Genomic DNA, 47,657 nt, shown 5'->3' with positions numbered 1-47,657 from the left:
TGAGCCAAGATCAAACTCTCCAAAAAAGAGTTATATTTAAACGAAGTTCGTTTAATGTTTATCTTAGCAAAATTACTTTAAGAAAAACGAGGTTGTTTTTCTTGACATACTGGTTGTTCTGTTCAGTTTTCAAAGTACAATTGTTTCATCGCTCCAAAAAGACGACTCACCTAATGTATCACATTAAAAACACTTCGTCAATACTTTTTTTAAAAAAGTTTTTATGCGATTGATGTGACAGGCTCTTCTACGAGAGCGTAACTTATTATAGCATAGCTGTTTTATTATGTCAAATTTTATTTCATAGTATAAAAACAACCCATATATTACATATATAAATCCTTATAAACAAATAATAAACATATTAATTTAATGAAAGAAGGTCGGTTTTTATTATACGTATCTGGCAAGTGTCAATAATTATCGTGATTACATTATTTCTTATGCCAAACTGTGCATTAGCAACAGATAAGCAACAAAAACAACTCATAGAAACCTATTATGAAGATATGACTGGGGACGGTGTTAAAGAAAAAATTGAGTTATTTGGAGTTCGTTTCGCTAAGGACACAACTTATTACAAAGATATTTTTATCACCATAACTTCTCATACGAAAGAATGGAAAATAAATTACGGAGGTGGCTACTCTCCACAATTAGAATTTATCGATATCAATCATGATCATATTAATGATATTCTTTTCCAGAGTGATCCAGGCGGCAGTGGCGTTTTACGTAACACACGCATAAGTACACTTAAACACGGTGAAGTTCAGGATATCCCATTACCATCACAACATGTTACGGGAGTCTTTAAAGATCATTTTCAAATCGAATTACGAATCACTCCTCTCAAACCCAAAATAATTGACATATCTCATCATAAAGCAGATTATATTCGGTTAGACATATATAATAAGGAAGAAAAACTGTTAAAACGAAATATGATACCACTGATTGACCCAACTACTTATTTTAAACCAATACCCATTAGTAAAGAAAAAGGTTTTGGTTTAAAAAGTCTTCAGCAAATAAATGGTGCTTATCAAGCTGATTATCTTGGAACCGTCGAAACATTATGGTATTTCGAAAATGAATCATGGGTGATTTTAAAAACCGGATGGAAAGCAAAATAATATTATACATCATGTAAAAAGGATCTCCTAAATAGGAAATCCTTTTTTATGGCAATCATTAGTTTGCTACGATATTAACAAGTTTTCCCGGAACAACAATAACTTTACGGACCGTCTTTCCTTCAATCCAGTCCTTGATTGTTTCATTTTCTAGGGCGATTTTTTCTAGTTCTTCTTTTGATATATCCTTAGAAACATGAATTTTAGCTCTAACTTTTCCCATAACTTGAAGAACTACTTCTACTTCATTATCGACTAATTTCGCTTCATTATATGTTGGCCATTGCGCATATGCGATTGATTCTTTATAACCTAATTTATCCCAAATTTCTTCAGCTAAATGAGGAGTAATCGGGGAAATTAGCTTAATAAATCCTTCAACATACGCTTTTGATATTTCATCTTGTTTATACCCTTCATTAATAAATACCATCATTTGTGAAATGGCTGTATTGAAATGTAGGTTTTCATAGTCTTCGGTTACTTTCTTAACCGTTTGATGATAAACCTTTTCTATTGGTTCAGTATTATGTTCAACAATTTTTTCAGAAATTGTGCCATCTTCGTTAACAAATAGTCGCCATATCCGATCTAAAAAGCGACGTGCACCATCTAAGCCTTTTGTTGACCAGGATACATCTGCGTCAAGTGGTCCCATGAACATTTCGTATAAGCGCAGCGTATCAGCACCATGAGACTCAACGATTTCATCAGGATTAATGACATTTCCGAGTGATTTACTCATTTTCACATGATCTTCTCCGAGAATCATACCCTGATTATACAATTTCATAAATGGCTCTTTTGTTGGAACAACTCCGAGGTCATATAAAAACTTATGCCAGAAACGTGCATACAGTAAGTGAAGAACAGCATGCTCTGCTCCACCAATATAAAGATCAACTGGTAACCATTTCTTCAGCAATTCAGGATCGGCTAGTTGTTCATGATTATCAGGATCGATAAAACGTAAGAAATACCAACTACTACCAGCCCACTGAGGCATCGTATTTGTTTCACGGCGGCCTTTCATGCCTGTTTCAGGATCAACAACATGAATCCAGTCACTGTTTGCAAGTGGAGATTCTCCTGTACCAGACGGTTTAATTTCCTTCATCTCTGGAAGTTCTAAAGGTAGTTCTTCTTCAGGTACAGCTGTCATTGTGCCATCTTCCCAATGAATAATTGGAATTGGTTCCCCCCAATAACGCTGTCTTGAAAATAACCAATCACGTAAACGATAGGAAACTTTTTTCTTACCTTTTTCATTCGCTTCTAGCCATTCAATCATTTTCTCAATAGCAGCGTCTTTATCTAAACCATTTAAGAAGTCCGAATTAACAAGCTCACCATCACCAATGTAAGCTTCTTTTGTTACGTCGCCACCTTTCACTACCTCGATGATTGGTAAATCAAATTGTGTGGCAAATTCATAATCACGCTCATCATGAGCTGGTACCGCCATGATGGCACCACTTCCATATGACATTAGCACATAATCAGCAACCCAGATTGGTATTTTATTGTTATTAACTGGGTTAATAGCATAAGCACCAGTAAAAACACCTGTCTTCTCTTTTGCTAAATCAGTTCGTTCTAAATCAGATTTAGCTTGCACCTGTTCAACATATGTTTTTACCGCTTCTTTTTGTTCGGTTGTAACAATTTTTTTAACTATTGGGTGCTCAGGCGCTAATACGGCATATGTTGCTCCAAATAACGTGTCAGGACGTGTTGTAAATACATCGAACATCTCGTCATGTCCATCAATTGTGAAGATGACTTCCGCTCCCTCTGACCGACCAATCCAATTGCGCTGCATTTCTTTTAAGTTTTCTGGCCAATCAAGTTCATCTAAATCTTCTAAGAGACGGTCAGCATAAGCTGTAATTTTTAGCATCCATTGCTTCATCGGCTTACGAATAACTGGATGACCACCACGTTCACTTTTACCATCTATAACTTCTTCATTCGCAAGAACTGTCCCTAATGCAGGACACCAGTTTACATTCACTTCATCCATATAGGCTAAGCCTTTTTCATACATCTTTGCAAAAATCCACTGGGTCCATTTATAATATTCTGGGTCTGTTGTACTGATTTCACGATCCCAATCATAGGAAAAACCAAGATCTTGGAGTTGTCGTCTAAATGTAGCAATATTTTTCTTCGTAAATTCTTTCGGACTGTTCCCTGTATCAAGTGCATATTGTTCGGCTGGAAGTCCAAATGCATCCCACCCCATTGGATGAAGAACTTCATATCCCTGCATCCGTTTCATTCGTGACATAATATCTGTTGCCGTGTAACTGACTGGATGCCCAACATGTAATCCCGCTGCAGATGGGTATGGAAACATGTCTAAAGCATACATTTTCTTTTTATTAGTATTGGCATTCGTCTTAAATGTTTTATTGTCAAGCCAATATGTTTGCCATTTCTTTTCAATCTCTTTATGGTTATAACCCATAATCGTTTCCTCCTTGTGTTTTATAAATATAATAAAAAAAGCCCCTCATCCCTCATAAGGGACGAGAAGCTATTATTCCCGCGGTACCACCCGAATTAACATATGTTCACTCATAGCCTTAACGCGGCGAACGGCAAAAGCTACTATTAGTTCACCTTTGCAGCTTCAAGGGGAGTTCATAATCGATTAGGAACAGCTTGCACCACCCACTGTCTCTCTTAGCCTTAACCAAATTATTACTAGTCCTTGGCATCGCTTTTTCATAAAATATCTTATATTACATTGATTGATAATGATTCTAATGAAATTCAAACACTTTGTCAAGGGATTATATCAATTAAACGGATTGATACATATCTTCCATCCAAGTTACAACATCTTTTTGCTCATACTCCCGAATCTTTTCAATGGATTGATGTGCTATGACCTGACCTCTTTTCAAGAGCACCACATCATCTAAAATTAGATCTACTTCATTTACTTCATGTGTAGACATAATAAGGGTTTGTTTCGATAGGTCAATAAATTGTAACATTGACTTGATAATCGATTTACGAACCATGGGATCTAATCCGAGAAAAGGTTCATCTAATATAATATAAGGAACGTCACGTGCTAATGTGACAACCATTTTTAATCGGGTTAAATTTCCTTTAGATAAGTGATTGATTTTTTGTCCTTCTCGTAAATTCATAAACAGTAGCATCGTTTCTGCTTTCTCTTTATTAAAATCATCGTAAACAGCATCATAATAACGTATAAGTTCGCCAACTGTGAAATACCAGTAAAAATAATCTTGATCATGAAGAAAAGCGAGTCGCTGACAAATACGACGTGTGACATGTTTTCCATCAATCAACACAGTTCCTTTTGTCGGTTTAAGTAAACCTGCGATTATTTTTAATAATGTCGTTTTGCCGCTGCCGTTCTCACCTATTACTCCCGTTATTTTTCCTTGCTCAAACGTCACACGACAATCCGAAAGAGCTTTTCTTGTTAAAAATGATTTAGAGACCTGATTAACTTGAATCATCGTTTTTCGCCTCCTCTTCAATAGTCGTCATCATCTCATGATATGTAAATCCCATTTTCATCATATCGGTAATAAAACGTTGGACAATCTCTTTTTTCATTTCTTCTTTTAATACGTTGATTCGCTCTTCATTTTCAGTAATAAATGTCCCCTGACCGCGTTTAGACTCGACAATCCCATCTCTTTCAAGTTCTTGATAGACACGTTGAATCGTATTTGCATTCACTCCAACTTGTACGGCAAAGTCTCTAACAGACGGTAGTTTATCACCATGTTCATATGTTCCACGAACGATATCTTGGCAAATATGTTCCATTATCTGTTTATAAATAGGTTTATGTCTGTTAAATTCATGATTCATTTTACGATGCCTCTACTTTTCTTTCGAATAAATAGACTGAAATCATATAAAAAATGATAGCTATTCCACCATACAATAACCATTCCCCTATATAAAATATCTTGTTAAAAAAGTCTTCAGCAGATAATGGATTCGATAGAGGGATTTTAATTGCTCCCCATTTTATCATTGTGTTATATAATGACGTATTTTGAAACGCGGTAAATAAGTTTGAACTGCCTATGAGTATGAGGACAATAATGATCAAACTAAACTTACCAATATATGTTCGCCACACTTGATGTAAAGTCCATAATAATATAATGATTGTCGTTATAAATAACGAGATGCTTAAATAACAAAACGCATACATTGATAAATACATATAGTTTAGACTTATTAAATGCAATGACTCTTCAGTTAAAACACTTTTCAAAAGATCAATGAAAATAATGAAATACATAAATAGCATGACGATAAACGTCGCAAAAGTTATTTTAACTATATATAAAGTATGTGCTGATTGAGGATGATGTAAAAAAACAGCTAATTGGTTTGCTTCTAAATTCAAGCTAAATAAGACGATGAGCGGAGGCATTATAAGGCCAAAAGTTAATAATTCTCTACCATCAAACGATAATAACGAATCCATGCTAAATCCATATAAGAGGATAATCATCATGCTGCCAATTAGAATAAACCATTTTAACATATGCCATTCTCTATAAAGCAAAGCTAATTTCAAAAACATCAACTCCTTTACATTTAAGTGTACCAGCTTAATAGTACACTAATTATACCAAACAACGCAAATGTTTTTTGTTTTTATTTAGACATGCTACACTAACATATAGAAATGCATAATAAAGGGGTACAAAAAATGGTTATGGGAGTTATTGACTTTTCACATTTTTTAATGGAGCAAGTAATTGATGAAGGGGAAACTGTTATTGATGCAACTTGCGGAAATGGCCATGATACATTGTATCTAAGTCGATTAGTTGGTGAATCGGGTCGAGTTATTGCCTTTGATATACAAGAATTAGCGATTAATAATACGAGACAATTACTTGAAAAACATTCACGGCAAAATGTAACACTTATTAAAGATAGTCATGCCAATTTCGAGCAATACATAGATGAAGACAAACGTGAAAATTTAGGTGGAGCCATATTTAATCTTGGGTACCTCCCCCGAAGTAATAAACAAATCATAACAAAAAAAGAATCGACAATAGCAGCCATACAATCACTATTACAATTCATTCGACCTGGAGGTATTATCGTTTTAGTCGTTTATCACGGACATGATGGCGGAGAGTTAGAGAAAGAAGGGCTTCTAAACTATGTCACGAAACTCGACCAAAAAGATGTTCATGTTCTAAAATATGGATTTATTAATCAAAAAAATAAACCACCATTTATTATTGCGATTCAAAAGAAAGGAGATAGAAACAGATGATACATTCATATAAAAATCATAAGCCAAAAATTCATGACAGTTCTTTTGTTGCTAAAGACGCAGTGATTATCGGTGATGTTGAAATAGGTGAAGAATCTACCATTTGGTTTAAAACAGTCATTCGCGGTGATGTCGCATCGACGAAAATCGGTAAACGAGTCAGCGTCCAAGATTTAACGATGATTCATCAGAGTCCCAATCTTCCAGTTATTGTAGAAGATGATGTCACTATCGGGCATCAAGTTACCTTACATTCCGGTATTGTTCGAAAAAATGCACTTATCGGAATGGGATCTATTATTTTGGATGGAGCTGAAATCGGGGAGAATGCTTTTATAGGTGCAGGTAGTCTCGTTCCTCCTGGTAAAAAGATTCCTCCATATACGTTGGCATTTGGAAGTCCTGCTAAAGTGATTCGGAAATTAACTGACAAAGATTTGGAGGAGATGAAACGTATTCGAGAATCTTATGTAGAGAAAGGAAAGTACTATCGCGAGTCCACTAATTTAGCAAAAGAAAATAATATATGATTCTTACAAAAAAGGCGGATCACTTTTACACGACCCGCCCTTTTATATGTTTCATTATCATTCAGTGATATTTATACTACATAACAAAAGATTTCAGTTCTTCTATCCTATCTATCTTCTCCCAAGGGAATTGGACATCTGTTCTGCCAAAATGACCATATGCAGCTGTATCTTTAAAAATCGGGCGTTGTAAGTCAAGCATTTGGATGATGCCAGCGGGACGTAAATCAAATATTTCACGAACAGCTTCAACGAGTTTCTCTTCACTGACCTCTCCCGTACCAAATGTATTAACAGAAATAGATACAGGTTCTGCCACACCAATTGCATAAGCAATTTGAACCTCACATGATTTAGCAAGCCCAGCCGCAACAATATTTTTAGCAACATATCTCGCTGCATAAGAAGCTGAACGGTCTACTTTAGTTGCATCTTTTCCACTAAATGCTCCTCCACCGTGTCGCGCATAGCCACCGTAAGTGTCAACAATGATTTTTCTTCCGGTTAAGCCAGCATCTCCTTGTGGACCACCAATAACAAATCGACCAGTCGGGTTGATAAAATATTTCGTTTGTTCATCTAGTAAATGTTCAGGAACAATCGGTCGAATAACATGCTCATGTAAATCACGTTCTATTTGTTCTCTTGTGACTGCTTCATGATGTTGAGTAGATATAACGATTGTATCTACTCGAATAGGTTGGTCATTTTCATCATACTCAATCGTAACTTGGGTTTTTCCATCTGGACGTAAATAATCAACAATTTTTTCTTTACGTACATCAGATAAACGCTTTGCCAATTGATGAGCTAACGAAATAGGTAAAGGCATAAGTTCTTCCGTTTCATCACATGCATACCCAAACATTAAACCTTGGTCTCCCGCTCCGATTAAATCTAAATTTCGGTCTGAATCTTGTCCTTCACGAACTTCTAAAGATTCATCAACTCCACTTGCAATGTCAGGAGATTGTTCATCAATCGCTGTTAAAACAGCACATGTGTCAGCGTCAAATCCATATTTAGCACGTGTATAACCAATTTCACGAATGGTACGTCTGACAACTTGTGGAATATCGACATATGTCTCTGTCGTAATTTCCCCTGCAACGAGAACCATGCCAGTCGTAACAATCGTTTCACAGGCTACTCTTGCGTTGGGATCTTTTTTCAGAATTTCATCTAAAATTGCATCTGATATTTGATCACTAATTTTATCAGGATGGCCTTCTGTTACGGATTCTGACGTAAATAATCGACGGTTTTTCTTCATTGAGATTTATTCTCCCTTTATATAAATGGTACGGAACTCCAATTCTCGCAAAATATCACTATAAATAAGAAAATCCTTTCCTTATAGTGAGGAAAGGATAACGTGGCCTTTCGCTCTTATTGTTCAAGGTCAATGCCCTTGCATCAGGTTAGCACCTTTTCACTATGTGATGGTTGCTGGGTTTCATAGGGCCTGTCCCTCCACCGACTCTGAATAAGAGTATCCGTTCAAAAATATAGTAGCGAAACACCTTGTTTATGTCAACTTTTTTAACATTTAATATAAAGTTTAAATAATCCTTTTAATTAGTATGGACTATTGATTCAAATGTGCTATACTATTATTCAGGTTGAATAATAATTTAAATAAAAATGAACTTAAATTAATAAAAAGGCAGGTAATTAAACGTGAGCATTGTGCAAGAATCAATTCGAAGTCTTTCAGATCTCCCTAATTTACAGGATAATCTTTCTACTCCAAAATTAGTTGAAAAGATCGTATCGCGCAAAGAAGGTATTCTCACTTCAACTGGAGCAGTTCAAGCAACAACTGGTAAATATACAGGGCGTTCACCAAAAGATAAATTCATCGTGAAAGATGACGTTTCAGACAACCTTGTTGAATGGGGCAAAGTTAACAAACCAATTGAAGAAACAACATTTCTAAATCTATTGGAAAAAGTCGTTAACTATTTAGAAAAACAAGATGAAGTATTTGCACTCAATGGATTTGCAGGTGCTGATAAATCATATCAATTACCTATTAAAGTATATAATGAGTACGCATGGCAAAATCTTTTTGCTAAACAACTATTTATTCGTCCAACAACAGAGGAATTAAAAACACATGAACCTGAGTTCACCGTTATTTCTGCACCATCATTTAAAGCAGACCCTGAAGTAGACGGCACTCACTCAGAAGCATTTGTATTGGTTTCATTTAAACATCGTATTGTGTTAATCGGTGGAACTGAATATGCTGGTGAAATTAAAAAGTCCATTTTTTCAGTGATGAACTTCTTACTCCCACAGAAAGACGTTCTATCAATGCACTGTTCAGCAAATGTCGGTAAAGATGGTGATGTTGCTCTATTTTTCGGTTTATCTGGGACTGGAAAAACAACCCTTTCTGCTGACAAAGACCGTCAATTAATCGGTGATGATGAACACGGTTGGAGTCCAGACGGTGTTTTCAATATCGAAGGTGGTTGCTACGCAAAATGTATCAACCTATCCGAAGAAAAAGAGCCAGAGATCTATAATGCCATTCGTTATGGATCTGTGTTAGAAAACGTCGTAGTTGATAAAGAAACACGTGAACCTGATTATGATGATACTACATTTACCGAAAATACGCGAGTCGCATACCCGATTGAACATATAGAAAACATTGCTAAACCAAGTATGGCAGGTCACCCAAAAACAATTATTTTCTTAACAGCTGACGCTTCAGGTGTTCTACCGCCAATCAGTCGCTTAACAAAAGAACAAGCCATGTATCACTTCTTAAGTGGTTACACAAGTAAATTAGCTGGTACTGAAAGAGGAATTACTGAACCAGAAGCAACATTTTCAGCTTGCTTTGGAGAGCCATTCTTACCACTAGCTCCAGTAACATATGCAAAAATGCTTGGAGATAAAATTGATAAACATCAAGCAAAAGTATTCCTTGTTAATACAGGATGGACTGGTGGAAAATATGGTGTTGGAAAACGAATGAATCTTAGCTATACACGTGCAATGGTTCACGCTGCATTAAAAGGTGAACTGAACGATGTCGATACAGTTAAAGATGACATTTTCGGCTTAGACATTCCAACAACAATCATGAACGTTCCAGACGAAGTACTCATCCCGCGTAACACATGGGAAGATAAGGATGCTTATGATCAAACTGCAAAAGAACTAGCCGTTAAATTCCATGAGAACTTCCAAAAATTCGCCCATGTAAGTGATGATATTGTAGAAGCTGGTCCAATATATCGCCCTAATTAATTATGCTTCCTCATCCCAAGAGGATTTTACTATAATATGAAATATGAAAAGAGCTGCCCAAAAAGTCTTTTTGGCTTTTGGGGAGCTCTTTTTTATTTGTGTAATGACTTATCAACAATCCCTTTGTCAAAAAATATCTTTCTAGGCGTTCACACATCTTTTTTCCATGCATAAACTGTTTTGTGACATATCTTGTTAGAAAGGATAATAAAAATGAGACATTTTTTTATGATAGCTGTGCCACTTTTCTTTTTAACTGTACTTTCTTCGTGCCAATCAAATGATCAAGCGCTTACGAAGCTTAACCTCGCAGAAGTCACCCGTTCACTCTTTTATGCTCCACAATATGTGGCAATCGAAAAAGGATTTTTTTCAGATGAAGGACTAGATATTCAATTACAAACGACATGGGGTGGCGATAAAACAATGACAACGCTTCTTTCGGGTGGGGCCGATATTGCTCTTGTCGGTTCGGAAACATCTATTTATGTATACGCACAAAACCCAAAAGACCATGCTGTTAACTTCGCTCAGTTAACGCAAACAGATGGCACCTTTTTAGTCGCAAAAAGTCCGAAACCTCATTTTTCATGGGAAGATCTGAAAGGTGAATCATTTTTAGGTCAACGTAAAGGCGGCATGCCACAAATGGTCGGTGAATTTGTTTTAAAAAAGCATGAGATTGATCCTCATAATGATTTGACATTATTACAAAACATTGATTTTGGAAACATTCCAAGTGCATTTGTATCTGGAGATTCTGAGTATGTACAGCTCTTTGAACCAACGGCAAGCGTATTTGAAAAAGAAGGCAAAGGGCATGTCATTGCCTCGTTTGGTGAAGAATCTGGAAAAGTTCCTTATACCGTTTATATGGCGAAACAAAGCTATTTAAACGAACATCCTGAAATCATTAAACAATTCACGCGTGCGATATATCGTGCACAAAAATGGGTTGAATCACATGAAGCAGAAGAAATTGCTGATATCATTAAACCCTACTTTGAAGATGTTGATTTACAAATCTTAACGACTTCTATTGAACGGTATAAAAACCAAAATTCATTTGCAACAGACCCTATTTTAGCAGAAGATACATGGGAAAATTTAATAGCCATCATGGATGCTGCTAGTGAACTACCAGATGATGCACCCTATGACGCACTCGTCAATACAGACATTGCCGAAGAAGTGATGAAAGAGTAGGAGGGATGGCATGGCATTTTTAAAATTAGAACATGTCTCACACCTTTATTTTACAACCAAGACATACACAAAAGCATTGGATGATATTTCTCTTTCGATTAATCGTGGTGAGTTTGTTTCGATTTTAGGATCAAGTGGTTGTGGTAAATCAACACTTCTGTCAATTATTGCCGGCATCCTAAAGCAAACGAAAGGAAAAGTGCTTTTGAACAATAAACCACTTCAGCAATCAGAACATGCATTAGGCTATATGCTCCAACAAGATTATTTATTTCCTTGGAAAACAATTATTGACAACGTCTTGATTGGATTAAAAGTGCGTAAGATGCTGTCAGAAGACACAAAAAATAAGGCTTTAAAACTACTCGATGAAGTCGGCCTACCTCAGCTTGAAGACACTTATCCAAATGAGTTATCAGGTGGCATGCGCCAGCGTGTTGCTCTTGTTCGAACATTAATGACCAATCCGGAAATTTTACTTCTCGATGAACCTTTCTCAGCATTAGATTATCAAACAAAATTAAAGTTAGAAAATCTCGTCTATCGATTATTAAAACAGTATCGTAAAACAGCGATACTCGTTACTCATGATATTGGTGAAGCCATTTCATTAAGCGATCGAATTATTTTAATGGATACCAATCCAGGCCGAATTTCTACAATAGTCGATGTACCCGATGTTTTACGAGAAAAAATGCCATTTTTGGTAAGGAGACAACCGAGTTACCAACAACTTTTTGATCAAATATGGGAAGTTTTGAACAGAGGGAGTGATGAAAATGGAAGAGGAGGCACGTGATTTAAAACTATTTAAGACATATCAAAAGAATTTATCACGAGAACGAAAATGGACTATCATTTGGCAGCTTATTATATTTATTAGTTTTTTTGCATTGTGGGAAATATCAAGTCGTTTCTATTGGATCGATCCATTACTGTTCAGCTCCCCTTCTCATATAGTCACACTATTAATCGAGAAATTTAAAGATGGTTCGATGGTTGTCCACGCACAAGTGACTTTGTTTGAAACGATTCTCGGCTTTATTCTCGGAACCATTATCGGTATTCTCATTGCTGCATGTCTCTGGCTACTTCCGCGCCTTGCAAACATACTTGACCCTTATCTCGTTATCTTAAATGCCATGCCTAAAGTAGCGCTTGGACCCATAATTATCGTAGCTCTTGGACCTGGATATACATCTATCATTGCAATGGGGGCAATCGTCTCTGTTATTATCACAACGATTGTCATTTATACTGGTTTTAAAGAAGTGGACCCTAATTATTTAAAAGTGTTACAAAGCTTTAGAGCAACACGATGGATTTGTTTTAAGGAAGCCATCTTTCCCGCTACATTACCTGTTATGATTTCGACATTAAAAGTTAATGTTGGTTTAGCTTGGGTGGGGGTCATCGTTGGAGAGTTTCTTGTATCTAAGGAAGGGTTAGGGTATTTAATCGTGTATGGATTTCAAGTATTTGATTTTACACTTGTTATGGCAAGCCTCATATTAATTGCCATCTTTGCCGCTGTGATGTATAAAATCGTTGAAAAGCTAGAGAAAAAGTTAATTAAAAATGATTAATTTTACTTTATAAAGAATATCTTACTATAGGAACAGGCGGAGAAAAATAAAGCTCATCTCCGCCTGTTCCATTCAACTCCTTGAGGATAAAGAGTGACTCGAATCATGTTGTTGTTTCTATTATTTTTTTCATACAATATGTTAAGACATCGTCTTTCATAATAAAACTATATTTCTTCTCCTCTTTTATATTTTCGGGTAATTCCTCTAATAATATAGGTCCATATGTTTCGAAGTATGTAGGTTGTTCCTCAAGTTTTTTGATTTCTGCAAAATACACATTTTTTATTACGGTACTTGCTTTCCCATTGACATGATATTGTCCGATATAATCAATCGTTTCAACAATCCCACCAGTTTCTTCTTTCACCTCACGAATGGCAGCTTGTTCAGCTGTTTCACCTTGCTCAACTTTACCTCCCGGAAACTCTAAACCTCTTTCCTTGTGGTTCGTTAACAACCATTCGTTTTTATATTTACAAATAACCCATACATGTTTCGGTTGTTTAGAAAATGGGTGATTCTTAAACGAAAATCGCACTTGATTTTTATAATAATCCGTAAAAATATACATATGTCAGCTACCTTTTTAATCATTTTACACATATTATTGCATCATACTTTTCCTATTTTAACATGAATATTAATTGAAAGACAGAAAATAAAGAGGGTGTCCGATTTTAAACTATCGAAAACACCCTATGGTTGTAAATTAAAGAAATGTACGTTCATTAATGCCCATTGAGTGGATATGAGCTTTTGTTTCCTCATCCCCAAGTTCGTGGATTAATCGAATAGCGGTTAGGAAATGCTGATCATAATTATGATTAGATGAATCTTGATGGTATTGGACAAATGGGATATGAGCACGCCAAAAAGATACCCAGTTTTCATCATCCATTGCATTTAAAATCGCCCTTAGCTGATGCACTTGTTCATCTGTTGCCTGAATAACAAACTGATCATTTCCTTCATGTTTGTTACGTGAAATGTTATGTGTCGCCATATCGATATAGTATGTTTCTTTCGTCAAGACAAACACCTCCTACCCATAATGTGTCACAATGATGGGTAGGACATACAAAGGGTTTTATCTTTTTGTATGAAGCATCGCTTTTAATTGGTGACGCATTATTTTATTCGATGCATTTCGTGGTAACTGATTAATGAAAAGTATTTGTTTCGGCACTTTATAAGGTGCTAAATGTTTATGCGCATAGTCGATTATACATTTCTCTGTCAGTGCTTCTGATTCGCATACAACATATGCAACAGGCACCTCTCCCCACGTATCGTCTTTTCTCCCCACAACTGCTACTTCACGTATATCAGGGATTTGCTCTAACACATGCTCAATCTCAGTCGGATAAACATTTTCTCCACCGGAAATAATTAAATCATTGCGTCGGTCGACTACATATAAAAAACCCTCCGAATCTATGTGGCCAAGGTCACCCGTTTTCAACCAACCTTTATCAAACAGATTTGCATTAGCTGTGTCATTATTATAATAACCGGTTGTTACCATCGGTCCTTTAACATAAATTTCACCGACCCCATCCGTGGTCTTATTATGAATCTTTAGTTGGGCCGATAGAAGTGGTTTTCCAGATGAACCGATTTTTCTTAATGCATCCTTAGCGCTTAAAGTGACGATTTGTGACGATGTTTCAGTCATACCATAAGATTGAAAAACAGGGACTTGTTTTTCTTTCGCTTGTTCCAGCAACACTTCAGGTGCTGGTCCTCCTCCTAATAGCATGCCGCGAAAAGTATCTGGATAACGCTTAACACCTAAATCATCTAATAATCGTTGTAACATCACAGTCACAACGGAAATAATGGTGACTTGTTTTTCGCGGATAGCTTCATTGACCATTGCAGCATTAAACTTTTCCACCAAATAGACAGGCATGCCATAAATCACACTTTTTAAGAAAATAGATAAACCACCGACATGAAAAAAAGGTAATACGGCTAACCATTTATCTGCCTTTGATAAGCCTAGATTCAAGGCTGAGCTGATCGCACTCCACCAATGATTACCGTATGTATGGATAACTCCCTTAGGAAAACCGGTTGTTCCTGATGTATATATAATCGTAAACGGATCACTTAACCTAATTTCCTCCTTTAGAGCTACTCCCGTCTCTATATTTAATCGCTTAACCTCATCAAACGAAAGCGAGTTCTCTATTTGAAGTTGTTTGACTTTATCAATAAAGACATCATGATAGATTAATAATGAGACATTTGCATCATCAATTTGATATTGCAGCTCTGCTGGTGTTAATCGCGTGTTTAACAAAACAACTGTCGCTCCCAGATAACTTAACGCATGAATCGTTATGATCATTCTAGGGTCATTTTTTGAAAGAATAGCTACATGAGCCCCTTCCTGAATACCATATGCTGCTATTTGATAAGCTGTTTGTTGACTCCTTTGTTGTAACTCTGAAAATGTAATATTTATACCATTTTCCATTTCTATCGCAGGCACATGAGATGATATGAAAGCTTGTTGTGTTAACCAATGTGGAATGATGTCATTCATTATACTTACCCCTTTTTTGTGTTAAAAAACCTTTGCACTATAGCAAAGGTTTTTTAATTTGAATTATGGGAAGCGAGGGAACTGACCGAAATCTGGTTTACGTTTTTCTTTAAATGCGTCTCTTCCTTCTTTCGCTTCATCTGTCGTATAGTAAAGTAGTGTCGCGTCTCCACCCATTTGTTGTAAACCTGCAAGACCATCTGTTGCAGCATTGAATGATGCTTTTAAGAAACGCAGCGCTGTTGGTGATTTTTCAAGAATTTCTTCACACCAAGCGATTGTTTCTTTTTCTAATTCTTCATATGGAACGACCTTATTAACCATTCCCATTTCATAGGCTTCTTCTGCATTATATTGACGGCATAAGTACCAAATTTCACGGGCACGTTTTTGGCCAATCATTTCAGCTAATAAACCCGCACCATAACCAGCATCAAAGCTACCTACTTTCGGACCTGTTTGACCAAAAATAGCATTGTCTGCTGCAATCGTTAAATCACAAACAACGTGTAGGACATGTCCACCACCAATCGCGTAACCTGCGACCATTGCAATAACCGGTTTCGGGATCGTACGAATTAAACGTTGTAAATCAAGCACATTCAGGCGTGGAACCTGATCGGAACCGACATATCCACCATGACCGCGAACTGTTTGGTCACCACCTGAACAGAATGCTTTTTCTCCCATACCTGTTAAAATAATGACACCAATTGATGAATCATCTCTTGCATCCGCAAATGCATCAATCATTTCATTTACAGTCAGTGGTGTAAATGCATTACGCTTTTCGGGGCGATTAATCGTTACTTTCGCAATCCCATTATATTTTTCATAAATAATTTCTTCATAGTCTCTTACTTTTTCCCATTGTACTGTCATTAAGAATTCCTCCCTTAATTAAATGGTATATCATTTTCTAGAATGAATGAACTCCAATACTATCTTACCAAACTTTTCAGGTTGTTCCACATGAATCGCATGTCCAGCATTTTCTATCATCTTGAATTGGCTTTGTGGAAATAAATCATCCATCTGTTTATTGATATGAATAAATTTGTTATCTTTCTCGCCAACGAGTAGGAAGACAGGATTGCTGAATAGGTTAAGATGTTCCCACCAACTTGGCTGAGCACCTGTCCCCATATATTTAAGCGAATGAGCCAATTCATTTTCTGTTTGTGATAAACGTTCTTCGCGAATCTTTCTCTGAGTTGATTTAGGTAACGATTTTTGTGTATTAAATAGTGGCATGTTTTCCCAATAGTTAACAAAAGATTCTATTCCATCATTCATAATACGGTTCATCAGTGCTTGATCGTTAGCAACACGGGTTGCACGTTCTTGTTCTGTACGTAATCCCGGTGATGCACTTTCCAATATGAGCGATTTAACTCGTTCAGGGTAAAGCATCGCAAATGATAATGCTGTTCTACCACCCATTGAATAGCCTAGTAGATGGCATGAAATAATCGACAATTTTGCTAGAATCTGCTCAAAATCAGCACAAAAAGTATGCATGGTCCGAGGTGGTGTCTTTGTTTTCCCATGCCCTGGTAAATCGATCACAAGAACTTGAAAGTCTTTTTGAAAATCAGCTATGAAGGGATGCCATGTTGTCGTTCGACTCGTAAATCCATGGAACAAAACGAGTGTCTCCGCATGGTCTTTACCATAAAGCTCGTACCAATATGTTGCATCATTGACTTGAAGATACATGGATTATTTCCACCTCATTTGCAAAATATCATCATGAATCGCTTGCCATTTTTCACGGTGCCATGCACTATTTTCCGTTCGATCTGTTCGAACTTCAATAACAGTCAAACCCGCTCTTTCGTAACTTTCGTTTAATTCTTTTCGAAGTGTTTCAATTGTTTTAGGAACACGGTAAGTACCACCATACATCTGAACAGCATGCTTAAAATCGATATGTAATGGTGTACCGAATAATAATTCAAAATGCTTATTGTCCTGAGATTGTGGTAAAAAGGAGAAAATTCCTCCTCCATTATTATTCATTAAGACAATGGTCATATCAAGTTCATAATGTTTAGCAGCTAACAAACCGTTTAAGTCGTGATAGAAAGATAAATCACCAATTAACAATGTCACACGTCTTCTTGTGGCAGCAGCTCCTATACTACTTGATACAACACCATCTATTCCATTTGCACCACGATTAGCAAGCAATGATATCTGTTTTGAATTGGTCATTAAAAATGTATCGACATCGCGAATAGCCATGCTATTTCCGACAAAAAGAATTGTGCGGTTAGGTAGTTCCTCAATCACCGTTCGTGTAGCATTTCCTTCTGTTAATTGATCGTTTGTATCTGTTTCGAGATACTCTTTGGTAATAGCATTGATCTTCTGCCATTTACTTAACCATGCCATCTCTTCTATCGGTGGTGATACATTCATTATTTGTTGACAAAAAGAGATAGGATCCGAATAAACCATATGTGTTGGATTTCCTACAGGTTCACGATAGCCAGTATATGGTTCAACAATAAATTGTGGAATATCTTTGTTCTCTTTTAAATAAAATAAATAAGCTTTTGAAATGGGCATTGCTCCAAAGCGAATAATAAAATCAGGTTTTAACTCATTGCGAATGGATTGATGACGCAAAAAAGCATCGTACCCTTCAATAATATGCTCCTTACGATGGTTTCCCGTTCGTAATTGCGACAATGGGTCAGCTAAGATTGGCACATGCCAATACGCCGCCAATTGAATAATTACTTCTGCTAAACGTTCATCGGCTTGTGGACCAACAACCAAGATGCCACGCTTCTCCTTAATTTCATGTAAGAGTGAAGTTAATTGGGAATGATTTAACTGTTTCTGCCCATCATAGTACGGTGAAAACGGGAGGTCTATTTCATTTCTTTCTCCCCATAGGTCGTCTAATGTAAAATCAGGTACGAGTGGTTCTCGGAATGGGAAATTCAAATGCACAGGTCCACCGATATCTTGCTTGGCTGTTTGTACAGCACGTGATGCCGCCCGTCTCACATAAATTAACATAGAGTCCGTTGCCTCTGGAAGCGCCATTTCATGAAACCATTTGACATACTCACCGAACATTTTAATTTGCTCGATTGCTTGGGGTGCTCCTACATCACGTAGTTCATGTGGACGGTCAGCTGTTAAAACAATTAAAGGAACACGACTATAATAGGCTTCAACAATCGCTGGAAAGTAATTCGCTGCTGCTGTTCCTGAGGTACAAACAAGTGCAACTGGCCGCTTTGTTTCCTTGGCTAATCCTAAAGCAAAGAAAGCAGCAGAGCGCTCATCAACTAATATCCATTCTTTAATCTCTGAATGCTGTACAAATGTCATCGCAAGTGGAGTTGATCTTGAACCAGGCGAAATGATAACATCTCTTAGGCCACTTGCTACTAGTTCATCAACGAAGTTTCCTACATATCGTGTCAAGATTTCTGTATGTTTCATCGTTGGCCTCCTAAAACATGTAACATCGGTAAGAACTTAATTTTCGTTTCTTCATATTCTGCTTCAACATCAGAATCTTTAACAATCCCACATCCTGCAAATAATGATGCTTCATCATTCTGAATGAGACCAGAACGAATCGCTACGGCGAATTCTCCGTTATTTTGATGATCAATCCAACCAATTGGTGCTCCATACCATCCACGATCTAATGATTCATCATCTCGAATAAATGCTAAAGCTACCTCTTTTGGTGTTCCTCCCAATGCAGGTGTAGGATGGAGCTGTCTGATGATATCAAAAATATGATACTCATGTTTTAATATAGCTGTTACTGGTGTATGAAGATGTTGTAAGTTTTTTAACGGGTAAACAGTTGGGTTATCAGGTATATAGATGTCCTCACAATACGGCTCAATCGCCCGTCGAATCATTTGAACGACAAAATCATGTTCTTCGCGGTTTTTTTTATCGTTTAAGAGCTCATGACGGACTCTTTTGTCCTCTACGTCATTTTCACCGCGTGGTGCTGTCCCTGCTAAACACATCGATTGCAATTTATGTTGTTCAAGTCGCACTAATCGTTCAGGAGTGGCACCTAAAAAACATTCATTACCTTGTTCAAAGGCAAAGACATAACTATTTGGTTGCGTTTCAATCAGTTTTTTTACAACTGGACTCATTTCGCCTGGTGCAGACAATTTCAGACGAAGTTCACGTGCTAACACAATTTTTTCTGCTAAATGATTTTGAATCGAATGTTTCGCCTTTTCGATTGTTTGTTTCCAATATGCTGTATCAATTTCTTTTCGCCTTAATATAGTACCTAATTGTGGAAATTCCCCTAAATCTTGTAATAACCGTTGTTCTTCTTGCTGAATGTTTTGAAGTTGTAAATCGACATGTTCATTGTCTTGAACAATGAGATTAATCGTTAAATAGTAGTCGTTTTTATATTTTACGAAAAGGAATTTAGGCACGCGTAATTGGCTCGCACTAAAATTCTCCCATAATTGGGATGTTTCCTTGCGATCATCAAACGCAATCCCTCCGAATGAGACAAGACCTGTTCCTGGTACAAGATAAGGGTTATGAACAAATGCTTTATCAACGAGTTGAATCCATTCTTCATAAATCGCTTGGTAATCAACTTGTTTTGCAGCTAGTTCTATGAGATTACCGATTCCAACCAGATATAAATAATCGTCATTCCGCTTCCAAAAGAAACGATTCTCATCTTTTCCTAACTCCAGAACGGATAAAGGATTAAAGGCAGGAATCCGTTTTGTATAACTTACTAACTGACGTTTAGTGTGACTACCTTGGCTCAGAACGTCATCTAATAACCAATCTAATGTTATTTCATTATGATCTATCATCTATGTAAGCCTCCAACATAATCGCTATAACATATAAACATTTCACTCTATCTATTTTATGCTCTTTTCCTATGTTTCTCAAGGAATGGACTTTATTTATAGTGAAGCAATAAATGACAGTCCTTAAAACTCATAGAGCGCGTTTCATTGACACAAGTTTATCCTTTATCATAAAATTAAGATGGATAGTTTTGTGCAGGAGGAAAAATCATGCAAACGACGAATAAACAATCGATGAAAAAAGCACTTAATGAAAAGGATGGATTCCATGTATGGTGGCGACTTCTTCGACCACATACATTGACAGCTTCATTTATACCCGTTTTTATCGGGTCAATGGCTGCACTTTTAGAAAAACCGCTACATATCGGCTTGTTTTTAGCCATGCTCATTGCTTCAATCTTAATTCAATCCGCAACAAATATGTTTAATGAGTATTATGATTATGTTCGCGGGCTTGACCATGAAGGTTCAGTCGGTATCGGTGGAACAATCGTTAGAGATGGTGTAGCACCGAAAACGATTTTGAATCTAGCGCTTACCTTTTTCGGTATCGCGATCTTGCTAGGGATTTATATTTCCTATGCTTCAAGCTGGTGGGTTGCTGTCATCGGTGTAATCGGAATGATTATTGGTTATTTATATACTGGTGGTCCCATCCCTATTGCTTACACACCTTTTGGAGAACTTTTTTCTGGGGTATTAATGGGAACAGTCATTATCGGTATTAGCTATTATATTCAAACATTAACAATTACATTAAACGTAATCTATATTTCAATTCCTGTCGCAATCTTTATCGGTGCGATTCTCATGGCAAACAATATACGAGACTTAGATAATGATAAAGAAAGTGGCAGACATACTTTAGCTATTTTACTCGGTCGAAAACAAGCCATCCAATTCCTAGGATTATTATTTCTAATCGCTTATGCTCTAACGGCTATCTTTATTGTAAATGGTATTTTGCCTAGATGGTCAGTCATTACCTTTTTAAGTATGTTTAAAGCTTTTGATGTAATAAATAAATTCCAAGGAAAATCAGAACCGATTGAAATGATGCCTGCAATGGTAGCTACAGGGCAAACGAATACAATCTATGGTTTCCTACTAGGCATATCGTTATTATTAGAGAAACTGATCTAAAAAGAGGGATATCTTTGAACATTGATGATACAGTTATCAAGTTATTAGGCATTGAAATCAAGTCTTCAGATAAAGAAAAAGTACAACTGACCATGCCCGTCGATGAGAGAACGCGTCAACCAGCTGGATTCTTACATGGTGGTGCAAGCGTCTTACTTGCTGAAACAGCTGCCAGTCTGGGCTCATATTTAAATATTGACCCCGAAAAACAACATGTATTCGGTCTCGAGATTAATGCTAATCACATTAAAAGCAAACGTGAAGGCTATGTTATGGCTACAGCCACTCCTCTACATCTAGGACGCTCAACGATGGTTTGGGAGATAAATATTACGGATGAAGATGAACAGTTAATTTGTGTTTCTCGTTGTACAATCGGGGTTGTACCGAGGAAAGTTCGTTTATAATCAACATATATAGGAGAGCCTGCTCCAAGAAAAGGAGCAGGCTCTTTATTTTATGATAAAGCATGTTGTTTTTTCTCAATCCATTGACGCATTTTTAGAAACACAGGAACAAATACGAGTCCGACAATAATACCTTTAAGAATATTGAATGGAAGAATACCAAATAATACAGCAGCACGCTTAACGTGAGCAAGTGCCATGTCCTCCATCCCCATAAACATCGCATAGATCGGTAAAATGACAAGATAATTTAATACACTCATGGCGACTGCCATAATGATTGTACCAGCGACAAGACCAGTCACAATGCTTTTTGTCCCTTTATAACGATGATAGAGAACAGCTACTGGTACGATAAAAAGAACCCCAGCTAAGAAGTTAGCTGTAACACCGACTGGTTCGCCGCCTCCAATTGAAAGATATAATAAGTTTTTTATTCCTTCAACAATCACCCCAGCCATTGGTGAAAAAATCAATGCCGCAATTAAGGCAGGAACCTCACTAAAATCAATTTTTAAATAAGCTGGTAAAAATGGGAGTGGGAAGTTCAGGAAAAATAGTAACAGTGATATTGTTCCCAATATGGATAAAATCGTTAATTTAACTAGTTTTGATGATTTCACATTTGTTTGCATCATCAACTACCTCCTTCATCTATTTATCGATTCACATCTCGTATGATGAAGGATTTAGCCTTGGACAATTTTCCATTCAAAAAACCCTAAAGCCTAATCGGGGCTTTAGGGTAAACATTGTCATAGGAAATGAAGGCACAAACTGCACCTGTTTTGTCTTCAAGCTACTCATCTTCTCCCATCCAGACTTTAACTGTCGGTTCTGGATTCACACCAGATCAGCCACTATTTTAGTGGGTCACGGACTTCGAACATAATTATTCGTTACCGTCGGTCGGGAATTGCACCCTGCCCCGAAGATGGAATCGATATATTATTGTATGATTATAATAACTTAAATGTGCTGAAATAGCAAGTATAGAAGTTTTTACGGGTTTTTCATTCCTTCATTTATGCTAGTTTAGGATACCTTATGATGAAATTGGACAACAATTACCAACAAGAAAAAAATAGGTATAAAAAAAGGCTTCCCATAAACTGCTAGGGAAGCCTTTATGACTGATTGGTTTATTCTACGTTAATGAATAGTTTACCTTCAGCCTTCTTACGTGATTCATTACCAAATGAATCTTTTACCTTAACTTCAATCTGCCCACCATTTGCTTGAACGCCTTTTGGCACAGTCCAGTAACCGACATATTTACCTGGTGATACTTCCATCATCGGTAATTCAACTGGGTTATCTGTAGAAGATAAGTTTGCCAATGGTAAATAAACTGCAAACGTTGCATTTAGATCAGGAGCACTTTCGAATTCTATTTTAATACTATCTCCTGACTCAAGATACTTATCTTCGCTTGGCGTTAAATTAATGATTTCAGGTGCATCATATTGAGCGTATAGTGTAACTGTTTTCGTAGTTGTATTACCAGCTAAGTCAACAGCAACAACTTCAATTTCATTAGCACCATTATCTAGTAAAATACGTTTAGCGAATGTACCGTTATCATTGATCTTCGTCTTCTGACCATTAACGGTTACTGAATCAAGGTTTTCGTCTGCAACACTTCCTTCAACGGTAACTGTTTCACGATTCGTCTTATCATTATTTCTTGGACTATCAATCGACAGTTCTGGGTTAACCGTATCTAAAGTAACTGTTACAGTTTCAGATTCACCCGTTTTTCCACCATTTTGAATAGAAACAGCTTTGAATTCGTTCACACCTTCTGTTAATTCCATATCAAAGCTAAATGTTCCATTCTCACCAATATCAGCGGAACCAACTTCTTCTCCATTATTTAGTAATTGAATCGTTGTTGTCGGTGAAGCTGTTCCTTCAATTGTCATGTTTGCTTCATTAGTTACAAATGATTCGGCAGGTGTTGTAATAACAGGTGTATCTACTTCATATGCCACTCGTGCACGAATCATATAGTTACCCTCATCCGCTGGAGATTTTGACCAATTACCACTAACGTATTGATAGCTTCTTCCAGCATTTGCACTACTTTCATCAGTAGCAAGACCAGGAGCATAAGGATTGTCACGTGTCTGAATGTAGACCATGTAGAAGTCTCCATTTACGATAATATTATGCTCTCTTAGATCAACGACTGTCCATTCACCATTTCTTAATGCCTCTGCATCAATTGGTCCAACTAGTTTCTTACCCGGTTGTCCGTCTGTTCCGGTCGCATCCCACACTTCAACTTGGAATTCTGTTCCACCCGGACTTGGCCAATCTGTCTCCCAGAATCGGAAAACGCCATCTGTTACGATTGCGGAATCTTTTCCTTCTGGTAATGACATTTTCACAGCCCAACCATTTCCAGCATCATAGAATGCACGGGCGTTTTCAGCTGTTCCGTCATCATAGCCAATCTCTCCACCTGGATACGTATAATATGGTTCTAACTCAATATTAAGTTCCATATCCTTATCCAGAGTTACTTCAACTTCCTTGCTATGATAACCTAATGCCATGACCTTCAGTGTATATGTGCCATGATATGCTGTTAAGGAGAATTCCCCACCTTCATTTGTCTCGACTGGTGCAATATTAGCATCCTCTACTAACATAACAGTCGCACCATCAACTATAGCACCTGTAGATTCGTCTGTAACGGTACCTGTTATTACGGATTGTGCAAGCTCCTGTAATACAAAGTGAACAGAGCTTGTCTCATCAGCATTAACAGTAACTGTTTCTTGTTCTGACTGATAACCGTATGCTTCAGCAACAACTGTAAAGTCACCTGCTGAATGAATAAATGAGAATGATCCATCGGCAGGGTTACTTTGTACTGAACGGCCTGTTTCAAGGACACTTACTTTCGCACCTAATGGTAATTGTGATGGTTTAACTTGCTTTTTCTTTTTGACTTGATCCTTAGAAGCTTTTTTATCAGCATTTAAAGCATTTGACTTTTTACCTGTTTGTCCTACCTCAACTAACTGGACATCATCAATATACCAACCATCGCGAACAACACTGAAATCGGAATAAGCTTTAAATCCGATATATACGCGACCACTATAATCAGAAAGATCAATCTCAACGTCTTCCCAATCTGATGTTAGTCCTTGGAACATCTGTAATTCAGTCCAATCTTCCATATCGGTAGAAATGACGACATGTCCATAGTCCCAAGCCCTACCTGTAGAAGACTCCTCAAAATTATGCCAGTTCTTAAACTTTAGAACCGCTCCACCTTCTGGTAAGTCTACCGGTGGCATGACTAAAGTAGCATTCATACTACTTTCATAGTTACCAGATAAATTCGTTGCATATACTTTTTCACCTGATGCTGCACTCTCAGGTCCGGAAGTTGGAACACCCCATTCCCAAGAATCATTGTCGCCAAAAGATGTCCATCCTATTGGTTGCGACTCAAAGTCGTGGAAATAGCCTGTTGAAATTCCCTCAAGTATATCAACTGTATATTCATCACTTTCAACTTCATTATTTCCAAAGTCATTGATTAGCCATTTATAAGTGAGTGTATCACCTTCGACGACATCACCTTTAATCTTGACAGCGTATTCACCATCTCTAAAGTCACCAGACACACGATTCGCTTCAACAGTTGTCCAATCACCTGAGTCAATTTTATAACTTAGCTTCACAGAAGTAACACTTATGTTGTCACGAGCTTGAACAGTTAAATCGACATCCAACTGACTAAATGTTTCATTTATTGGTGTATGTTCAAATGTCGGCTCTTCAGTGTCTTCACCATCAATCGTTACCGTACCTTCGATTGTTCCAACACCGGAAAGAATAGAAGAAACAGCATCGAACGCATTTACAATTCCATGACCGTATCCATTATTCGGTACTTCAGAGTACTCTGAATCCGTTCTTGGATCCGCTGTTGACGTTAAAATTGTTTCCATTTCATCAACAGATATATTTGCATTTACTTGTCTTAATAACGCAGCGACTCCTGATACGGCTGGTCCTGACATTGATGTTCCGTTCCAACCACCTTCATAGCCACTTCCTGGAACAGATGATCGAATATTCACGCCAGGTGCTGAAATGTCCGGCTTGATCTCATCGTATGGAGATGGTCCGCGTAATGAGAAGTTTGCAATCATATCATTACTATCAGTTGCACCTGTTGCAAAAGATTCAGGGTAGTTTGCTGGAACTGCAATTGACCCAGGTCCACCTGGATTACCAATTCTCGTATTTCCAGCTGAAAATTCTGGGAAGATTTCACTTGCTCTCCAAGCACGAACAGCATCACGATACCATTCGTCCAGCCCAGGGCCACCACCCCAAGAGTTATTAACAACGTCTGGAGCCAAATCAACCCGCCCACCAGGGGCTAAAATCCACTCGGCACCATTTAATAAAATAGAATCGCTCGTGCTCCCTCCACCATCAAACACTTTTACAGCGATCCATTCTGCACCTGGTGCAACACCAATCTGGTTCGAACCATCTGGCTCACTTCCTACCATTGTTCCTGTTACGTGTGTTCCATGACCATTATCATCGTATGAAGCTTCTCTCCCCGCAGCCGTTGCATCAAGGAAGCTGAATTGATGGTCAACTTCACCTGTAGCAGAATCATATCCACGATACTTTTCTTTCAATGCAGGATGATCCCACTGGACACCCGTATCCAGACTTGCAACAACCGTTCCTGTTCCGTCCACTCCTAGATTCCAAGTTTCAGGAGCTTTAACACGTTCAATATTCCACTCCACATTTTCTAGTTTTGCAGTGGGTGCTTTTTCGTTCGTTTTTGTTGCAGCGTGTAATTGTCTTTTCTCATCTGGAAGAATCTTTTCGACTTCATGAAATGCAGCGATTTTCTCAGCAATTTCCTTAGTTGCAGTGACCGCCATTCCGTTCACAATAAAATATGAATGAAAATCTTTAACGGATCCTTCATTCATTTGTTCTTCTAAAAACGCCTTCACATCCTGTTGTGATTCATGTGAAGTTGCTTTTAGTTCTGAAACAACAGCTGAACGTTGCATAAATAGAGAACGATTTGCACTTAAATTTGCTTTTTGTGCTTGTTTTTTAGCTGTTTTTGCTACTTTATCTACATTTGCTGTTTCTTTAAATTTAACCATGAAGCGCACATATTCATCATCTTTAAACTCATCGAGTAACTTTTTACTCAATTTGTTTTTCGTAAGCTGTTTTGAATCATTGACTGACTCATGTAACTTACCACTGTTTTTTACGTCTTGTGTATGTGCACTGATTGTTGGTGCAAAAAGTGAAAACACCATGAACAAGGATGCGACTATACTGAAAAACCTTGCCTTTTGACGCCTTTTCAAAATAAATTCCTCCTCTTAATTGATTTTAACCCCTTGAACTCTTTGAAAAACCAAATCTCCCTCCCCGTTTTTTTACTCTTTCAAATAGTGAATCTAGTTGACATCTACTACTATAGCGAATGCCCGCTTAAAATATTGTCGAAATTTGTAGAAAAAATCTACTATTAATAAATTGAGCGTAAAGTCATAGTTTTTTTATTTTTTTATTTAAGTCTAAAGAACTAATTTCATTTTATGATTTATAAATCTTATTTGCTTAATACTAGTAAACATAAGGGTTTCTTAACATTTAGATGATAAGTCCTATATGACTTTTATGCTCTATTAAATGTTTAAAATGAATATTTTTCTCTAAGTAGATGAATAGATTGAAGGAAAATTTTCATGACCACCTGAGGAAACATCGAAAAAGTGGATTAATTTAAGTTCTTCGTGAGTCGAAATATCTATTTTTAAAAACGGTATGGCTGAATAGTTCTATAAAAAAAGCTATCCTACAGTTCGTAGGATAGCCTCATGTTCAATCATCAAGCGGATTTAAATTTTCCGTTCCGTCTAATTGATGAATCATTTCAGTTAATAATTTAATTTCATCTTCAATATCTTTAAAGCTTGCTGTTTCAACAGGTGAATGCATGTAACGAAGTGGTAAAGATACGAGTGCTACAGGTACTCCTTTTCCAGTTAGTCGCATCCGATCTGCATCTGTTCCAGTCATTCGCGGTGTCAGTTCATACTGCAGATTCATTTGTAACTTCTCAGCTGTTTCTTCTAGTAGCTGATTTATTTTAATATTAATTGGTGCACCTTTTGCTAATACAGGCCCATGTTCTAATTTAACGTCGCCATATTTATTTTTGTTAACAGTTGGATAATCTGTAGCAAATGTTACGTCACAAGCAATGGCCATGGTAGGCTCAATGCCACTCGCTGCAAAATAGGCACCACCCATATTCGTCTCTTCATTCACTGTTGAAACACTATATACTCCAACTTGGCAACCTGCTTCTTTTAAACGTTTCAACACTTCTGCAACGATAAATGCCCCTGTTCGATTATCTAATCCTCTTCCGGAAAGAAAACGGTCCATTAATATTTCTGGGTCTCTTTTATAGACGACATAATCGCCAATATTAACATATTCTAGTGCCTCTTTTTGTGAACGGAAACCACAATCGATAAATAACTCTTCTACTCCAAAAGCATCTTTTATGCCACCATGATGTTGCGCATTAACACCGATGACACCTGTAATCGATTGTGATTTACCTAGTACTGTTACACGCATCCCGACAGCCGCTTTTATGTTAACGCCACCTACTTTGTCAAAAAACAAATAACCATTCTCATCAATTCGATTAACCATTAAAGCAATTTCATCTGCATGACCAGCTAATAAGACTTTAAACTTAGCATCTGGGTTTAATATGGCTATCACATTCCCAGCATAATCTGTTCTAACTTCATCAGCGAATTGCTTGACATAATCCCGCCATTTCTTTTGAATGGCCATTTCCTGTCCAGACGGTGATGTCGTCTTTAATAATTCCAATAAAAACTCCTGATTCATTTTCTTCTCCCCTTTCCATCTTTTTATCATATCAAAAGATAAAGCATTTTTGTTTACGTCGTCTCATATTAAACGTAAACTTTCAAGTAGTATATTACAAAAGGGGGCTTTATTCATGGATTTAAATAAGTGGTATAACAAAGGGATTCCAGTAGAAGAGTATATTCGATCGATGGAGAAACATAAGGAACAGCTTCTTCATGTTTACAATCACTTCAAATTACCTGATAAACGTCAAACATTAAAGGAAATTGAGGAAAAAAAGTTACGTGTTATTGTCTTAACAGAAGATTGGTGTGGAGATGCGATGTTAAATTTACCAATCTTACTCCATATTGCAAAAGAGATTAATATGGACGTACGCATCTTATATCGTGATGACAACCTAGAATTAATGGATCAATATTTAACGAATGGTAAATCAAGGTCAATCCCTATTTTTATATTTATTGATGAAGATGGAAATGAAGTGGCGAAATGGGGACCGCGAGCAGAAGCCGTTCAGCAGTTTGTTGACGAAACCTTAACTGCTCTGCCACCAAAAGATGCTGCCAATTATGAGCAAGAATTCAAAAAGGCAATCCAACTAATGACCACCTCTTACCATCAAAATAAACAATTTTGGAGTGATGTATTCGACAGTATAATCGCAACATTAAAATAATATTAAAATATATTTGCGATTTTTAAAAGATGTTTTGCCAGGAGCAATACTTTATGTTAGAATTTAAAAATGTGCAAATATAAGGAGCTGTTACTATGAATGAAAGACATCTAGAAGTAGGACAAGTTTTACAAGGAAAAGTAACTGGTGTACAACCGTACGGTGCATTTGTTGCGATAACTGATAAGGTCCAAGGACTTGTCCACATCTCAGAAATTACCCATGGGTATGTTAAAGATATTAATGACCATCTAGCCGTGGATGACGAAGTTAAGGTTAAAATCATCGACCTGGATGATGAAAGTGGAAAAGTTTCTCTCTCTATTCGTGCTACTGAAGAACCACCAAAAAAACAACCAAAACAAAATCAGTCGCAAATTATTTCTAAACAGGATAGTCCAAGTGAAGGTTTCAATACATTAAAGTATAAACTACAAGATTGGATTAAACAAACAGAAGAGAGAAAACAAACATATAAAAATTAACGTACCTAAAATAACTTCTTTTTTCTACATTAAGACAGAAAAGAGAAGTTTTTTTAAGGTTTCAAACCTCGCTTGATTTTATTAATTTTCTTAGATACAGTTAAAGTAATTCATGCTTAATTTTCAAATCCTAGGAGGCATAATCATGGCACAGATTCATTTCTCTTATAAGAGAGCAAGTGATTTTATAAAACAACATGAAATCGATTATTTAGAAGAAGCCGTTCAAACGGCTCATGAAGCATTACATCAAAAAACGGGACAAGGAAACGATTTTCTCGGATGGATTGACTTACCAAAGGATTATGATAAAGAAGAGTTCGCACGAATTCAGGCTAGTGCTAATAAAATCCGCAATAACTCTGATATTTTACTCGTCATTGGCATTGGTGGGTCTTATCTTGGAGCACGCGCAGCGATTGAAATGCTGAATCACTCTTTTCAAAATCTACTTCCGAAAGAAAAACGGGAAGCACCACAGGTCATATTCGTTGGCCATCATTTAAGCTCAACTTACATAAAAGAGTTATTCGATGTCATTGATGGTAAAGATATTTCCGTCAATATCATTTCCAAAAGCGGAACAACAACAGAACCTGCTATCGCCTTTCGCATTTTTAAAAAGTATCTGGAAGAAAAATACGGTAAGGAAGAAGCTAAAAATCGTATTTTCGCTACAACGGATCGAGAAAAAGGTGCTTTAAAAACAGTTGCCGTTCAAGAAGGATACGAAACATTCGTTATTCCTGATGATGTTGGTGGGCGCTATTCTGTATTAACAGCTGTCGGATTATTACCTATTGCTGTAAGTGGTATTTCCATTGAAGAAATGATGGAAGGAGCTGCTGCAGCACGACAAAGCTATTCAGAACCATCTTTAGCTAAAAACGAAGCGTATCAGTATGCTGCTGTAAGGAATATTTTATACAATAAAGGCAAAACAATTGAAATGCTCGTTAATTATGAACCACATCTACACTATTTCGCTGAATGGTGGAAACAGTTATTCGGTGAAAGTGAAGGTAAAGATCAAAAAGGAATATTCCCTACATCTGCCCATTTTACAACTGATTTACATTCTTTAGGCCAATATATCCAAGAAGGTCGTCGTGATTTATTTGAAACCGTATTACACGTGAACAAGCCGAAACATGATGTCACTGTTCCAAGTGATGAACAAGATCTAGACGGCCTTAATTACCTCGCTGGTAAAACAATTCATGACATTAATCATAAAGCATATGAAGGGACACTTCTGGCACATACAGATGGGAATGTACCGAATTTAGTTGTGGAAATTTCCGAACTAACACCATATACATTTGGTTACCTCGTCTATTTCTTTGAAAAGGCATGTGCTATGAGTGGCTATTTACTCGGGGTAAACCCATTTGATCAACCTGGTGTTGAAGCATATAAGAAAAACATGTTCGCTCTACTCGGTAAACCAGGATTTGAGGCTGAAAAAGCAAAACTTGAAAAAAGAATATCAAAATAAATGTTTTTGTAAAAAAATGTTTACTAATTTTATTATTGGGTAAAATATAAATGTAAGACTTTCTCGTATTCCCCCTGTAAGCAAGGCGTTAGAGACGCTTTGCTTTTTTTTATAACTTTTATTCTAATACATCCAATTGTTTGACAAAATAAGATATAATAATAATAGAATCATTCAATTCAAAGGGGGAATTTACATGACACAATTCAACACAATTCATCAACGTAAAAATACGAAATCCATTAAATGGGACGCTTTACAAGATATCTTCCAAGCAGATGATATTCTTCCTATGTGGGTAGCTGATATGGACTTTTCCGCACCACAGCCTGTTTTAGATACATTAAGTAAGCGGATACAACACGGTATTTTCGGTTATACAATGATAGATCAAGAAGTGAAGGAATCAATTGTGAATTGGTTAGAAAGACGTCACCAATGGGGAATTCAGACGGATTGGCTTACCTTCAGTCCTGGCGTTGTGACAAGTTTACATATGGCTGTTCAAGCATTGACTAATCCTAAAGATAAAGTGCTTATTCAAACACCAGTCTATACTCCTTTTTATCAAGTGATTGAAAGTCATGACCGGGAAATTGTAAAAAATCCACTTATTTATGAAAACGGTACTTATCATATTGACTTTGTCGATTTAGATGAGAAGTTAAAAGAAGCTAAGGCATTTATTCTATGCTCACCTCATAACCCGGTCGGTCGTGTGTGGCGTCAGGATGAATTGATAAAAATAGCAACACTTTGTGAAAAGCATGATGTTTTATTATTTTCGGATGAGATTCACGCCGACTTAATTTATCCGAATCATAAACATATCCCGATTGCTTCCTTATCAAAAGAGATGTCCATGCGAACGATTACGTGTATGTCACCTTCTAAAACATTTAACCTAGCTGGCTTACAAGCTTCTTATATTGTCACCGAAAACCCATCATTAAAAGAAAAAATCGATGCATCATTTCAAAAACAAGGACTTTCTTTATTAAATACGATGGGTACATTAGCGATGGAAGCAGCTTATTCACACGGGGAAGCCTGGCTTGATGAACTAAGGAACGTCTTAACCGAGCATGTTCATTACGTCATCGAAACATTAGAAGCAGAAACAGATTTACGAGTCATTCGCCCTGAAGGAACCTACCTAGTATGGGTTGACTGCCAATCCCTTGGGTTGAAAGGAGAGGCTTTACAGCAATTTATGATAGAAAAAGCTAAAGTCGGATTAAATGCAGGTTTTGGTTACGGTATTGAAGGTGAACAATTCATGCGTATTAACATTGCCTGTCCTAGGGAAACTCTGGAAGAAGGTATGAAACGCATTGTAGCAGCTGTCCAGTCACGTTAACCTGTTCTTTTAAGCGAAGCAAATCAGCTAACGATTTGTTTCGCTTTATTCATCTTTCTTCTCGGTCTTCCCTTCTTCGGTCGGGTCAGATGGTGACTCCCCTGGTGATTGGTGTTTAGGATGGATAATTTTTCCACAAACAAGTCTCGCCCCTGATTCACCGCTTGGCTGTGTCATGCCATCGTCTTCTCCTTCAGTAATTATTAATGATGTACCTTCACCCTTTAACAACGATGTTTTTCCTTCTTTTAACGTGGCACCACTTAGTGTGACCTCCGTATCAATCAAACCAGATCCGTCTGCCTCAACATTAGGTAAATCACCAAGATGAGAACCATCGGGATGTAATAAACCATGCTTCTTTCCTTCTGGATTTAAATGATTTCCCGCTGATTTAAAGTCGGGACCATCACACTTTGGAAATTCATGAATATGTATCCCATGGAAACCAGGTGTAAAGCCTTCTACCTTCAGTTTAATTAGAACGCCTTCTTCACCTTCTGATAACATCACTTTGCCCATATAATCACCAGAAGCATTGTACATATCAACATCTATTGACGATATTGAGGGTGAGCAAGCAGTAAGAAAACCAATTACAAATAAAACGATGAAACGCATAGTAAGCTCCCTTTCATCTGTTTTATTTTAGTTTCACCTAAAAATAAAAAATGATTCCAAGATGGAATCATTTTTTTGAAGTTTGTTCATCTTTTTCAATAGTGACTCGCATATATTGTTCATCAAAATCTTTTTCTTCTTTTCGTGATTTTTTAATAAAATAGAGTGTCGTCACAATGGCACCGATTAAAAAAACAACGAATGTAATAATAGCTGGAATGTACTCCGACTTATCATTAGGAAAGTAAAGAAATTCCATCATTGCTAAATCACTTCCTTCTAAATTGATTATATCAAAATAACAACTGCTTTTCACTCGATTATTATCATGATTTTTGCCACAATGGATAAGGGAGGTTGATATGATGGCATCATTTCAGACTGGTGATTTCGTCCGTGCACATTATAACTCAGGTACTTATATCGGTAAAATTGTTGAAGACCGTGGCGATCGTTACCTTATTGAGGTACTAGCTGTACACAAACATCCAATGCAAGGTGATATTCATAATCCGTTCCAAGTGGATGATGTATTTTTCCATGAACGAAAAGCACTCGCCTATCGCGAAAAGGCGAACATTAAAAAGCCTGCGGTCCATGCTTTTTCGGAAGAAGTACCAAACTATGGCGAATCATTAAAACAAGCGGTAAAAATGATTAAGGAAAAATTAATGAAGGAAGACACGGCATATAATAAAAAGGCATTAAAAAATATTGAAAGCCTTGAAAAAAATTATTATCATATTTACTACTAATGCAAAAGCTAGAGGCAAAGGCCTCTAGCTTCATTTTCCTAAATGCTCTTTAATAACTTCTTCGATTCCCTTGATTGCCTCTTCCTCATCTGAACCATTCGCAATCACTTTAATGTCGGAACCTTTTGGAATACCTAAAGACATAACGCCCATAATTGATTTAAGATTAACCTTTTTATCTTTATACTCGATTTCCAATTCAGATTCATATTGGCCTGCTTTGTTAACAAGTAATGTAGCTGGGCGTGCATGGACACCTGTTTCAGCTGTAATATGAAATGTTTGTTCTTTCATCCCTATAACTTCCTTTCTTAAAATCATCTATTTTGATTACGATTATTTTTATATGTATTCAATCGCATAACTTTATTATATACTATCTGACACATGAAATTAACCATCATAAGTGACTTTTTATTAAAGATTAATTTTTTGTGGAATATACTTTGTTTTCCCTGCAAACTATGATAACGTTTTACTTGAGATAAAGAAGATTAAGGAGGCAGGCAAATGAGTGTACATATTGGTGCAAACCAAGGTGAAATCGCTGATAAAATCTTATTACCAGGGGATCCACTTCGAGCAAAATATATTGCTGAAACTTATTTAGAGAATATTAAACAATATAACGATGTTAGAGGCATGCTTGGATTTACCGGAACGTATAAGGGTGAGCGCGTTTCTGTCCAAGGAACAGGGATGGGCGTCCCTTCCATTTCTATTTACGTTAACGAATTGATTCAGAGCTATGACGTTAAAAAGCTTATGCGTGTCGGAACATGTGGTGCAATTAAAGAAAACATACAAGTAAGGGATGTCATTCTTGCACAAGGCGCAACAACCGATTCCCAAGTAAACAAACTCATTTTTAATGGTGTTGATTACGCACCGCTTGCAAATTTTGATTTATTAAAAAACGCTTATGATACAACAAAAGAAAAAGGACTAAATGTCCAAGTTGGTAATGTCTTCACAAGCGATTCTTTCTATCGTGATAACGCGAAAGAATTAAACGAACTGTTAGCGACATACAATGTGTTAGCAGTTGAAATGGAAACATCTGCCCTTTATACACTAGCAGCGAAATTTAATCGTCAAGCATTATCCATTTTAACGGTTTCAGATCATATCATTACAGGAGAAGAGACAACAGCGGAAGAGAGACAAACATCCTTCCATGATATGATGGAAATTGCTCTAGAAACAATCATTAAATAGTTGGAGGCTAGCTAAAAATCCTCTAAATGAAACAGCGGAGAAAACATTTCAGTTTTCTCCGCTGTTTCTTATAGAATGCGATATCTTAGCTTTTTTTTGTCACACACGAGGATGCATTGACGATTCAATGCATTGCCTCATCATGAGTTTTCGCCGCAGGAGGCTACGTTGAAGCTCCAATGCGTTGTCTCATCATGAGTTTTCATCGCGAGAGGCTATGTTGACGCTCCAATGCGTTCTCTCAGCGTGAATTTTCATCTCGAGTGGCTATGTTGAAGCTCCAATGCGTTGTCTCAGCGTGAATTTTCGCCGCGAGAGGCTATGTTAAAGCTTCAATGCGTTCTCTCATCATGAGTTTTCATCTCGAGAGGCTACGTTAACGCTCCAATGCGTTCTCTCATCATGAGTTTTCATCTCGAGAGGCTACGTTAACGCTCCAATGCGTTCTCTTGCTACGATTCCTCTTCGTAAGAGATCGTGTTAACAGATAATAGAAAAGGCAATAAGACATCCCTTGTTTGAATTCTTTCTAGCATATATACATCAATCTATTTTTTAATCATTTGCTCTCTAAAAACTTGTAATGCCTCATTTTCATTTAATACTTTCAAATCAGCTTCTGACAATGTTCCGTCACCCTGCTGAATAATGTATACGTCGATTTCACGCTTACCCCATTGGCTATACACATCTTCTACTGTCTCATAGTATAAATCAATTTTATTTCCTTTAATGGCTCCACCCTTATCAGCCACGACTCCATATCCATAATCAGGAATGTACATAATCGTTCCTATCGGATAGATTGATAAGTCAGCAGCAATCGTAGAATATAAATCTCGCTTGACTTTAACTCCGGAGAATGTAATACCATACCCCGGATGGCCTGGATTTTTACCAGTTGATTCATAGCCCGCTGTATAGCCCGTAGCAACGACGGAAGCTTTCGGGTACTGCGACATTTTCATCACTTCTTCTAATGTTTCAGGTCCGACAATTTCCTCACTAGAAATATAACGTGTATGTGCATTAAGTTTTTTTAACGCTTTTGGCTGTAAGGATACCTCTCTTTCATCTACATTAAAAACATGTGCACCATTACTAATGAATGAATAAAGCTCTGACATAGTCACATTTGATATACTACTAAATGTCGTTACTAATGCATAGACAAAGAGAATACTTAAACCTAACCATTTAAAAAAGTTGCTCATTTTCAATGTCAACACCCTTTCAGAATGTCAGCATGTCCAATTCAGCAACTTTTATTCATCATAGCTATATTTTTATTAAAACATCTGATAACCACTTTTTCTTAACAGCTTAATCACAATGCCAGATACAATCGTTCCTAAAAAACCAGCGAGAAACGTCACATAATCCATGAGATATAAATTTGTCAATTTGTCATATGTATGTGCGAATGCTTCTGAAGGTGCTGTAAAATACCGTGTCGTTGGTATACCATCAAGCATCATAACCATAATGACAGGATAAAGAATACTCATCAGCCATGTACGACGAAGCAACATATTTAGTATAAAAGCAATACCAAAGAAGATGACAAAATATAGTAATACTGCAACAATCAATTGTATCAACGTTCTATTCCCCTTCAATTTAAGTTCTCTTTTACAACGTTCATTTTATACTATACAAACAAAAAATGAAAGATAATGCATTTAAGTCCCAATACGAAGCCGCTTCATTTCCCTATTTTTTTTAATTTATGATACGATAATAATGATTTCATTCTTAAATATATTCCTTTCCTTCCGTCCCTAAGGAAAGTCACACAAGAAAACAAACAAGCATTTATGCTTAAATGTACGAATAGGAGGAAACACGTTGTCAAACAAGGTTTATGATATAACCATTATCGGAGCTGGTCCAGCTGGTTTATTTACAGCTTTTTACGGCGGAATGCGGCAGGCCAGTGTTAAAATAATTGAAAGTTTACCACATATCGGTGGGCAACTAACGGCACTCTATCCAGAAAAATATATTTACGATGTCCCGGCCTATCCGAAGATTCGTGCTCAAGATTTAATTGACCAGCTTGAAGAACAGCTTAAACTGTTCGACCCGACAATCGTCTTAGGACAATCGATTGAAACGGTCGAACGTTTAGAAGATGATACATTTAAATTAACATCTCACACTGGTGAATCACACTACACTAAGACCATAATCATCACAGCTGGAAACGGTGCTTTCCAACCACGTCGCTTAAACATCGGTGATAGTGAAGGATTTGAAGGTGTCAATTTACATTATTATGTTAAAGATATGAATCAATTCAAAGATAAAGAAATTGTCCTCCTCGGTGGTGGAGATTCTGCTGTAGACTGGGCACTTATGCTTGAACCAATCGCTAAAAAAGTGACACTTGTTCACAGACGTGATCAATTTAGAGCACATGAGCATAGTGTCGAACAGTTAAAACAATCATCTGTTGATATATTAACACCTTTTGCAGCTAAGGATATCATTGGGTCTAATAAGATTGAAAAGATTGTTTTACAAGAAGTGAGAGGCGAACGGGAGATTGAACTTCCTGTTGACGATGTTCTTTGTAATTACGGATTCGTCTCAAGTTTGGGGCCAATTAAAGATTGGGGCTTAGAAATCGAACGTAATAGCATCGTTGTTAATACGAAAATGGAAACAAATATTCCAGGTATTTATGCAGCCGGAGATATTACCACCTTCCCTGGAAAAGTAAAATTAATTGCAACAGGGTTTGGTGAAGGTCCAACTGCAGTCAATAATGCGATGCAATATATTAATCCTAAAGCGCGAATACAACCAAGGCATTCAACGAGTATGTTTTAAACGAAGGAAAATTTAGCCTTGCGTCCAGATTGATACATCATATTTCACTGAAACGAACAACAGTATTTAGAAGTATCGTTTAGTATAATTTAGTATAAAAAGAAAGCAACTTAATAATGACTTAAAAACAAATCATTCCTTTTTCTAATATGTTCCCTTTAAGGCAGACAGATTAAAAAATCAAACTTCTGTTTTCCTTAAGGGGATTTTTTTATATACAATTGGGGAACACTCAAAGGCAATTGATGAATATATTTACTTTCTGTGAAAGATATCTAGAAAGACTAAACGGCCTTAGCCCTATTGAATTAAAGCCGCCTAAACCTTTTTATAATTTCTGCTGTCTACTTTCCAGAGATCAGTTCACTCTCTAATGCGAGGGTGTTTTGGCTATCTTTACTAACGATGTGTACCATTAAACACTTCAAGACGCGTTAATCTCAGATAATGCCATTGACTTATATACATTTGAACACTTCAAGAATATAAAACCTTAGCATATGGCCAATGATACTCCATAATAATTATTAATATATTTACTTTTATCATTATCATGAAAATGTTGTCAAAAAAGAAAAGCGGCCTAGCTCACTTTAATACAGAGCTAAAGCCGGTTAAGTTATTCATTATTCTTTCCACTGTCTACTTGACAGAGTCAATTTGTCCGTGATTTTTTTTTATTATTTGTTATAAAATATATTTTATTTTCTATTACACAGATTTAGCATGATTCAGGTGTGCCTTCATATTCCTTAGCACGGAATGAAGAACCACAGCCACATGAGACGATTGCATTCGGATTATCGATCGTAAATCCGCCGCCCATCATGTTTTGTTTATAATCAATTGTTGTTCCTTCAATAATTGGAATATCTTGTTTAAAAATAACGACTGAAATGCCGTTTATTTCTTCTACATGATCTAGTTCTTCATTCACGTTCTCCTCGAAACCAAGAGAGTAAGAAAGACCACTGCAGCCACCACCTTGGATTCCAAAACGAAAGTGAACAGAGCTCTCCTCTTCTTTCATCATTTCTTTGATCTGTAGGCTCGCTTGATCAGTTAGTGTTATGACCATTTCACTGCCTCCTTATTTAACACTCATATATTATAACTCACTATCAATTATACAAATCCATTGAATGACCTTCAAATATTACACTTCGCTAAGACTGTAATGCCACACCGTGTTTATCCAAAGCCGCATAGATTGTTTTTAACCGTGGAATCCCCTCTGCTACAAGTTCATCATTAACCATAACAATTGGATAAAATAAATCTTCATCAAAAATACGCTGTACAAATTGCTCATGCTTTTCTTCGGCTGGTGGTGAATCAATATCAATATATTCGTAAGAAATATGATCATCAATATATTTCCTACCAATGGCTGCTTGTAACCATTCATACGTATCTTTTGACCCAGGGGCACCGACACAACTAGCACAAATTTGTTTAGCACCATAAACCGTGATTATTATTGACTCTTTTGACATATATAAACCCTCCCGTTTCATTGTTTATGATTTACCGATTACTTTTATTTTACAAAACCGCTAATAACAGATAAAATAATAGTAACTGAGAATGATTCTTAAGTAAAGTTGTTGAATTAGATTTTTTTCATAAATCATCATATAATATGACATAGGAAAGGGGAATGCATGATGCGTGAACAAGTACAAGAAGTATTAAATAAACTACGTCCTTTTTTATTGCGTGACGGCGGTGATGTTCAACTTGTCGATGTCGATGAAGATGGGATTGTCCAACTTCGACTAATGGGTGCATGTGGCAATTGCCCGAGCTCAACCATCACATTAAAAGCAGGAATCGAACGGGCCCTTATGGCAGAAGTACCTGGTGTAACTGAAATAGAGCAAGTTTTTTAATGATACAGTAATGAAAGTGGCTATCTAAAAGCCCTTCGATGCATGAATAACAAGCGACAAAAAGCATGCACTTAGTCGCTTGTTATTTTTTTTGCTCCTTTTTTAAAAGCTTTTCGAACCAAGATCTATAAGTATTAACATTAGTTAGCGCTCGATACTGTCTATTCGAAAGGGTCTACACCACAATAATAGCTTTATCTGCTCCTGTCAAGATCGTAAGAAGGTGCCAAAAGTCAAACAAGACTTATTGGCACTTCTTTACTTATTTCTTAGTAACAGGTGTCAATGCGCCGTCACCATAAAAGAAACCTTCAAAGTTATCCATGCATAATTGAATCATCTTTGATCGTGTTTCATAACTTGCTGAACCGATGTGTGGGAGACAGACAACATTTTCTAAAGTAAATAATGGATGATCCGCCGTAATCGGCTCGGACTCAAACACATCTAATCCGGCAGCACGAATTTCTCCTGTTGTTAAAGCTTCAATCAAATCTTGCTCATTAACAACTGCACCACGGGATACATTAATAAAAATAGCTTCTTGTTTCATCCTTTGGAAAGCTTCTGCATCAAATAATTGTTCCGTTTCATCGGTCAAAGGGACGAGTGAAACGACATAATCCGCTTCCCGAAGCAATGTGTCAAAGTCGACATATTTCGCACCTAATTCTTTTTCTAATGACTCATTACGCGAGCGGTTATGATATAAAATCGGCATGTCGAACCCTTTTGCTCTTCTAGCAACAGCCCCGCCGATTCGTCCCATCCCAACGATTCCAATCGTCTTCTTGTAAATATCTGTCCCTGCTAAGAAGAATGGTGACCAATCACGCCATTTGTTTTTTCGAATGACATGGTGTGCTTCGATTAAACGTCTACCTGTCGCCATTAATAATGCGAATGTCAAATCAGCAGTTGTTTCAGTTAAAATATCAGGTGTGTTTGTAACCGTCTTTCCTAATCCTTCTGCTGCTTGAATATCGATATTATCATATCCGACAGCAAGATTAGCAACCATTTTTAGTTGGGGATTTGCCTCTAAAAATTCGGCATCAATTTTATCTGATAACATACATAGTAAACCATCTGCCTGTTTTGCTTCTTTTAGTAAAATATCATTTGGCACGGGCGTTTCTTCATGTTTCCATGTACGAATCTGAAAGCGCTCTCTATATGGTTTTAATAATGATTCAGGTAATTTTCGGGTAATATAAACGGTCGGTGTTGACATTTTACTTCTCTCCTTTGTCATATGTAGTCTATTTCACTATACCATATGAGTATTTAAATCTTCAGTATTTATACTTTATACAATGACATACCTTTCTTTGAATAACTTAATATGGTATCTTGGGATTATTAATACATTTTCAAAACGACCGAGGTGAGAAGAAATGAATGATGAACAAAAAACCCAAAGTAACCTTGAAATTAAAGCAAGACAATTATTAAAAGAACGTGGTGTAACCATTCAACATATTGCTGAACTCGTCTACTATCTCCAGTCAAGTTATCATGATGATTTAACGATGGAGATGTGTTTAGAAAATGTCGATAGAGTACTAACTAAACGTGAGGTACAGAATGCTATATTAACAGGTATTCAACTCGATAAATTAGCCGAACAAAATAAATTAGAACAGCCCCTGCAAAATATCATTCGCACAGATGAAGGTTTATATGGGGTGGATGAAATTATCGCTTTTTCAATCGTTAATGTGTACGGCTCGATTGGATTTACGAATTACGGATATATCGATAAACAGAAACCTGGTATTTTAAAACAGTTAAATGATCCATCGACTGGCGAATGCCATACATTCTTAGATGATATCGTAGGTGCAATTGCTGCTGCAGCATCTAGTCGATTAGCACATTCATTTGAAAGTAATAAATAAGAAATAAGCAGACCATCAATCATTGGTGGTCTGCTTACATCACTATATATATGGAATCCACTCTTTAAGCGATTTCACGTAATGGGTTGGCTTTGTTGCTAGCGTTTCATATGTTTCAAATGGGGTAACCCCCGTAAACACCATTAATGTATCAATACCTGCATTTAAACCTGCTTTAATATCTGTCTCATAATTATCACCAATAACTAATGTGTCTTTATGATTTGTGCCAACTAATTTTAATGCTTCTTTAACGATGATCTCCTCAGGCTTTCCAATAAACGTTGGTTTCTTCCCTGTAGCGACTGTTAAAACAGACGTTAACGACCCATTCCCTGGGAGCAATCCCCTCTCACTCGGAATGGCTACATCACTATTTGTTGAAACAAATTCCGCTCCACGGTTAAGCGCAAGGCTGCCGATCGCCAATTTTTCATATGTGATAGAGCGATCTAAACCAACAACAACGAAATCACAATTCTCATCGTCGACTAATTGTAGGCCTTCTTTTTTAATGGCGTCACGTAAACCTTCTTCACCAATGACATAACAACGCGCATGAGGTTTTTTACTTTTAATATATGTTGCAGTCGCCATACTCGTTGTACAAATGTTTTGTGTTGTAGCATGAATACCCATACATGTTAACTTATGAGCAACTTGCTCAAGTGTCATGGTTGAATTATTCGTTAAAAAAACATAAGAAAGGTCATTTTCGATTAACGTTTGAATAAATGGAATGGCAGCATCAATGACTTCGTTCCCTCGATACATTGTTCCATCTAAATCAATAATATATCCTTTATACTGTTTCACTTCTCGTCATCCCTTTATACAATCATCATTTGTTTTTAGTAGGAGGCTTGATCACCCATTTGCAATAGTGGTCACCTCTCGTAATCATCGCTGGTGTTTCAACCTGACTACCCGGAAATAAATCCTCATACATTTTTTTCTCATGTCGACACATCTCATGATAATCACATGCTACATTAGCGATTGGACAATGATAATACGTCATCACATACTCACCAGACGCTTTATTTTCTAATTCGACCATATATCCCCGTTTATTTTGAATTTGTGCAATTTCTTTTATACGTTTTTCCAAATCAATATCATCGGTTGTTAATTGTTGTTCGAGTTCGTTTTTCTCTCGATCCAAACGTTTTTCTAATAACGCATGGACCATTTCTTCGCCAGCAAGTTCCTTTAAATCATCTAATAACTCGACAGGGAGCTGTTCATAATGATTTGGATAAAGATTATGCCCCTTTTTAGTCAGTTGATACGTATGATAGGGACGACCAATTTTCTGTTTATGAGTTCTTTTCCGTAAAAACCCCTCTGCTTCAAGTTGTTGTAAATGTTTTCTAACAGCAATTTCCGAAATAGTAAAATGAATCATTAAATCATCGATTGACACATCTTTCTGTTTCTTGAGCGTATCTAATATTTTCTGTTTAACAGATGGCATTCGTTTCAATATGCATCACATCACCTTTTTACTATTCTTTTGAAAACGCATTAGCAACACCCAATTCATTGTCTAAATAGGTTTTTATATATGTGCTAAACTGTTTTAGGACAGATGCATGTTTTTGCATCGTCTCTTTCAATATTGCTTGTTCAACAGTTAAGTAGTCATTAACGAGCATTTTTCTTAACCCGATCACTTCTTTATAGGCTGTTTCATCTGCTTCAGGGATAACCTTCTCGTCGATTAAGATATCGATAATATCTTCATAACTTCCCGGATCACGCATAATAAAGCCATCAATCATTAAGTTACCAGTATCAAGAATCGCTTCGATTATCATGTGGCTCATCCGTTCTAGTGCAAGTTCTTCTAGTCGGGTATCATAACGATGTTTATCTAATACATCTAAATGATTGTCAATATAAGTTACTGTTTCAATGATTTTACTTCGATCTACAAAATACATATATAAATCCTCCCATTGCTTCCTTCTTCTACATATATCATAGCATTAAACGACTCTTGTGACATTATTAATGATGCGGTCGCGCCATAGAAATCCCAGTATTTACATGTGTAAAATTTTTAATTAAAACAAAAAGTAGAACGTGAGGTGATTGTCTAAATGGGTAGAAAAGATAAAGAAAAGTATTCCGACTTTTCCAATGTCGAACAAATGAGAAACCAATTAATTCCCGAAGAATTTCCTGAGGGGACATATGGTTCAGCCATTAACCAGGATGAGCCAGTTGAAGGCAAGTCAACACCTTGGGAAGAAGGTCAATATCGCGATAGTGCTTTTGTTTATCCAGATAGAGAAAGACATGAAGATTTACCAAGAAGAGCAGCCGGAGCACACCCATTAAATAGTCGAGATAAAGATAAAGAGCAGTAGCTATTTAGCTCCCTGCTCTTCCCTTTTTCTTAACGACAAAATAAGCACAACCAAAATTACAGTACTCATAAATATAATCCTGTAATGTACTAATTCTTGTATCGTGTGAAGCTTTTTTATGAAAGTCGTCATAAAAACCTTTAAGACGGAGTTGGTCATAACCCCAATCGCCAACAATATAATCGTATTTCTTTAAAATATCCGAATATCTTTCTTTGAATGCTTCTTCCTGAAACCCATCACGAACATCTTTGACGAGTTCATATGTCATGTCCTCAATTGTAATCAATGCCTTCCCTCCCGACTTTCTCTTCGTTTAGTTTATCACACTTTTCTTCTTTTCTGGGATTAACATGTTTTTTACTGTATGATTTTAAATTTTATTCTCAAACTAATGATTAATAACGAATACAAGAGGCGATATATCATGCAAAAAATAATAATGACGATATTTTTAACAAGCTTTGTTCTATTTGGATGTGATAACGGTGATCAGCGATTAGGTGAACGCGAACACCTAAACAATCAGCTCGATCCAAATTCAACACAAACGGTTGATCCTGACTTTGATAAACGGATTGGCTTTGTTAATTATAAACGTAATCAAATTGAAAATGAAAGTCAAAGACAAATGACAGTCGATCGCTTTGCTTTAGCAGATATGATTACTCGACTTTTATTACAGAATAAAGCTTTCGAAGAAGTTGCAACAGTCGTAACAGGTAATGAAGTATTAATAGCCTATGAGAAACATGATGATTTTGATGAAAAGGAAACCATTGAATATGCCAGAAAAACAGCTATGTCCGTTATGCCACGTTATTTTGACATACATGTATCAGATAACCCTAATTTAATCGATGATTTACAGAGCTTACACAACAGTTTAACAACAGATAAAAATTATCAAAATGTTGTTGACCAAATTATCCACGAAATGAATCAAGGTGAATAAATGTTTCACAAAAGGAGGTAGGGACTAAACATCGATGTATAAGCATATATTATACTTGTTCTTCATTTTAGCCATAGGTCTTCTGTTTGTACCAGCTCCCATCAGTGCTGATATGAAAGATGATGCTATTTACAAGGAGCGGCTTGCATTATATAAGAAAACAGAAGCTATCACACAGCTACCATGGTATTTCATTGCGGCAATTGATCAATATGAAAGGCAAATACACAAAGATTTACCAGACGATCAACTTATCTCTATCAAGATTCCAGACATATTATGGTATGGTCTTGGAAACAATTCGAACGTTCAAGATCAACAGATTATCGCGTTATTTCAAGGTAAAGGAAAAGATGGCAATGGAGACGGTAAAGCAGATATTGATGATCCAGAAGATATTCTATTTACAATGGCGCAGTTAATTTTAGAATACGGTCCAACAGAAGACGATGTAAAAATTGGATTATGGAACTATTACCAAAGAGAACTTACTGTGCAAACGATTAAAAATACAGCGCGTGTCTTTAAAAAATTTCAACATGTACATTTGACCGAACGCGATTTTCCTGTATCTCTACAGCATAATTATAGTTATCGTAGTACATTTGGGGATCGTCGTGGCTTTGGTGGGTTACGAAGTCATGAGGGAACAGATATATTCGCCAACTATGGGACCCCTGTTAAATCAACAACATATGGTGTTGTAGAGATGCTCGGATGGAATTTATACGGTGGCTGGCGAATCGGAATTAGAGACATTTACAATATTTATCATTATTATGCCCATTTAAATGGTTATGCAGATGGTATAAAATTAGGTGATATTGTTAAACCTGGTGATGTACTCGGAAGTGTCGGCTCAAGCGGATACGGTCCACCAGGAACATCTGGAAAATTCCCGCCACATTTACATTATGGTATGTACAAAGATAACGGATATAGCGAGTGGGCATTTGATCCATATCCATATTTACGCCGTTGGGAACGCATGGCACGCTCTAAAAAAAAGTAAACTAAGAAGCTGCTTCACACAGAGGCAGCTTCTCCGATTACTCAAGATTCAGACTTTTTACTTTTACGAACAGCATGGGTGATACTTGCTGTTAAGCCCCCCCATATAATAACCATACCGATAATCATAACGATAATTGAACTCGTACTCATTTATTTAGCCTCCTTCATATCAAAGTCGGTTGCTTCAGGTTTCTTCTTCCACTTTATGAGACTAATAATAATACCAATGACTAACGCTCCAATTGCAACAGACCAACCACTATATATAATAAATGAATCTGGCAGGTTACTATAGTTTCCTGTTTCCGTATCAAAGGTCTTCATAATGTTTTGACTTAGTGAATCATACATCATATACCCTAATATGATTGGTGTAATGACTCCTAAACAAATGGTCCACCATGCACCTAATTGAATATCTGAGACATCATTGGCATGCTGTCTTAAATCGCGTGCTTTACGCAGGATCCAAACAATCACCACGACTTCAACCAAACCGAGCATAGCAACACCGAAACTATTAATGAAGTAATCGACAGCATCTAAAATGTGTAAACCACCTTTTGTCGCATAAATCATAGAAATAACCGCTGCTAAGCCTCCTCCAAATAACACAGCTTTACTTCTAGAGATACGAAATTTATCAACTAAACCGGAAATATACGTTTCCGAAATCGACATTAATGATGTTAACCCTGCAAGGACGAGTGAAAAGAAAAATAAAAATCCAAAGAACCCGTTTAATGCAGGTAACTCATTAATGATTGCTGGAAATACCATAAAAGCCAAACCAACACCAGATTCAACAACATCATTTACGGCTACACCTTGTTGGCCAGCCATAAATCCTAATATAGCGAAAACACCAATACCCGCAAGTAATTCAAAACTCGAATTACCAAAACCTGTAATAAACGCATTGTTCGTTATATCTGACTTTTTAGGTAAGTAACTCGAATACGTAATCATAATAGCAAAGGCAATCGAAAGACTAAAGAAGATTTGCCCGTAAGCTTCTACCCATACTTGACCATCTAAAATCTTACTAAAATCAGGTTTAAAGAAGGCTTCCAGTCCATCCAGTGCACCTGGTAATGTTAAAGCTCGAATGACGATAATTAAAAAAACACCGATAAGTAAGGGAATCAT

Annotated in this window: 50 protein-coding genes, 2 riboswitches and 1 other annotated feature (1 of these 53 running past the window's edge); of the genes, 21 read left to right on the top strand and 29 right to left on the bottom strand. The window is 36.8% G+C overall.

Annotation, left to right across the window (positions count from 1 at the left end):
* Nucleotides 1–425 precede the first annotated feature (425 nt).
* Nucleotides 426–1,136 carry a hypothetical protein gene (locus VIG73_RS13345; RefSeq protein ID WP_331642801.1) on the top strand — a complete coding sequence of 237 codons (711 nt, stop codon included), beginning with the start codon at nt 426–428 and terminating at the stop codon, nt 1,134–1,136.
* Nucleotides 1,137–1,194: 58 nt separating this feature from the next.
* Here VIG73_RS13345 and leuS read toward each other — a convergent pair whose 3' ends face one another.
* From leuS to VIG73_RS13325, 4 genes are all read right to left on the bottom strand, one after another.
* Nucleotides 1,195–3,606, bottom strand: a complete 2,412-nt coding sequence (leuS, locus tag VIG73_RS13340) for a leucine--tRNA ligase (RefSeq protein WP_331642798.1) — start codon at nt 3,604–3,606, stop codon at nt 1,195–1,197.
* 54 nt (nt 3,607–3,660) lie between these two features.
* Nucleotides 3,661–3,868 (bottom strand) — a binding site (T-box leader).
* Nucleotides 3,869–3,943: 75 nt separating this feature from the next.
* Complete coding sequence (locus VIG73_RS13335) at nt 3,944–4,639, bottom strand: ABC transporter ATP-binding protein (protein WP_331642795.1); 696 nt, start codon at nt 4,637–4,639, stop codon at nt 3,944–3,946.
* Nucleotides 4,626–5,000: a GntR family transcriptional regulator gene (locus tag VIG73_RS13330; protein WP_331642792.1), complete on the bottom strand. Its 375-nt coding sequence runs from the start codon at nt 4,998–5,000 to the stop codon at nt 4,626–4,628. Before VIG73_RS13330 ends, VIG73_RS13335 begins: the two co-directional genes overlap by 14 nt.
* A 1-nt stretch (nt 5,001) precedes the next feature.
* A complete protein-coding gene (locus VIG73_RS13325; RefSeq protein WP_331642790.1) occupies nt 5,002–5,724 on the bottom strand; it encodes a hypothetical protein in 723 nt (240 codons plus the stop codon).
* A 135-nt stretch (nt 5,725–5,859) separates the two neighbouring features.
* Between VIG73_RS13325 and VIG73_RS13320 the strand changes: the two genes are divergently transcribed.
* Both VIG73_RS13320 and VIG73_RS13315 read left to right on the top strand, forming a co-directional pair.
* Nucleotides 5,860–6,441: a class I SAM-dependent methyltransferase gene (locus VIG73_RS13320; protein ID WP_331642788.1), complete on the top strand. Its 582-nt coding sequence runs from the start codon at nt 5,860–5,862 to the stop codon at nt 6,439–6,441.
* Complete coding sequence (locus VIG73_RS13315) at nt 6,438–6,971, top strand: gamma carbonic anhydrase family protein (protein ID WP_331642786.1); 534 nt, start codon at nt 6,438–6,440, stop codon at nt 6,969–6,971. The genes VIG73_RS13320 and VIG73_RS13315 overlap by 4 nt, the downstream gene beginning before the upstream one ends.
* Nucleotides 6,972–7,047: 76 nt before the next feature.
* On the opposite strand, the gene metK is transcribed toward VIG73_RS13315, so the two are convergent.
* Nucleotides 7,048–8,244 (bottom strand): methionine adenosyltransferase, encoded by a 1,197-nt coding sequence (gene metK, locus VIG73_RS13310; RefSeq protein ID WP_331642784.1) that lies wholly within the window; start codon nt 8,242–8,244, stop codon nt 7,048–7,050.
* Between the two features lie 113 nt (nt 8,245–8,357).
* A riboswitch (SAM riboswitch) is annotated at nt 8,358–8,464 on the bottom strand.
* 187 nt (nt 8,465–8,651) lie between these two features.
* Here metK and pckA point away from each other — a divergent pair.
* The 4 genes from pckA (at nt 8,652) to VIG73_RS13290 (ending at nt 13,030) form a co-directional block, all read left to right on the top strand.
* Entirely contained in the window at nt 8,652–10,238 is a 1,587-nt protein-coding gene (gene pckA, locus VIG73_RS13305) for a phosphoenolpyruvate carboxykinase (ATP) (RefSeq protein WP_331642782.1), read from the top strand.
* Nucleotides 10,239–10,451: 213 nt separating this feature from the next.
* Complete coding sequence (locus VIG73_RS13300; protein WP_331642780.1) at nt 10,452–11,444, top strand: ABC transporter substrate-binding protein; 993 nt, start codon at nt 10,452–10,454, stop codon at nt 11,442–11,444.
* A gap of 10 nt (nt 11,445–11,454) precedes the next feature.
* Nucleotides 11,455–12,243: an ABC transporter ATP-binding protein gene (locus VIG73_RS13295; protein ID WP_331642778.1), complete on the top strand. Its 789-nt coding sequence runs from the start codon at nt 11,455–11,457 to the stop codon at nt 12,241–12,243.
* Complete coding sequence (locus VIG73_RS13290; RefSeq protein WP_331642776.1) at nt 12,224–13,030, top strand: ABC transporter permease; 807 nt, start codon at nt 12,224–12,226, stop codon at nt 13,028–13,030. Before VIG73_RS13295 ends, VIG73_RS13290 begins: the two co-directional genes overlap by 20 nt.
* Nucleotides 13,031–13,133: 103 nt before the next feature.
* On the opposite strand, the gene ytkD is transcribed toward VIG73_RS13290, so the two are convergent.
* From ytkD to VIG73_RS13255, 7 genes are all read right to left on the bottom strand, one after another.
* The gene (gene ytkD, locus VIG73_RS13285; RefSeq protein WP_331642774.1) at nt 13,134–13,604 is read right to left on the bottom strand and encodes an RNA deprotection pyrophosphohydrolase; all 471 of its coding nucleotides are present in this window, start codon (nt 13,602–13,604) and stop codon (nt 13,134–13,136) included.
* A 138-nt stretch (nt 13,605–13,742) separates the two neighbouring features.
* Nucleotides 13,743–14,063: a hydrolase gene (locus tag VIG73_RS13280; RefSeq protein ID WP_331642772.1), complete on the bottom strand. Its 321-nt coding sequence runs from the start codon at nt 14,061–14,063 to the stop codon at nt 13,743–13,745.
* 57 nt (nt 14,064–14,120) lie between these two features.
* Nucleotides 14,121–15,584 (bottom strand): o-succinylbenzoate--CoA ligase, encoded by a 1,464-nt coding sequence (locus tag VIG73_RS13275; protein ID WP_331642770.1) that lies wholly within the window; start codon nt 15,582–15,584, stop codon nt 14,121–14,123.
* A gap of 63 nt (nt 15,585–15,647) precedes the next feature.
* A complete protein-coding gene (gene menB, locus VIG73_RS13270; RefSeq protein ID WP_331642768.1) occupies nt 15,648–16,466 on the bottom strand; it encodes a 1,4-dihydroxy-2-naphthoyl-CoA synthase in 819 nt (272 codons plus the stop codon).
* Between the two features lie 30 nt (nt 16,467–16,496).
* Nucleotides 16,497–17,303 (bottom strand): 2-succinyl-6-hydroxy-2,4-cyclohexadiene-1-carboxylate synthase, encoded by an 807-nt coding sequence (gene menH / locus VIG73_RS13265; protein ID WP_331642767.1) that lies wholly within the window; start codon nt 17,301–17,303, stop codon nt 16,497–16,499.
* Nucleotides 17,304–17,306: 3 nt separating this feature from the next.
* Nucleotides 17,307–19,049 carry a 2-succinyl-5-enolpyruvyl-6-hydroxy-3-cyclohexene-1-carboxylic-acid synthase gene (gene menD, locus VIG73_RS13260; RefSeq protein WP_331642765.1) on the bottom strand — a complete coding sequence of 581 codons (1,743 nt, stop codon included), beginning with the start codon at nt 19,047–19,049 and terminating at the stop codon, nt 17,307–17,309.
* Nucleotides 19,046–20,428, bottom strand: coding sequence for an isochorismate synthase (locus VIG73_RS13255; RefSeq protein WP_331642763.1), 1,383 nt, complete (start codon nt 20,426–20,428; stop codon nt 19,046–19,048). Before VIG73_RS13255 ends, menD begins: the two co-directional genes overlap by 4 nt.
* A 210-nt stretch (nt 20,429–20,638) precedes the next feature.
* Here VIG73_RS13255 and VIG73_RS13250 point away from each other — a divergent pair, with 210 nt between their 5' ends.
* Both VIG73_RS13250 and VIG73_RS13245 read left to right on the top strand, forming a co-directional pair.
* Nucleotides 20,639–21,574, top strand: a complete 936-nt coding sequence (locus VIG73_RS13250; protein ID WP_331642761.1) for a 1,4-dihydroxy-2-naphthoate polyprenyltransferase — start codon at nt 20,639–20,641, stop codon at nt 21,572–21,574.
* A gap of 14 nt (nt 21,575–21,588) precedes the next feature.
* Nucleotides 21,589–21,981, top strand: coding sequence for a hotdog fold thioesterase (locus VIG73_RS13245; protein ID WP_331642759.1), 393 nt, complete (start codon nt 21,589–21,591; stop codon nt 21,979–21,981).
* Nucleotides 21,982–22,031: 50 nt separating this feature from the next.
* On the opposite strand, the gene VIG73_RS13240 is transcribed toward VIG73_RS13245, so the two are convergent.
* From VIG73_RS13240 to VIG73_RS13230, 3 genes are all read right to left on the bottom strand, one after another.
* On the bottom strand, nt 22,032–22,616 hold the full coding sequence (locus tag VIG73_RS13240) for an ECF transporter S component (protein WP_331642819.1): 585 nt from the start codon (nt 22,614–22,616) through the stop codon (nt 22,032–22,034).
* Between the two features lie 166 nt (nt 22,617–22,782).
* Nucleotides 22,783–22,921, bottom strand: a riboswitch (FMN riboswitch).
* 202 nt (nt 22,922–23,123) lie between these two features.
* Nucleotides 23,124–27,314, bottom strand: a complete 4,191-nt coding sequence (locus tag VIG73_RS13235; protein ID WP_331642817.1) for a S8 family serine peptidase — start codon at nt 27,312–27,314, stop codon at nt 23,124–23,126.
* A gap of 571 nt (nt 27,315–27,885) precedes the next feature.
* On the bottom strand, nt 27,886–28,935 hold the full coding sequence (locus VIG73_RS13230) for a M20/M25/M40 family metallo-hydrolase (RefSeq protein WP_331642757.1): 1,050 nt from the start codon (nt 28,933–28,935) through the stop codon (nt 27,886–27,888).
* A gap of 115 nt (nt 28,936–29,050) precedes the next feature.
* Between VIG73_RS13230 and VIG73_RS13225 the strand changes: the two genes are divergently transcribed.
* From VIG73_RS13225 to VIG73_RS13210, 4 genes are all read left to right on the top strand, one after another.
* A complete protein-coding gene (locus tag VIG73_RS13225) occupies nt 29,051–29,599 on the top strand; it encodes a thioredoxin family protein (protein ID WP_331642755.1) in 549 nt (182 codons plus the stop codon).
* Between the two features lie 95 nt (nt 29,600–29,694).
* A complete protein-coding gene (gene yugI, locus VIG73_RS13220; RefSeq protein ID WP_331642753.1) occupies nt 29,695–30,084 on the top strand; it encodes a S1 domain-containing post-transcriptional regulator GSP13 in 390 nt (129 codons plus the stop codon).
* Nucleotides 30,085–30,229: 145 nt separating this feature from the next.
* A complete protein-coding gene (locus VIG73_RS13215; protein ID WP_414648415.1) occupies nt 30,230–31,582 on the top strand; it encodes a glucose-6-phosphate isomerase in 1,353 nt (450 codons plus the stop codon).
* 196 nt (nt 31,583–31,778) lie between these two features.
* A complete protein-coding gene (locus VIG73_RS13210) occupies nt 31,779–32,942 on the top strand; it encodes a MalY/PatB family protein (RefSeq protein ID WP_331642751.1) in 1,164 nt (387 codons plus the stop codon).
* A gap of 45 nt (nt 32,943–32,987) precedes the next feature.
* On the opposite strand, the gene VIG73_RS13205 is transcribed toward VIG73_RS13210, so the two are convergent.
* Together VIG73_RS13205 and VIG73_RS13200 are read right to left on the bottom strand one after the other, a co-directional pair.
* Complete coding sequence (locus VIG73_RS13205) at nt 32,988–33,563, bottom strand: superoxide dismutase family protein (protein ID WP_331642749.1); 576 nt, start codon at nt 33,561–33,563, stop codon at nt 32,988–32,990.
* Nucleotides 33,564–33,630: 67 nt separating this feature from the next.
* Complete coding sequence (locus tag VIG73_RS13200) at nt 33,631–33,825, bottom strand: hypothetical protein (RefSeq protein ID WP_331642748.1); 195 nt, start codon at nt 33,823–33,825, stop codon at nt 33,631–33,633.
* Nucleotides 33,826–33,928: 103 nt separating this feature from the next.
* On the opposite strand from VIG73_RS13200, the gene VIG73_RS13195 reads away from it, so the two are divergent.
* Nucleotides 33,929–34,318: a kinase-associated lipoprotein B gene (locus VIG73_RS13195; RefSeq protein ID WP_331642746.1), complete on the top strand. Its 390-nt coding sequence runs from the start codon at nt 33,929–33,931 to the stop codon at nt 34,316–34,318.
* Between the two features lie 30 nt (nt 34,319–34,348).
* On the opposite strand, the gene VIG73_RS13190 is transcribed toward VIG73_RS13195, so the two are convergent.
* Nucleotides 34,349–34,612: a phosphocarrier protein HPr gene (locus VIG73_RS13190; RefSeq protein ID WP_331642744.1), complete on the bottom strand. Its 264-nt coding sequence runs from the start codon at nt 34,610–34,612 to the stop codon at nt 34,349–34,351.
* A gap of 216 nt (nt 34,613–34,828) precedes the next feature.
* Here VIG73_RS13190 and deoD point away from each other — a divergent pair, with 216 nt between their 5' ends.
* A complete protein-coding gene (deoD, locus tag VIG73_RS13185) occupies nt 34,829–35,536 on the top strand; it encodes a purine-nucleoside phosphorylase (RefSeq protein ID WP_331642742.1) in 708 nt (235 codons plus the stop codon).
* Nucleotides 35,537–36,084: 548 nt separating this feature from the next.
* On the opposite strand, the gene VIG73_RS13180 is transcribed toward deoD, so the two are convergent.
* Complete coding sequence (locus VIG73_RS13180; protein WP_331642740.1) at nt 36,085–36,750, bottom strand: 3D domain-containing protein; 666 nt, start codon at nt 36,748–36,750, stop codon at nt 36,085–36,087.
* Between the two features lie 75 nt (nt 36,751–36,825).
* Nucleotides 36,826–37,137, bottom strand: a complete 312-nt coding sequence (locus VIG73_RS13175; protein ID WP_331642738.1) for a YuiB family protein — start codon at nt 37,135–37,137, stop codon at nt 36,826–36,828.
* Nucleotides 37,138–37,384: 247 nt separating this feature from the next.
* Between VIG73_RS13175 and VIG73_RS13170 the strand changes: the two genes are divergently transcribed.
* Nucleotides 37,385–38,371, top strand: coding sequence for an NAD(P)/FAD-dependent oxidoreductase (locus VIG73_RS13170; RefSeq protein WP_331642736.1), 987 nt, complete (start codon nt 37,385–37,387; stop codon nt 38,369–38,371).
* Between the two features lie 721 nt (nt 38,372–39,092).
* Here VIG73_RS13170 and VIG73_RS13165 read toward each other — a convergent pair.
* Both VIG73_RS13165 and VIG73_RS13160 read right to left on the bottom strand, forming a co-directional pair.
* Entirely contained in the window at nt 39,093–39,449 is a 357-nt protein-coding gene (locus VIG73_RS13165) for an iron-sulfur cluster assembly accessory protein (protein WP_331642734.1), read from the bottom strand.
* Between the two features lie 88 nt (nt 39,450–39,537).
* On the bottom strand, nt 39,538–39,867 hold the full coding sequence (locus tag VIG73_RS13160; RefSeq protein WP_331642732.1) for a YuzD family protein: 330 nt from the start codon (nt 39,865–39,867) through the stop codon (nt 39,538–39,540).
* 168 nt (nt 39,868–40,035) lie between these two features.
* Here VIG73_RS13160 and VIG73_RS13155 point away from each other — a divergent pair, with 168 nt between their 5' ends.
* Entirely contained in the window at nt 40,036–40,263 is a 228-nt protein-coding gene (locus tag VIG73_RS13155; RefSeq protein ID WP_414648414.1) for a NifU family protein, read from the top strand.
* A 262-nt stretch (nt 40,264–40,525) separates the two neighbouring features.
* Here VIG73_RS13155 and VIG73_RS13150 read toward each other — a convergent pair whose 3' ends face one another.
* Nucleotides 40,526–41,497, bottom strand: coding sequence for a D-glycerate dehydrogenase (locus VIG73_RS13150; RefSeq protein ID WP_331642728.1), 972 nt, complete (start codon nt 41,495–41,497; stop codon nt 40,526–40,528).
* Nucleotides 41,498–41,660: 163 nt separating this feature from the next.
* Here VIG73_RS13150 and VIG73_RS13145 point away from each other — a divergent pair, with 163 nt between their 5' ends.
* The gene (locus tag VIG73_RS13145; protein WP_331642726.1) at nt 41,661–42,164 is read left to right on the top strand and encodes a phosphatidylglycerophosphatase A; all 504 of its coding nucleotides are present in this window, start codon (nt 41,661–41,663) and stop codon (nt 42,162–42,164) included.
* A gap of 42 nt (nt 42,165–42,206) precedes the next feature.
* On the opposite strand, the gene VIG73_RS13140 is transcribed toward VIG73_RS13145, so the two are convergent.
* Genes VIG73_RS13140 through VIG73_RS13130 form a run of 3 tightly spaced genes read right to left on the bottom strand, consistent with a single transcriptional unit; the run spans nt 42,207 to nt 44,110 of the window.
* Complete coding sequence (locus VIG73_RS13140; RefSeq protein WP_331642724.1) at nt 42,207–42,980, bottom strand: TIGR01457 family HAD-type hydrolase; 774 nt, start codon at nt 42,978–42,980, stop codon at nt 42,207–42,209.
* A gap of 25 nt (nt 42,981–43,005) precedes the next feature.
* Nucleotides 43,006–43,641 carry a metalloregulator ArsR/SmtB family transcription factor gene (locus VIG73_RS13135; protein ID WP_331642812.1) on the bottom strand — a complete coding sequence of 212 codons (636 nt, stop codon included), beginning with the start codon at nt 43,639–43,641 and terminating at the stop codon, nt 43,006–43,008.
* A 31-nt stretch (nt 43,642–43,672) separates the two neighbouring features.
* Complete coding sequence (locus tag VIG73_RS13130; protein WP_331642722.1) at nt 43,673–44,110, bottom strand: DUF86 domain-containing protein; 438 nt, start codon at nt 44,108–44,110, stop codon at nt 43,673–43,675.
* A 159-nt stretch (nt 44,111–44,269) separates the two neighbouring features.
* Between VIG73_RS13130 and VIG73_RS13125 the strand changes: the two genes are divergently transcribed.
* Entirely contained in the window at nt 44,270–44,539 is a 270-nt protein-coding gene (locus VIG73_RS13125) for a hypothetical protein (protein ID WP_331642720.1), read from the top strand.
* Between the two features lie 4 nt (nt 44,540–44,543).
* Here the strand turns inward: VIG73_RS13125 and VIG73_RS13120 are convergent, their stop codons facing one another.
* A complete protein-coding gene (locus VIG73_RS13120; RefSeq protein WP_414648417.1) occupies nt 44,544–44,810 on the bottom strand; it encodes a YutD family protein in 267 nt (88 codons plus the stop codon).
* Between the two features lie 156 nt (nt 44,811–44,966).
* Between VIG73_RS13120 and VIG73_RS13115 the strand changes: the two genes are divergently transcribed.
* Entirely contained in the window at nt 44,967–45,494 is a 528-nt protein-coding gene (locus tag VIG73_RS13115) for a YhcN/YlaJ family sporulation lipoprotein (RefSeq protein WP_331642715.1), read from the top strand.
* Between the two features lie 34 nt (nt 45,495–45,528).
* Nucleotides 45,529–46,506 carry a M23 family metallopeptidase gene (locus VIG73_RS13110; RefSeq protein ID WP_414648413.1) on the top strand — a complete coding sequence of 326 codons (978 nt, stop codon included), beginning with the start codon at nt 45,529–45,531 and terminating at the stop codon, nt 46,504–46,506.
* A gap of 41 nt (nt 46,507–46,547) precedes the next feature.
* Here VIG73_RS13110 and VIG73_RS13105 read toward each other — a convergent pair whose 3' ends face one another.
* Together VIG73_RS13105 and VIG73_RS13100 are read right to left on the bottom strand one after the other, a co-directional pair.
* Nucleotides 46,548–46,658 (bottom strand): methionine/alanine import family NSS transporter small subunit, encoded by a 111-nt coding sequence (locus VIG73_RS13105; protein WP_331642713.1) that lies wholly within the window; start codon nt 46,656–46,658, stop codon nt 46,548–46,550.
* On the bottom strand, nt 46,659–47,657 hold the 3' portion of the coding sequence (locus VIG73_RS13100; RefSeq protein ID WP_331642711.1) for a sodium-dependent transporter. Its footprint extends 528 nt past the window's final position; the window shows 999 of its 1,527 coding nt (coding positions 529–1,527); the start codon falls outside the window, past its right edge; it ends in the stop codon at nt 46,659–46,661.

Origin of the sequence: Cerasibacillus sp. (genome assembly GCF_036516575.1) — a bacterium.
Lineage (GTDB): Bacteria > Bacillota > Bacilli > Bacillales > Amphibacillaceae > Cerasibacillus.
The sequence above is the reverse complement of the archived record's forward strand: the minus strand, read 5'-3'. Positions and strand labels throughout refer to the sequence as shown.

Coding starts and splice junctions, on each gene's coding strand:
- leuS (WP_331642798.1), bottom strand. CDS start 3,606: ATGGGTTATAACCATAAAGAGATTGAAAAGAAATGGCAAACATATTGG.
- VIG73_RS13335 (WP_331642795.1), bottom strand. CDS start 4,639: ATGATTCAAGTTAATCAGGTCTCTAAATCATTTTTAACAAGAAAAGCT.
- VIG73_RS13330 (WP_331642792.1), bottom strand. CDS start 5,000: ATGAATCATGAATTTAACAGACATAAACCTATTTATAAACAGATAATG.
- VIG73_RS13320 (WP_331642788.1), top strand. CDS start 5,860: ATGGTTATGGGAGTTATTGACTTTTCACATTTTTTAATGGAGCAAGTA.
- VIG73_RS13315 (WP_331642786.1), top strand. CDS start 6,438: ATGATACATTCATATAAAAATCATAAGCCAAAAATTCATGACAGTTCT.
- metK (WP_331642784.1), bottom strand. CDS start 8,244: ATGAAGAAAAACCGTCGATTATTTACGTCAGAATCCGTAACAGAAGGC.
- VIG73_RS13300 (WP_331642780.1), top strand. CDS start 10,452: ATGAGACATTTTTTTATGATAGCTGTGCCACTTTTCTTTTTAACTGTA.
- VIG73_RS13295 (WP_331642778.1), top strand. CDS start 11,455: ATGGCATTTTTAAAATTAGAACATGTCTCACACCTTTATTTTACAACC.
- VIG73_RS13290 (WP_331642776.1), top strand. CDS start 12,224: ATGGAAGAGGAGGCACGTGATTTAAAACTATTTAAGACATATCAAAAG.
- ytkD (WP_331642774.1), bottom strand. CDS start 13,604: ATGTATATTTTTACGGATTATTATAAAAATCAAGTGCGATTTTCGTTT.
- VIG73_RS13275 (WP_331642770.1), bottom strand. CDS start 15,584: ATGAATGACATCATTCCACATTGGTTAACACAACAAGCTTTCATATCA.
- menB (WP_331642768.1), bottom strand. CDS start 16,466: ATGACAGTACAATGGGAAAAAGTAAGAGACTATGAAGAAATTATTTAT.
- menH (WP_331642767.1), bottom strand. CDS start 17,303: ATGTATCTTCAAGTCAATGATGCAACATATTGGTACGAGCTTTATGGT.
- menD (WP_331642765.1), bottom strand. CDS start 19,049: ATGAAACATACAGAAATCTTGACACGATATGTAGGAAACTTCGTTGAT.
- VIG73_RS13255 (WP_331642763.1), bottom strand. CDS start 20,428: ATGATAGATCATAATGAAATAACATTAGATTGGTTATTAGATGACGTT.
- VIG73_RS13250 (WP_331642761.1), top strand. CDS start 20,639: ATGCAAACGACGAATAAACAATCGATGAAAAAAGCACTTAATGAAAAG.
- VIG73_RS13240 (WP_331642819.1), bottom strand. CDS start 22,616: ATGCAAACAAATGTGAAATCATCAAAACTAGTTAAATTAACGATTTTA.
- VIG73_RS13235 (WP_331642817.1), bottom strand. CDS start 27,314: ATGGTGTTTTCACTTTTTGCACCAACAATCAGTGCACATACACAAGAC.
- VIG73_RS13230 (WP_331642757.1), bottom strand. CDS start 28,935: ATGAATCAGGAGTTTTTATTGGAATTATTAAAGACGACATCACCGTCT.
- VIG73_RS13225 (WP_331642755.1), top strand. CDS start 29,051: ATGGATTTAAATAAGTGGTATAACAAAGGGATTCCAGTAGAAGAGTAT.
- yugI (WP_331642753.1), top strand. CDS start 29,695: ATGAATGAAAGACATCTAGAAGTAGGACAAGTTTTACAAGGAAAAGTA.
- VIG73_RS13215 (WP_414648415.1), top strand. CDS start 30,230: ATGGCACAGATTCATTTCTCTTATAAGAGAGCAAGTGATTTTATAAAA.
- VIG73_RS13210 (WP_331642751.1), top strand. CDS start 31,779: ATGACACAATTCAACACAATTCATCAACGTAAAAATACGAAATCCATT.
- VIG73_RS13205 (WP_331642749.1), bottom strand. CDS start 33,563: ATGCGTTTCATCGTTTTATTTGTAATTGGTTTTCTTACTGCTTGCTCA.
- VIG73_RS13200 (WP_331642748.1), bottom strand. CDS start 33,825: ATGATGGAATTTCTTTACTTTCCTAATGATAAGTCGGAGTACATTCCA.
- VIG73_RS13195 (WP_331642746.1), top strand. CDS start 33,929: ATGGCATCATTTCAGACTGGTGATTTCGTCCGTGCACATTATAACTCA.
- VIG73_RS13190 (WP_331642744.1), bottom strand. CDS start 34,612: ATGAAAGAACAAACATTTCATATTACAGCTGAAACAGGTGTCCATGCA.
- deoD (WP_331642742.1), top strand. CDS start 34,829: ATGAGTGTACATATTGGTGCAAACCAAGGTGAAATCGCTGATAAAATC.
- VIG73_RS13180 (WP_331642740.1), bottom strand. CDS start 36,750: ATGAGCAACTTTTTTAAATGGTTAGGTTTAAGTATTCTCTTTGTCTAT.
- VIG73_RS13165 (WP_331642734.1), bottom strand. CDS start 39,449: ATGGTCATAACACTAACTGATCAAGCGAGCCTACAGATCAAAGAAATG.
- VIG73_RS13160 (WP_331642732.1), bottom strand. CDS start 39,867: ATGTCAAAAGAGTCAATAATAATCACGGTTTATGGTGCTAAACAAATT.
- VIG73_RS13155 (WP_414648414.1), top strand. CDS start 40,036: ATGATGCGTGAACAAGTACAAGAAGTATTAAATAAACTACGTCCTTTT.
- VIG73_RS13150 (WP_331642728.1), bottom strand. CDS start 41,497: ATGTCAACACCGACCGTTTATATTACCCGAAAATTACCTGAATCATTA.
- VIG73_RS13145 (WP_331642726.1), top strand. CDS start 41,661: ATGAATGATGAACAAAAAACCCAAAGTAACCTTGAAATTAAAGCAAGA.
- VIG73_RS13135 (WP_331642812.1), bottom strand. CDS start 43,641: ATGCCATCTGTTAAACAGAAAATATTAGATACGCTCAAGAAACAGAAA.
- VIG73_RS13130 (WP_331642722.1), bottom strand. CDS start 44,110: ATGTATTTTGTAGATCGAAGTAAAATCATTGAAACAGTAACTTATATT.
- VIG73_RS13125 (WP_331642720.1), top strand. CDS start 44,270: ATGGGTAGAAAAGATAAAGAAAAGTATTCCGACTTTTCCAATGTCGAA.
- VIG73_RS13120 (WP_414648417.1), bottom strand. CDS start 44,810: ATGACATATGAACTCGTCAAAGATGTTCGTGATGGGTTTCAGGAAGAA.
- VIG73_RS13115 (WP_331642715.1), top strand. CDS start 44,967: ATGCAAAAAATAATAATGACGATATTTTTAACAAGCTTTGTTCTATTT.
- VIG73_RS13110 (WP_414648413.1), top strand. CDS start 45,529: ATGTATAAGCATATATTATACTTGTTCTTCATTTTAGCCATAGGTCTT.
- VIG73_RS13105 (WP_331642713.1), bottom strand. CDS start 46,658: ATGAGTACGAGTTCAATTATCGTTATGATTATCGGTATGGTTATTATA.